This is a genomic window from Lacticaseibacillus camelliae DSM 22697 = JCM 13995 (assembly GCF_001436615.1).
Taxonomy (GTDB): Bacteria; Bacillota; Bacilli; order Lactobacillales; family Lactobacillaceae; genus Lacticaseibacillus; species Lacticaseibacillus camelliae.
In genome coordinates, this window is sequence record NZ_AYZJ01000084.1 from 56,147 (window position 1) to 113,313 (window position 57,167).

Here is a 57,167-nt window from a genome sequence, read left to right on the forward strand (position 1 = left end):
GGATAGTTCAGCGTGGCGATGGCCTGGCTCAGGTACTCGCGCCCATAATTGAACTCGTGGTTGCCCACGATGCCAAGATCGTAGCCCACCCGGTTGTAAGCCGCGGTCTCCAGCTGCGGGTCCTGCTTGATGCTGGCGGCGTAATAAGCCAGCGGCGAACCCTGCAGGTAATCGCCGTTTTCGATGGTGAGCACTGGCCCAGTCGCGGCCTTTCGCAGCTGATCGATCACTGTCTTGGCCTTGCTCAGTGAAAACGGCAGGTCCTGATCGCGGCGCACGTAATTGGTCGGGACAATGTAACCGTGCGTGTCACTGGTGGAAAGAATGGTTAACTTCACGGGTTATTTCTCCTTCTTGCCGGTCGGCTTGGGCATCACCATGGTCACCATGGCAGAGACCAGCATTTTTTGCAGCACCGCATTGATGGCCAGAGACACCATGGCACTTTGGACCTTGATCGTGTCTTCCTTGGTCACCTTGTTGATCAGGACGCCGCCAGCAAAGTTGGTGTTGGCCTGCTGCAAAGCGCCGGCAAAGTTCAGGATAAAGGCGTCAAACGCCTGCTGCTTCTCGCGACCTTGCAGCTGGTAGTCGATGCCCGCCGCAATTTCATCCAGCGAGAAGACAGACTTCAGGATGGCGATGATCAAAATGTTGGCGACCTGCCCCCGGCTGTACTTTTTCTTGGTCGGCGGCGTGATCACGCCTTTTTTGACGTAGTTGTTGACCATGGTCGCGGTCAACTCGCCCAGGTCCAGCGGCGCCAGCAGCTCGTTGACGTACTGCACGACTTGGTCCATGTACAGATCGAACTGCGGCAGGTCGGCCCAGCGCGGCAGCTGAACCTGCTGCAGCGACTTCAGGTACGCAAAATACTCTTCATCTTCAGCCATTGTGTTCCTCCTTCATTTCCTATTTTCAGTATAACACGAGAGCTGGTACTGGAAACCAGATAAAGGTATGGAGCCGTGAAAAGAGTCCACATAAACCGGCGGGCCTTGGCACCTTATAATCGGGCTACGACTTGGCAACGCCCGAGCATCTAGCTACGCCCACGCCCTCGTCGGCCTAGTACGCCGACAATGACGTGGTCGGGCTAGCTGTCGGGCTAAATGCGCCAAGCCTATGCACCTTACAAAAAAAGCCGCAAACCAATTTGGTCTGCGGCAAAAGGTCCATTACGCCTTAGCGTTGGTATCCTTTTTGAGCACCTGAGCGCCCTTGTAGAAGCCCTTAGGTGAAACGTGATGAGAGACACGGTATTCGCCGGTCGCTGCGTCGAACTGCAAGTTCGGCACATTCAACTTAATGTGACCGCGGCGCATACGCTTTTTGGTTTTTGAAGTCCTGCGTGCTGGAACTGCCATGAGCGGAAAACCCCTTTTGTTTTAGATTTCTTTACTACTATACCGGACCCGGCCAAAATTGCAAGGCCAAGCGGCATTGATAGCCTGTTGCTATCACAGCATGACTAATCATACTAAAATATACGCGTCAAGGCAAGACCTTTACAGGTAAAATTTACGCTTCCGCCGGGGCCGGCGTGTTTTCCTTGCTGGTAAAGTCGAGCGCCCCGTCCTTCACGCCGATCGTCACCGTGGATTCCGGCACGATGTCACCGGCGATCAGCTGCTTGGCCAGCGGTGTCTCGACCGCCGTGGTGATCAGGCGCTGCAGCGGCCGTGCGCCGTAAGCCGGCTCGTAACCCTTGTTGGCCAGCCACTCCTGCGCGGCCGGCGTTACGTCGAGCGTAATGTTCTGGTCCGCCAGACGACCGCCGAGCTGCTTCAGATCTTTGACCGCGATTTTTTCCACGTCTGCCAGCCGCAGCGGGTTGAACATGATAATGTCGTCGATTCGGTTCAAGAACTCCGGCTTGAAGTGGCTGCGGACCTGCGCCATGACCTGATCCTTCGCGTCTTGCGTGATCTTGCCGTCATCCTCCACGCCGTCCAGCAGCGCTTCGGAGCCCAGGTTGGACGTCATGATGATGATGGTGTTCTTGAAGTCGACGGTGCGGCCCTGGCTGTCAGTCAGACGCCCATCGTCCAGCACCTGCAGCAAAATGTTGAACACGTCTGGGTGGGCCTTTTCGATTTCATCCAGCAGCACGATGGTGTACGGATTGCGCCGCACCGCCTCGGTCAGCTGGCCGCCTTCCTCGTAGCCGACGTAGCCCGGCGCCGCGCCGACCAGCCGCGACACGGAAATCTTGTCCATGTACTCGGACATGTCGATGCGGACCATATGCTTTTCAGAATCAAACAGGTTGTCCGCCAGCGACTTGGCCAACTCGGTCTTCCCGACCCCGGTGGGGCCCAGGAACAGGAAGCTGCCCAGCGGCCGCGACGGGTCCTGCAGGCCGGCGCGTGACCGCAGCACGGCATCGGACACGGCGTCGACCGCCTCGTCTTGGCCGATCACCCGCTTGTGCAGGTTCTCAGGCAGGTGCAACAGCTTCTGCCGGTCGCCTTCGACCAGCTTGGCCACGGGGATCCCGGTTTGCCGCGAAATCACCGCGGCGATTTCTTTTTCGGTGACGGATTCTTCAACCAGCCAAGAATCCGGCCGGTCAGTGGCTTCAAGGTCCTTCAGTTCCTTCTCCAGCTGCGGGATGGTGCCGTGCTGCAAGCGTGCGGCGGTTTCCAAGTCGTAGCGGCTTTGCGCGTCTTCCAGCTCGTGCTTGGCCTTATCGATGGCTTCCTTCTTCTCGTTCAGCTGGTTGATGTCCTTCTTCTCGGCGTCCCACTGCGCCTTAAGCTTGGCGGTTTGCTCCTTGGTGTTGGCCAGTTCCTGTTCGGCCTGCTTCAGGCGCTTTTCGCTGGCGGGATCGGTTTCCTTCTTCAGGGCCTGCTCCTCAATCTCCAGCTGCATTTGCTTGCGTTCAGCCACGTCCAGCGAGGTCGGCCGCGAATTCATTTCGACGTTGATCTCGGCACTAGCCTCGTCGATCAGGTCGATGGCCTTGTCAGGCAGGTAGCGGTCGGTGATGTAACGGTTCGACAGCGTCGCCGCGGCCACCAAAGCGGAGTCGTGAATGCGCACACCGTGGAAAATCTCGAAACGCTCCTTCAGCCCGCGCAGAATGGAAATGGTGTCCTCAACTGAGGGCTCTTGGATCAGCACGCGCTGGAACCGCCGCTCCAGGGCCTTGTCCTTTTCAATGTTCTCGCGGTACTCGTCCAACGTGGTCGCGCCGATCAGGTGCAGCTCGCCGCGGGCCAGCATCGGCTTGAGCAGGTTGCCGGCGTCCATCGAACCTTCCGTCTTGCCGGCGCCGACGATGGTGTGGATCTCGTCGATGAACAGCAGAATCTGGCCTTCGCTCTTCTTGACCTCGTTCAAAACGGACTTCAGGCGTTCCTCAAAGTCGCCGCGGTACTTGGCCCCGGCCAGCAGGCTGCCCATGTCCAGCGAAATGATGGTCTTGTTCTTCAGGTTATCTGGCACGTCGTTGCGCACGATGCGCTGGGCCAAGCCCTCGACGATCGCCGTTTTGCCGACGCCGGGTTCGCCGATCAGGACCGGGTTGTTCTTAGTCTTGCGCGACAGGATGCGGATCACGTTGCGGATCTCTTCATCGCGGCCGATGATTGGGTCCATCTTGCCGGAGCGCGCCTCTTTGACCAGGTCGGTGCCGTACTTTTCCAGCGCCTTGTAGGTGTTTTCGGCCGTCTTCGAGGTGACCTTCTGCCCGCCGCGGGCCTTGTCGACGACCTTGCGGAACTTCTTTTCCGTCAGGCCGTTGTCCGTCAGGTACTTGGTGATGACGTTGTACGGCTGATCGAACAGGGCCAGCAGGACGTCCTCGGTGGCGATGAACTCGTCGCCTAAGGAAGTCTTGACCTTATCCGCGTCCTGGAACAGCTGGTACAGGTTCTGACTCATGTTCTGGCCGTAGCTGCTGGCCCCTTCGACCACAGACTCCTGGTCGATGGCCTGATCAATGGCGGCGTTCAGGCCGTTTAGATTAATGCCGGCATCTTGAAACAGCTGGGCGCCGAGGTCGCCCTTTTGGACCATGCTTTTAATGACCTCGGGAATATCGATTTCTTGATGGTGCCGCACCTGCGCGATTTGCTGCGCGGCGGCAACGGCTTCCGTGACTGCTTGCGTAAAACTATCAGGATTCAAAAAAATCCCCTCCTTCGCCGGTCCGGCTTAACCAGACGGCGTGTGTTCGTGATGATTATCACTACGCCTATAGTTTAACAAATTGCCATTGGTCAAAACAGGTCAAATTAAAAATAAATCGCTTCCAAGCCCAAAATCGGGCTTAGGGCCGAGGCCGGCCTTTTCAATCCCGGCCGAAGCGCTTACACTTATTCTATCAGACTGACAAGGAGCATGGCAGACATGGACAAACAGTACATCATGGCGCTGGACGAAGGCACGACCTCGACCCGCGCCCTCATCATTGATCACGCAGGGCAGATCATCGCCGATGCGCAACAGGAGTTTCCGCAGTACTTCCCCAAGCCCGGCTGGGTCGAGCACAACGCCAACGAGATCTGGAACGCAGTGCTGACCACGATCGCCGACGCCTTTTCCAAAAGCGGCATCCAGCCGCGGCAGATCGCCGGCATCGGTATCACCAACCAGCGCGAAACCAGCGTGATCTGGGACAAGCAAACCGGGCTGCCGATCCACAACGCCATTGTCTGGCAGTCGCGGCAAACCACGGCGCTGGCAGAAAAACTGCGGCAAGGGGGCTATGGGGACACCATTCACGAGAAAACCGGGCTGCTGATCGACCCCTACTTTTCCGCGACCAAGGTCCGCTGGCTGCTGGACGCGGTGCCTGGCGCCCAGGCTCGCGCCGAGCGCGGTGAGCTGCTGTTTGGCACCATCGACACCTGGCTGGCCTGGAAGCTGTCCGGCGGCGCGATCCACGTCACCGACTACACCAACGCCAGCCGCACGATGATGTTCAACATCCACCAACTGCAGTGGGACGACGAGATCCTGAACCTGCTGCACATCCCCAAAGCGTTGTTGCCCGAGGTCCGCAGCAATTCCGAAGTTTACGGCGAAACCGCGCCGTTTCACTTTTACGGCAGTCGGGTCCCGATCGCCGGCATGGCCGGCGACCAGCAGGCCGCGCTGTTCGGTCAGCTGGCGCTGCGCCCAGGCATGGTCAAAAACACCTACGGCACCGGCTCCTTCATTGTGATGAACACCGGTAAGACGCCGAAAATGTCCGCCCATAACCTGCTGACGACCATCGGCTACGGGCTGAACGGTTCGGTCACCTACGCGCTTGAAGGCTCGGTGTTTGTCGCCGGCAGCGCGATCCAGTGGCTGCGCGACGCGATGGGCTTGGTGCGCACGGCGCCGGAATCCGAAACCGCCGCCCGCGCCTCCACCAGCCAAAGCGAGGTCTACGTGGTGCCGGCCTTCACCGGCCTCGGCGCCCCCTACTGGGACCCGGACGCCCGGGGGGCCGTGTTCGGGCTGACGCGCGGGACCACCCGCAACGACTTCATCAAGGCGACCCTGCAGTCGCTCGCCTACCAGACCCGCGACGTGGTTGAAACCATGGCGCAGGACACCGGCATCACGCTGAAAACGCTGCGGGTCGACGGCGGCGCAGCCAACAACGACTACCTGATGCAGTTCCAGGCGGATCTGCTGCAAACGCCGCTGGAGCGCGCGGCCAACCTTGAAACCACCGGTCTCGGCGCGGCCTTTCTCGCCGGTTTGGCCGTCGGGTTCTGGCCCGATACGGATGCCCTTCAGCACATCGCCAAAATTGGGACGAGATTCACCCCGCAGATGGCGCCGGCGCGCGCCGACCAGCTGTACGCCGGCTGGCGCCAGGCCGTCCAGGCAACCATGGCCTTCAAACCGGCCCAAAACTAAAAAAAGAGGTTGCGCGAAATCATTTGCTTCGCGCAACCTCTTTTTTTGACTTTACTTCTGCTCGTCGCCCTTAGATTGCCCTTGGGCTTCCGCCAGCTGCTTTTGCAGGTCCGCGACCTGCCCTTCCAGCTTGGCAGTGGCGTCCTGCAGGTTCTTGGCGGCGTCCGCCTGCGCGTCCTCGGCCGCTTTTTGGGCCGCCTTCAAGGCTTTTTTATTCTGGCTCATGCTGGCGGTCGAAACCAGCGCGGTGATCAAGGCGCCGATCAGCACTGACACGACGATCACGACAATCAGCGGCCAGGTGAACTGAGCGCCGAAGAAATTGACGGCCACCCCTTGCCCGTTAAGCAAGGCAAACACGATCAAAACCAACGTCAGCACCAGGCCGACGATCAAGCGTTGCTGATTTTTCATAGCAGCCTCCGCTACTTCTGATTGAACAACCCGCCGGCCAAAAAGTCACCGACGTGCGGGAACAGGTCATAGAACTTGGCAGCCGCCGTCATGACTGCCGGCGCGTTGATCTCCCGCACGGGCCGGTGGAAGCTGCGCACAATGCGCGCCGCCAGCTTATCCGGATCCAGCACGATGAAGTTCACGCGCGCCAGGTAGTCATTGGCGTGGGCCACAGTGAAGAAGTCCGTGTTGATGGGCCCTGGATTGACCGTGGTGACCCGCACCCCAAACGGCTTGAGCTCCAGCCGCAGCCCGTTGGAAAAGCCGACCACCGCGTACTTGGTGGCGGAGTAGACTGCGGATTTTGGCGTGGCCATTTTGCCGGCCATGGAGGCGATGTTGATGATGTGGCCGCGGCGCGCGTCGATCATCTGGCGGCCGATCAGCTGCGTCATGTACATCAAGCCGAGCACATTGGTCCGAAACATTTTCTCGACCAAAGCCATCGGGGTGTCGACCGCGTTTTCAAAATTGCCAAAGCCTGCCGCGTTGACCAGCACGTCGACCGGGCCGACGTCGCGGCTGATGCGGGCCACCACGGCCTCGATCGCCACCGGGTCGGCGACGTCGCACACAAACGCGTAGGCCGGCTGGCCGGACAGGGCGGTGGCTTCGGCCTGGGCTTCAATCAGCCGGTCCTTGCGGCGCGCCAGGAACACAACGGTCGCGCCTTGCTTGGCCGCCTCCAAGCCCACTGCTCGGCCCAAGCCGCTGGAGCCGCCGGTCACCACGACCGTTTCGCCATCAAGTCTACTCATGATTGCCTCCTTTGGTGAATGGGATCACCACGTCTTCAAAATCACGCACCACCTGGGTGTTGGGGAAGATCCGCTGCGCACTTTTTTGCAGCAGCGATGCTCCCTTGCCCACGTACCGCGCCGAGATGTGTGTCAACAGCAGGCGCTTAGCGTGCGCGTCAACGGCCAGCTTGGCCGCCTGCAGGTTGGTGGAATGGTAGTACTGGTGCGCCAGCTTGGCCTCATCGGGTCCAAACGTCGCCTCGTGCACAATGGCGTCGGCGTCCTTGGCCAGGCCCAGCTCGCTGTCCGCCTGCCGGGTGTCGCCAAAAATGGCCACCGTCCGGCCGGGCTGCGCGTCGCCGATGAAATCGTGGCCGTCAAACGTGCGGCCGTCTGGCAGGGTGACGGTTTCGCCGGCCTTAAGCTTGGCGTACACCGGTCCAGCTGGGATCTTGGCCTGCTGGACCTTGGCGATCATCAACTCGCCTTCGTGCGGCTTCTCCTCCACGCGGAAGCCGAAGCACGCGATGCGGTGGTTCAGCGGCGCAAAGGTCACGCGGAAGGTCGCGTCGTCGAGGATCACGCCAGGCGTTTTCAACAGCACAAAGTTCAACTTGTACGGCAGGTGGGTGCCGGTCACGGCCAGGCTGGTTTTCACAAAGCGCTCAATGCCCTCCGGCCCGTAAATGGTCAGCGGGGTCTCGCCGCCTTGGTTGGCGCGGCTGGTCAAAAAACCAGGCAGGCCGTAAATGTGATCGCCGTGCAGGTGGGTGATGAAGATTTTAGCCACCTTGCGCGGGCGAATACTGGTTTGCAGGATCTGGTGCTGGGTGCCTTCGCCGCAGTCAAACAGCCAGACCTCGTTGCGCTCATCCAGCAGCTTCAACGCTGTGCTGGAGACGTTACGCGCCTTAGAAGGCGAGCCGGCGCCGGTGCCAAGAAATAAGAGTTCCATTGATTTTTCATCCTAACTATAGGTCACGTTCGCCTTATTTTATCACAACCGCCGACGCCGCAAAAACAGGGCCAAGCAGCGCTCGACCCCATCATTGCTTTGCGTGTGCGACGACGTTTTTCGTGATGTACGCCGCGTAATACTTGTTGCCGGTCGGGTTCGGGTGCACCTGATCGTCGTAGAACCAGTCGGGGTGCCCGTTGGCATACCCGTGCCAGTCGATGACGGTCAAGTTGCGGAACCGCTTAGTGCCGGCCTGCAGCATCTGGTTGACCGAGTTCTGCCACGGCCGCGTCGGCACCTGGGCGTTGACCCAGAAGACGTGCCGGTTCGGCCCGATGGCCTGCATCATCGCGTCCATTTGCGCCGTGGTAAACGGCCCGTTGGTGCCCAGCTCGATCACGACGTTGTCCGCAAGCGCCCCTTGGTCCGCGTAGGACTTGACCAACGCGACCGAGTCGCCCATTTGCCGCGCGACTTTGCCGTCGATGAAGGCCTTGGGCATCAGCTGCTGCAAGGTCGGCTTGGCGTCCAGCAGGACCGAATCCCCAATGGCCGAAACCAGCGTCGTCTGCGCCTGCTGCAGCTCACCCTGCGAGATGCCGTACGCCTCAAAGTCCTGGTTGACCGGATGCGCGTACTTGCTGCTGGCAGAGGCCGAAGCGGCACTGCTGCTTTGACTGCTCGATTTGCTCGAGGACTGGGCCTTTTTCTGGGCCCGCAGCGCCTTCTTGGTCTTTTCCAGCGCGGCCTTTTTCTGGGCCGCCGTTTCCTGGTTGGCTTTCAGGTGCACTTCCTCGGCGCTTTCCGCCTCCTTGGCAAACGGCGCCTGGGCGACCCCGGCGACGCCAAGCACTGCAATCATCGCAGCCAGCGTCACCCCAATCCGGGCAAAAGCGGCCCCCGGTGCCGCCGTGCCGCAGCCGCTGCCAGAACGCCTGCAGCTGTGGCTTGGTGACATGCGCGGCGGGCTGCTCGATGAAGCGGTACGACAGCTCGCTGATCACCAGAATAATGGCGACCTCGATCACCGGGTAAAGCACGGGGTGATCGGCAACGTTCCGGAACGCATTTTCAAAAAAGATCATGACCGGGAACTGGTAGATGTAAATCCCGTAGCTGCGCGTACCGATCCAGTGGAAGACCGGGTTGGAAAGCAGCTTGCCCCACAAGGTGGCGGGGCTGGCGATCACGGCCACCAGTGCCATGGCTAGCAGGGAAAAACCAACCATGCCGCCTTCGTACAAGGCGCTGCTTTGGTCGGACAGGTTCAACAAACTGGCGACCATCGCCACGGCCGCAACGGTGCCGACCCCGTCCAGCAGCACGCGGCTGGGCAGCGGCAAATCGGGGGCAAGCTTTTGACTCGGCCAGACAAATGCCAACGCGCTGCCCATCAGCAGGGCGAAAATGCGCGTGTCCGTGCCGTAATACAGCCGGCTGGGATCGCCGCCGCCCAGCATGGTCATGCGGTAAAGCACCAGCATCCAGAGCCCGCTGGCCAGCGCCAAGCCCATGGTCGCCGCAAACCGCTTGCCGTTGGTTTTTAGCAGCTTCATGAGCAAAAGAAAGATAAACGGCCAGATGATGTAGTACTGGCCCTCGATGGACAGTGTCCACAGGTGAACGAACGGCGACTCGTTATGCGCGAACCGCTCGAAGTACGACTGCCCGTTGGCGATCTGCCACCAGTTGTAAACCAGCGCCAAGTTGCTGATGACAATTTTGTGCAGATTCACCAACAAGTCGCGCGCAAACAGCCCAATGTACGCACTGGCCCCCAGCAGCACGGTCACCAGTGCCGGGTACAGCCGCCGGATCCGTTTGCCGAAAAATTGGCCGAGCTTCAGCTTCCCGCCTTCGCGGTCGTACTGCCGCACAAACCCATCCGTGATCAGGTATCCTGAGATCACGAAGAAAAGTAATACCCCTAAATATCCGCCCTGAAACAGGTCGGGCCGCAGGTGATAGAGAATGACCCCGATCACCCCAATGGTCCGCAACCCGTCAAAGCCGCCGATGTAACGCCGTTTTGGCTGGGCTGACTCCATGCTATCCCGCCTTACTTGTCCTGCCTAATTATTCAACAAATTCAAACGTAAAGTCGTCAATGGCGACCGTGTCGCCGGTTTTGGCCCCGGCTTCGCGCAGTGCATCGTCGACCCCGATGCCGCGCAGCTGCCGCGCAAAGCGCAGCGCGCCGTCGTCGTGTTCGAGGTTGGCCATTTTGAACAGCCGCTCGACCTTCGTCCCGCTGAGAATGAAGGTGCCGTCATCATCGCGCGAGACGGACACTTCAGCCTCGGTCGGCTTTTCGTGCGCCAGCGCCTGCTCCGCCGTGGCCTTCGGTTCAAAGACCGGTGCGGCCTTCAGCGCCTTGGCGGTGTCCTGCATCAGCTGGGTGACGCCGGTGTGGGTGATGCTGGAGATCGCGTAAATGTGATCCGCCGGCACCCCTTCCTTGATCAGCGCGGCCTTAAAGTCGGCAAACCGTTCCTTGGCCCCTGGCATGTCGAGTTTGGTCGCCACGACCAGCTGTGGGCGCTTCAAAATATTATCGTCGTAAGTACCAAACTCTTTTCTGATTTGGTGGTAATCATCCAGCGGCTCGCGGCCGTTTTCTGGATCCATTTCGACCAGGTGCAGGATCACCCGCGTGCGCTCAACGTGGCGCAGGAACTGAAAGCCCAGGCCCACGCCGTTCGAGGCCCCTTCGATCAGCCCCGGCAGATCCGCCATGACAAAGTCGGACCCGTCGTCCAGCTGCACCATCCCCAGGTTCGGGGTCAGCGTCGTGAACTGGTAAGCCGCGATCTTCGGCTTGGCCGAAGTCACCACGGACAGCAGGGTCGACTTACCGACGGACGGAAAGCCCACCAGCCCAACATCCGCCAGCACCTTGAGTTCCAGAGTGACGAAGCGGTGCTGGCCCGGCTCGCCATTTTCGGCAATTTCCGGTGCCGTGTTTTTCGGCGAGACAAAATGCACGTTGCCCCGGCCGCCGCGGCCGCCACGCGCGACAGTCAGCTCCTGGCCCGGCTTCGTCAAATCGCCGATCACTTGGTGTGTGTCGGCATCGTAAACCGTGGTGCCCGCCGGAACGGCCAGACGAATGTCCTCCGCCTTGCGCCCGTACATCTGCTTGCCCAGGCCGTTGCCGCCGGCCTTCGCGTGAAAATGCCGCTGGTAGCGAAAATCCATCAGCGTGCGCAACCCTGGGTCCACGTAGAGCACAATGCTGCCGCCGTGGCCGCCATCGCCGCCGGCCGGCCCACCAAAGGGCACGAACTTTTCGTGGCGAAATGCCACCATCCCGTCGCCGCCTTTGCCGGCCTCAACTTCTACTGTCACTTGATCGACAAACATGAGCTCCTCCTTATTAGTAAGTCTAAGTGTCAAGCATACGGGTTTTCGCCCGTTGGTGCAAACCAATATCACTGGCAATTATACTAGATTACCGGTCCCGCGTCAGGTCCGCTTGGACACAAAAAGAAATCGGCTCAGGGGAAAGCCGATTTCTCACATAGTAGCAATGATTGGGTTGACCCCGTCCGAAGTGCCAACCTGTCTTGACTGACAAGTACAGGATAACATCAGTCATAAAAAAAGAACGGACATTTTCAAAAGTAAACCCGGTCATTTTTATGGAATCGTTTATACGCCTTGCGGTAAGCGCTGGGCGTCATACCCTTCCAGCCCTTAAAATTACGCGCCAAGGCCCGCTGATTGGCAAACCCGACCGCCGTGGCGACATAATCGATCGGCTTATTGGACGTCAATAGCAGCTCGCGCGCCTTCATCAGCCGCACCTGGCGCAGGTAACGCGTCACGGACATCTTCAGGCTGGCCTGGAACTGGGCGTTGAGCGTGGTGGCTGACACGTGCAGCTGCTTGGCCAAACTCGAAGGAGTCAGGGGCTCCGCAAAGTCCTGATCGATGAGACTCATCGCGCGGTCCACCAGTGGCGGATTGACCCGCACCGCCGGCGTCTGCAGCGGCGCCTTGAAGTGCTCGGCAAGCAGCGCCAGGACCCGGTAAAACGCGCTGAGGGTGCGCAGCCGGCTCACGTCATCGCCTTCGCTTGCCTTCTCCCGGTACATGGCCATCATCGAAGACCACAGCGCGTCGTAGGCCTTGGCGGCGGTTCCCCCTGCCGGCCGGCCGTGCAGCGTGAAGTGCCAGTTGACCGAATCCGGCAGCAGCTGCGTCAAAAAGTTGGGATCGATTTGAAACCCGTACTCGCACCAGTCGTCGCGCTGCTCCGCCGTTGAGCTGTGCACTACGCGCGGATCGATGGCCCACAGACTGCCGGGCTGAAACACCGACGTCACCCCGTCTTGGACGACCGTCAGGCTGCCACCGGCGATCAGGCAGTTGATCTCCAGCCCCTGATGCCAGTGCGGCGCCACGTCGCGCATGGTGCTTGACGTGCGGACATAGTCGCGAAACGGAAAATGCGGCGTCAGCTGAATGATCTCGTGCCGAATCTCTGCCATCGTGCTCACCTCTTTTCCCCTATATTAAAACAGATCCCGCCAAATGGAAGACGGGATCTGGTTTGAGTTAGGCCCGCGCCATGCGGAACCCGCTCCAAGGCTTGAGGTAGCCGAGCAGGAACAGCTCATCCGGGGCCAGGTGGCCGACCACGTTGACGCGGCCGTCGTTTGGCATGTCACGCAACGCAATTTGGGTCTCGCCCTTGTACTGGCCGAATTTCTCATTGTCGATCAGCACGTCACCGCGTTTGATCGGTTCCGTGTGGTGCGGCGGAAAGTCGCGGTCCTTATACGTCACGCGGGTCTGGGTGCTCCGCAGCAGGTACTCGGAGCGGTCGCCGCGGTAACTGTGGTCATTTTTGAACAGCAGCTCGGCTTCCAAGTCCGAAATATCGGCATCTGGCACGACCTTGAGGACTGGGTACTCGGCAAACCAGGCATCATGGGCGGCCTTGAGCTCCGCCTCGCTGGCATAGGCGTTGCCGATGATGACATCGTTAATGGTGTCCAGCAGCACGTAATGCTTGACCTGGGTTTCGATCGGCAGGTGCCGGTGGTCCTCCAGCGTGCACAGCCCGTCCTGCGTCGGCCACGGGCCAAAGGTCGCGGCCTGCGAGGTAATGAAGGCGGCAGTGTTCAGGTTGTACTTGGTGTACATCGCGGTGGCCTGATCGAAGAAGGCCTGACCGAGGCCGGAGAACTGGTGCGGGTAGAAGTTGTGCGAGCCCAGCAGGTTCTCGCGGTTCGGCGAGTACGACATGATGTTGTCGATGTAGTGCGTGCCCGAGGACATGTTGACTTCAATCTTCAGGCCATACGGGTTGCGCGTCATGCGCGCCTCTTCGGCCCCGGTGAAGCCGAGGTCCAGCCGCACGCCCCAGGCGCCGAGGTCCTTGAAGAACTTCTGGTTGTCATAAGTGACACCCAGCTGCTCGAACAGCGCCGGGTTCATGTCGACCATGACCTCCATGCCCAGGCTGTTGGCGTGGTCGATCACCTTTTTAAAGCTGGCAACGACAGTGTCCGCATCGCCTTTGATTTCCAGCAGCGAGGTGAACACGCGCTTGAAGCCGTACTTAGCAGCCAGATCCAGGTAGGCTGCGTCTTTTTCATAAGTGGAACGCTCCGGATAAACGGAGACGCCTAATTTTCCCATGAGTATGATCCCCCTTTTCTTTCTCTAGGTTAGCATATTGGCCTACACCAATGAAAGTGATTACGCCTAATTTGTGGGAACAATTTTTGAGATGACGTATTGTGAACGGTTAAGTCAAACTTTATGACGGTTTTTGAACGTTATGTATTGATTTTGAATGCTGCCAGCGTATAATGACTTCGAGAGGTGAGGAAAGTGCTTACAGAAGAACGTCATCGCTACATCAAAGCCGCCCTGCGTCAGCAAGGCGTGGTCAAAGCCAAGGACCTCATGCAGGCACTGACTGCTTCGGAGTCAACCATTCGCCGCGACCTCCAGGACCTGGAGGAGCAAGGCGCCCTGCGCCGCATTCACGGGGGCGCGGAACGCCTGGCCGACGCGGCCGTTGAACCCAGCGTCCGGGAAAAAGCCACACGGGACCTGATCGAAAAGCAGCGGATCGCCAAGGCGGCCGCAGCCATGATTCCAAACCACGCCACCATTTTTCTGGATGCCGGCACCAGCACGGGGCAAATGATTCCCCTGTTGGTCGGCAAGGACATCACGGTGGTCACCACTGGAGTCGACAACGCCAGCCAGCTGGCCGACTATCAGGTCGCCACGCGCATGCTGCCCGGCACCGTGAAGCCAGCAACGAAGGCACTGATCGGCGCCACCACCGCCCACGCGATGGCGGCTTGCCACTTCGACCTGGCGTTTCTGGGCACCAACGGCGTCCACCTGAAGTACGGGCTCACCACCCCTGATGAAGAGGAAGCGGCGATCAAGCGCGTGGCCATTGAACGCGCCACCCAAACCGTGGTGCTGGCCGACCCCAGCAAGTTCGGGCAGGTCAGCTTCGCCAAGTTCGGCGATTTAGCCGATGCGACAATCCTCACCACGGCACTTGGTCAGCTCGCACAGTACTACGAAGATCAACCCACAATCAAGGAGGTTACCAATTGATTTATTCCGTTACCCTAAACCCGTCAATCGACTACGTGGTCACGCTTGAGCATCTGCAGCTCGGACTGGTCAACCGGCTCGATTCGGCGCTCACCCTGCCCGGCGGCAAGGGCATCAACGTCTCGCGCATTCTCAAGGCGCTGGGCCAAGGCAGTACCGCGCTGGGCTTTATGGGCGGCTTCACCGGCCGCTTCATTGAAGAAAGCCTGCAGCAGCTCGGCCTGCCCTGCGCCTTCACGAAGGTCACAGAACCGACCCGCATCAACGTGAAGCTGCGCGCGGAAAGTGAAACCGAACTGAACGCAGCGGGCCCGACCATCAGCGAGGAAGAAATCGCCGCCTTCAAGGCCAACCTGCAGCAGCGCTTGCAGCCCGGCGACGTGGTCGTTATGGCCGGCAGTTTGCCAAACGGCTTGCCAGAAAGCTTCTATCGCGACCTGATTCCACTGATTCACGGCGCGAAGGCCGAGTTTGTGATCGACACCACGGGGCAAGCTCTGCTGGACACCCTGGAGGAACATCCCCTGGTGGTCAAGCCAAATCACCACGAACTGGCTGCGCTGTTCGGCGATGCCGAATACACCGACTTGAGCCAGGTGGTCGCAGCCGGCCGCAAGCTCTTAAAACTGGGCGCGCAGCACGTGCTGGTTTCCATGGCCGGCAAAGGTGCGCTGCTAGTGGAAGCCGACAAGGCCTACCACGGCAGTGCCGCGCCTGGCCAGGTGGTCAACTCGGTGGGCGCCGGTGACTCAATGCTGGCAGGCTTTACCGGCACGCTGGCTGAGACTGAGGACCCGCTTGAGGCCTTCAAGGTCGGCATCGCGTGCGGCAGCGCGACCACCTATTCTAAGGACCTAGCCGACCGCGCGAAGATCGACGAAGTTTATCGCACTATCACAATGGAGGAAGTGTAATCATGGATATTCGTGACTTATTACTCAAAAACGTCATGATCATGGACCTAAAGGCCACCGATCAGCGCGGCGCGATCGACGAAATGGTCGCCAAGTACAAGGCGGAAGGCATTATCGATGACGACCAGTTGTATAAGGAAGACATCCTTAAGCGCGAGGCCGAGTCCACCACCGGCATCGGCGACGGAATCGCAATGCCGCACGCCAAGGATAAGGCCGTCAAGCGCGCCACTGTCCTGTTTGCCAAGAGTGAGGCCGGTATCGAGTACCACGCCTTAGACGGCCAGCCGGTCCACCTGTTCTTCATGATCGCCGCTCCCGAAGGGGCCAACAACACGCACCTGCAGGCGCTGGCTGCCCTGTCATCCCTGCTGATTAACCCCGACCTGGTCGCGGCCTTGAAAAAGGCGCAGACCCCGGACGAGGTCCTGCAACTGTTCGGTGACGCGCAGGAAGCCAAGGACGCCAAAGACAAGGCCGATGAGGCTAAGGCGGCCAAGCAGGACGCCGAGCGCCAAGCTGCCGCGGCAGCCGCAAGTGCCGCTCCGGCCGCCGGCAAAAAGCCGTTTGTCGTGGCTGTCACCGCCTGCCCAACCGGCATCGCCCACACGTACATGGCCGAAGCCGCCCTCAAGGAGCAGGCCGAAAAAATGGGCGTCGACATCAAGGTCGAAACCAACGGCTCTGAAGGCGTCAAGCACAAGCTGACCGCCGCCGACATCGACGCCGCGGTCGGGGTCATCATTGCCGCCGACAAGAAAGTCGACATGCCGCGGTTTGACGGCAAGCACCTGATCAACCGCCCTGTCATCGACGGCATCAAGAAACCCGATGAACTGATTCAGGACACCCTGGACGAAAAAGGGCCGGTCTTCCACGCAGCCGGCGGCCACACGGAAGCGGCTGCGGCCGATGACGGCGACGAAAAGAAGACCCTCTGGAGCCGCATCTACGCCGATCTCATGAATGGCGTTTCCAACATGCTGCCGTTTGTCGTTGGTGGCGGGATCATCATGGCCGTGTCCTTCATTTTTGAAAATGCGTTCGGTGCCAAGTCCCAGTGGTTCACCTTCACCAACAACCTCGGCAACTACGCATTTTCCTTCCTGGTCCCGGTCCTGGCCGCCTACATCGCGGTGTCGATCGGTGACCGCCCGGCGTTGATGCCAGGGTTTGTCGGTGGTTACATGGCCACGATCGCCGCCGCTTCTGTCGTTCACGCGCAGAACGCGGCCGGCTTCATCGGCGGTTTAGCAGCCGGCTTCATCGCCGGCTGGATGATTGTCGGCCTGAAGAAGCTCTTTGCCGGCATGCCGCACTCCCTGGACGGCCTGAAGACCATCCTGTTCTACCCGGTCATTGGGCTGGCGCTGATCGGCCTGATTATGTTCTTCGTCGTCAACCCGATCTTCGCCTTCCTCAACGGGGCCTTGATCAACTGGCTTGAAGGCATGGGTACCGGCAATGCCATCCTCGTCGGAACCATTCTTGCCGCCATGATGAGCATCGACATGGGCGGCCCCTTCAACAAAGCCGCTTACACCTTTGCCATTGGCGTTTACCAGGCTTCCGGCTTCAAGGACGGCCGCTGGATGGCCGCCGTCATGATCGGTGGGATGATCCCGCCGCTGGCCATTGCGATCGCCGCGACCTTCTTCCCGAGCAAGTTCACCAATACCGAGCACTCCTCCGCCATGTCGAACTACGTGCTGGGCCTGACCTTCATCACTGAAGGCGCCATCCCGTTTGCCGCAACCGACCCGGTCCACGTCATCGGCAGCAGCGTCATCGGCTCCGCCATTGCCGGCGGACTGACCCAGCTGTTTCACGTCAACGTCCCGGCGCCCCACGGCGGCATCGTCGCGTTGGCCCTGACCAACCAGAAACTTGGCTTTATCGTGTCGCTATTGGTCGGCACCGCCATTGCGTCCCTGATCCTCGGCTTCTGGCGGCCAAAAGCCAAAGAGAACGCCTGACCAAAGATCGCGATGATCTCGTTCCCTGGTTGAAAAACATCTGAAACCGTGTCGCTCTCTCCTGATGTGAGAAGCGACACGGCTTTTTCTATGGCGCACCGCTAAATGCGGCCAAAATTTGGTACGATGGGGCCAGTCAAACTGATCAAATTACGGAACCAGTCACGAAGATGCTGCATAGAGGCTCTGGCTCCGTTCACTCACACCATCAACTGGAGGTCCGCTCATGACTTCTCGCCTGTTTCAACCACTCACCAATGCCTAGCTCAACACGGTCGTGACCCAACATTTTCCGCGCGCAGGACAGTTTCAAAGCCGCCTGGCCAGTGGCGGTTTGTTCAACACCTCATACACGCTCACGTTGGCTGACGGTCAGCGCTATATGCTAACCGCAGGGCCTGTGAACCGCGACCTCCTGATTCCTTACGAGCGGCACCTGATGCCAGGCGCCGTCGCCGCTTACGCTCTACTGCAGCAGGTCCATTTGCCGTGCCCGGAAGTGGTGGCGCAAGCAGATGAGAGTTCCTGCATACGCCGTAGCTACCTGCTCACCAGATACATCCCCGGCAAACCATTGAACTCACCGGACGTCGCACCCAATGCCAGGGATGCCCTTTACCGACAGTTTGGGGCCTACATGAAACGAATGCACGCCATCACCGCACCCTGCTTCGGGCGGCTCAGCGATACTGCTGCTGGCCGCGGCTTCACCGAATGGAACACCTTTATCCAGATGACCATGCGCACGGCGTTGAAGCTCCTGGTCGGTCATGCGCTGCTGGACCAATCAGACGCGCAGCAGCTATTTGCCAGATTTGATGAGGCGACCCCACTCTTCAAGAACATCACCAAGCCGGCGCTGGTCCATGCAGATTTATGGGAGCCAAACATCTTGGTGTCAGAGGACGATCAGCAACTGGCGGCAGTCATCGATGCCGACCGCGCACTCTTTGGCGATCCAGAGTTTGACTTTCCTTCAGACTGGCTGGCGCGGACTAGTTTCTTCTCCGGATACGGTAAACCACTCAGCACCGACCCTGCAGCTATACGCCGCCGACAGTTCTACCACCTCGTGTACCTGGCTCAAGACGCCTATGTCTGGGCTGTGGAATATGCGGACCAGTCCGAAGCAAGGCGCTGCCTAACCGAACTCATGGACATTAGCCACACGCTAGCAAACTAATCAAGGTGTGCTAATCTGACCGAATCAGCGCTTTTTATCGAGTCGTATTGCTTGGCGCGGCCAGGAACAGGCCCTAAACTGAAGCCATCTGAAAAAGGGAGGCTGATCTTCATGCAAGCTTTTGGCTTTGAACTCAAGCACGGCGCGACCGTCCTTTCGGCGCGCACCCTGCCCGACCTCACCCCGGCCGCCGATGAGGTGATCATTGACGTTCAGGCGGTCGGGCTGAACAACCGCGAGCGCATGGCCCGCCGCGGCGCCGTTCCCGGGGACTTCAACGTGCTCGGCAGCGACGTTGCCGGCACCGTCACGGCGCTGGGCCGCAGTGTGGCCGACATCACGATCGGCGAGCGCGTGCTGGTGCGCACCACCCACGGCGATGCAACGCAGGTGCGGGCCCCGGCCCGAGACGTCGTGGTGCTCCCTCGGGCGCTGAGCTTCGAGCAGGCCGCCGGGATGATCACGCCGGGCATCACTGCTTACCGCGCCGTGGCCGTTTTCACCAGGCTCCAGCCGGGCCACACCGTGGTCATCAAAGGCGCCAGCGGTGGCGTGGGCCTGCTGGTCGTGCAGCTCGCCAAAGCGCGAGACGTGCATGTCATCGGCGTGGCGTCGGGCAATCACCGCAACCAGGTTCTAACGGCCGGCGCGGATGAATTTTTTGCCTACGACACGGAAAACCACGTGGCGGCGCTGGACGGCCGGGCGGACATTGTCTTCAACGTGGCCTTGAACGGCATCAACGGCCAGGACGATGTCGCAATGGTCCGGCCCGGCGGCCAAATCATCAGCGTTGCTCACCGCGAGCCATACAGCGACAAGCCGGTGCAGTTCACGCACATTCACCCGCTGGCAGTGCCCAACGACCACACCATCCTCACTGAACTGGTACCGTTGTTTGCAGACGGCCTGCTTAAACTGCCGATTGGGACGCTCTTCCCGTTCACCGCAGCCGGCTTTGCCGCGGCGCACGACCTGCTGCCAAGCCCCCACGAAGGCCGCATCGTCGTGTCCGCCGCGGATGACTAAGCCCACGCTAAAATGACCCATCCGGCTGTCTTCAGCTGGGTGGGTCTTCGTGTTTCTGCATTCCGCGAACGTTAAAGCGTCGCGCTTAGAGCGCCCATGAGCACCACGGCAAGTGCCAAAGCCCCAAGTGCCACCTTGCCGCCGCCCACCGATTGGGCCACGCGGTCAAAGGCCCGCGCGTGCAACGTCGCATTGAACCGCCGCTGCTCGCTGCTGGCCGGGTGCGCCACCTGACGCGTCTGATAATGGCCCTTGAGACCGAGCCCCGCACTCATCATAATATCATCTTCCCCTTATAGACTAATCGTTTTCTAACCGTCTTGCCATTATGATACGCGCTTACACGCAAAAAGGGAAGCACAGAAACAGAAATCGCGTCTTAAATCAGCCGCACATAAGGAAGAAGTAATCCGACCAGCGGCAATAACCAGAGAGTATTTTCTGAAAATAGTTCTTACACCCGCTGAAAAATTCTGGTATGGTTAAACTCTGCTGCAAGCGACAACTATGTCAATTGGTTCCGTATAGGCGTTTGGCGCTGACTCTACCACCAAAAATTTTATGCTGACAGCCAAGGAGTTTTATCTGTGCCTAAGAATTTTAAAGAAGAAGTATTTTTCAGTCTCATCATGGCCGGTTTAATGGTTTTCGTCATGGCGGGTTATAACGTCGCCATGAGCGATGGTTTCAGTGCCGGTTACGTCCTCGAGGTGCTCAAAGGTTACCCAGTCGCGCTTGGCGTGGCGTTAGTCCTTGACCTAGGTCTAGTTGGCCCAATTGCGAAGAAGATTTTCTTCAATCGCATCTTCAAGCCCGAAATGGAAGAAAAGCCCGCAATCATCGGCGTCTGGATTTCCGTCCTGATGGTTGCTGGGATGGTCAGCCTGATGTCCGCATTTGGCATGATCGTCACCGCCAACTTTGGCGGCAACATTGGCCTCACCTATCTGCACACCTGGATATTTAACCTGTTCATGGCGCTGCCACTGCAGCTGCTGATTGTCGGCCCAATCGCCCGGACCGCTTTAAGCGCGTTCCAAAATCGTGGTCAGGTCATCGATCCCGACTAGCCGTTACCACCGCCAGTCCACGAAAAATCAAGCCACACCACAAGTCCTCGCTGGAAAGTTCTTCGGCGTGGGCTTGTTTTTTTGCCTGAGACTGGCCCTTCTACCGGTGGGGCTTCACTCTCCCGCGGCGGCGTGACCGGCCAGACTAAAAAAGCCGGCCGTCATGGGCCGGCTTGCTGGGTCTGCAGCGATACCTAGACCGTCTGGCCCACTTTTTTGCCAATGCCGAGCGTTTCAATTCCTCGAGACTGCATCGCAGCTGGAATCACCAAGGATCCTCGCGCAGATGCAACTCACATTAAATTTACAGGTCTTGCCGGTCCTGGATTAAACCTGAGCGGCGGTCATTAACTGATCGATCAATTTGATCACATCCAGCGTTTCCTGGCTGAAGGCTAGCCCAGTCGCCGGCGTTTGCACCGCTTGCTCAAAGTCCGCAACTTCATAGGCCATGGCCTGGGCGGTTTGGCCCACTTGAATGACCCGAGGCGTGCCATCCGCCCCCACCAGCGTCGCGGAATCGGCACGCAAGAAGTTGGGCACCTCGATATAACCACCATCACCAGTGATCAGTGCGCGCTGCGGTAAGTTGGCCCGAAACGCCATGTTGGCATTGGCAAGGACCCCCTTATCCGTCGCCAACGCGATCGACCACATTTCGTCGACGCCGGTCGGGGCCTTTTTCATCGTGTACTGAGGCTGACCCAGCGTGTCACCGCTGAAAAAGCGAATGAACGACAGGGCGTACGTCCCGATATCCTGCATGGCGCCGCCGCCAAGCGCTGGATCAAAAAAGCGATTCTTCGGGTCCGCGGCCATCACGCTGCCAATATTCGCTTGGATCATCTTGAGCTGACCGATCTGCCCAGCCTCGATGAGCTGCCGCAGCTGACGATAAAGCGGCATGTGATAAATCGTCATCGCCTCGGCGAGGATCAGGTGTTTCTGGCGGGCAAGGTCGTACATCGCCTTGGTCTCTGCGTAGTTGCGCCAAATCGCCTTTTCACACAAAACGTTCTTCCCGGCTTCCAGACACAACCGAATGTCCTTGAGGTGCTGAGAATTCACCGTCGCAATGTAAATGCAGTCGATGTGCGGGTCTGCCGCCATCTCCTGGTAAGACGCGTACTGGTGCTCAACCTGAAAAGCGGCCGCAAACTGCGCAGTCCGCGCCGGGTCCCGACTCGCCACGCCGTAAACCGGCCGCGTCTCATTTATCTGCGCCGCAAAATCCCGCGCAATTTTGCCTAAGCCCATGATTCCCCATTTCATTTGCTCAACCTCCTGATTCCCGTTAACGATTAACGTGTCCACAGCCATGTTCATTATACGGTTAACTGACGCGTGCGCCGGCTTTTGTTGCGCCAAACCCACGAAAAAAGCCGACCACTGCTGGTCGACTTACTGGGCCTGCAGCGATACCTTGATCGCCTGGGCCACTTTCTTGCTGATGCCGAGCTTTTCAATGTCCTCGACACTGGCTTCTTTGATGTGATTAATGGTCTTGAACTGGCGCAGCAGTTTCGTGCGCGTCTTGGGCCCAACGCCTTGGATCATTTCCAGCTTGGACGCCAGCGAGTTCTTGTTGCGCAGCTGGCGGTGGAACGTGATGGCGAAGCGGTGGACCTCATCTTGGATCCGCGTCAGCAGGTAGAAGCCCTGCGAGTGCGGATCGAGATCAATGGGTTGGTCCAAGTCGCCGTAAAGCAGGCGGGCCGTGCGGTGCTTGTCGTTTTTGACCATGCCGGCAACAGGAATGTGCAGGTTCAGCTCGTTTTCCAGCACGTCCTTGACGGCGTTCATTTCGAGCTCCCCGCCATCCATCAGAATCAGGTCCGGCATTGACTTGTGCTCCTTGAGCAGGCGCGTGAACCGGCGCCGAATGACCTCGCGAGTGTTCGCCTCTTCGTCAGCACTGTGGTTGCCTTCCGCCTCAGCGAGTTTGTACTTGCGGTAGTTGCTCTTCTCGGCGCGGCCGTCGACGAACTGCACCATGGCCGACACCGGGTTGGTCCCCTGAATGTGGCTGTGGTCAAACGCCTCGATGACGTGCCCGTACGGCAGGCCCAACGCCTTGAAAATCTCTTCCTGGGCCCCAACGGTCGTGCGGTTATCGAGCTCAAGCAGCCGGAACTTTTCGTCCAACTTGATCTTCGCGTTCTTCTTGGCCAGGTCCATCAGCGAGCGCTTTTCGCCGCGCTGTGGGGTGCGCACCGGCACACCCAGCACCTGAGCCAGGACATCATTGTCGAGCCCCGCCGGCACCAGGATCTCCTTGGGCAGCACGTTATTCTTGCGGTTGTAGAACTGCATGATGAAGGTTTCAAATTCCTCGTTGGCCGTCGTGGTGATGGCAAACAGCCGCGACTCGCGCTTCATCAGGCGCGCCTGGCGAATGAAGAAGATCTGGACCGACATCCAGCCCTTGTCCATGTAAAAGTTGAACACGTCGCGCTGGGTCTTGTCGTTGGAAATGATCTTCTGTTTTTCGACCGTGGCCTCGATGTAGTGCAGCTGGTCGCGCAGCTCGGCGGCACGCTCGAACTCGAGCTTCTTGGCCGCGTCTTCCATTTTCTTGGTCAGTTCCTGCTTGACCCGGCCGGTGTTGCCATCCAGGAAGCTGCGGATCTTGGTGATCTGCTTGTCGTACTCTTCCTTGGGCACCGTCCGCCAGCATGCCCCGAGGCATTGCCCCATGTGGTAGTACAGGCACGGCCGGCCCTGGAAGCCGTTGCAGCGGCGCAGCGGGTAGACTTTTTCCAGAAAATGAATGGTCTCCTGCGCGGCGTACACGTTCGGGTACGGCCCAAAGTAGTAGGCCCCGTCCTTTTTGACGTCGCCGGTCAGCTCGATTTTCGGGTCGCGCTCGTTGGTGATCTTGATGTACGGGTAACCGGTCCCTTTTTTCAGCTTGATGTTGTAAAACGGCTGCCACTTCTGGATCAGCGTGATCTCAAGCAGGAAGGCTTCCTTGTCGCTGGACGTGACGATGTAGTCAAAGTCCGCGACTTCGGAGACCATCTTGGCGACCTTGCCTTCGTGGCTGCTCTTGAAGTACGAGCGCACGCGGTTCTTCAGGTTCTTGGCCTTGCCGACGTAAATGATCTTGCCGTTGATGTCCTTCATCTGGTAACTGCCGGGCAGATCCGGCAGCAGCGCCAGCTTGTGTTCAATGTGAGCGGATGCCATGCACTCGCCTCCCTTCTTATCTTTGCCGTTCTATTGTAAATTTGTCACTGACAGAATACAAGTCAGCCGGGCACAATCGATTGAGGGAAAAGCTTGGCACCAGCGTAATTAGAAATTGGCAACTAGCCTCCGAGAGGGGGTGTCCCACATGCATGAAATCTTCGTTGTGCTCATTGCACCGATCCTCGTCGGTGTCGCGACTTCGCTTGTCGATCATTGGCTGGATGATGACAAATGAGCATGAGCTAGCTGCCATCTAACCCACGCGTCGGTTTGCATCCAAGCCCTCGAAAAAAATACCGCTTCCTTGCGCATAAGGAGGCGGCATTCGTGTCCCACATGAGTGAGAAATCTTCGAATAACGTGATTATATCATGCGCCACTGAATTTTGACAACTCACTGCCTTTTCGTCCTAAGTGGCCTGCCACTGCTGCCGCCTGGCTGGCGTCCTACCGCCGGCCGTGCTATACTGGTCCTACTAACTTTTAGCAAGGAATGAGACACATGCCCAAGCACAACAAGAAGCGGTCGCGTAAAGACGCAGCCGAAAAGCTGGCCCGGGAGTCGCGCAGCCAGCTGCAAGGCGCACTGCGCCAAAGCCTAGCCCACGACCACCCCGGCGTCAAAATCACTAGCAAGCATTAACCAGACCGCCCACAGCGGTCTTTTCTTTTGCCGCGGCGGTTTGTATACTGGTAAGGTTTGGGCGGAGGTAAAAATGAAAGAATTTATGGCACTGAACAACAACTTAAAACTGCGCATGCTGACGGTGTTTTTGGCAGTCATGCTGTCCAGCTCGGTCGGGCCGAACATGACGATTTACTACGCCAAGTACTTCGGTGCCAGCATCACCGGGGTCCTGCTCATCATCGTCTCGGCCCTGGGCTTTGTCGCCGGGCTGTACGGCGGCCACCTCGCCGACGTACACGGCCGCAAACCGATCATGGTCGCCGGATCCCTGCTGACGCTGCTCGGCTTTGCCATCGCCGCTGCCATGAACTCACCGCTGGGCCGCTACCCGGTGCCGACCTTCTTCGGGTTTCTGATCGCCCAGGTCGGCGGGGCCATCACCAGCCCGGCTGAGGAGGCGATGGTAATCGACGTGTCGACCCCGAAGAACCGGCGCTATGTGTACGCGCTGATTTACTGGATCATCAACATCTCCGTCATGATTGGGGCCGCGCTGGGCGGCTGGTTCTTCCGCGATTACCTGTTTGAGCTGCTGGTGGGGATGATCGCCGTCACCATCATTAACCTGATCATCATCCAGTTCTTCATGACCGAAAGCTTCACCCCCGACCACAGCCTTTCCGGCTCGGTGTGGCAGGCCGTGCGCGGCTACCTCGGGGTGCTTTCCGACCACCGCTACGACTGGTACCTCGTCGGCATGGTGTTATCAGGCATCGTCACCGGCCAGCTTGGCTATTACCTGGCCGTGCACCTCGGCGCGGATTTTCACACGGTGCGGCTGTTTGGGCTTGAGATCTACGGCCAGCGCATGCTTTCCGGCATCACCCTAATCAACACCGCCATCATCATCCCCTTCATGTCGCTGTTCACGCGGCTCACCCAAGCCTGGTCACTGCGCCGCGCCTACACCATCGGCATGGCGCTGCAAACCCTCGGCTTTGCGCTGGCGTGCCTGTTCAACACGCTGTGGCCGATGGTGGCCTGCGCGGTGATCCTGACCATTGGGGAAATGATCGTCGTCCCGCCGAGCCAGACGCTGCGGGCGGACCTCATGGATCCGGAAAAAATTGGCACATACTCCGGCGCCTTTTCGGCCGTCAATCCCATGGCCAACATCCTGTGCGGCGCCACGGTCACCCTGTCCGCGTGGCTCGGGGGCATCGGCATGGCGATCCTGTTCGGGCTGTTGGGCGGCCTGTCCATTCTGGTCGTCGTGCACGTCATTGGCATGAAGCCGACACATGCGCCTGAACAAGCCGAATAGAAAAGGAAAGCTGCCCTGACCGGTTGGGAAATCTCCCCGGTTAGGGCCGTATTTTTTACGCAAAATCACTGGCTCACCCGCGTCGCGCAAGGCACAATACACTTACTATTCGTTTGTATCTTTGTTTGTGAACGCGCATACTAAACTCATTCAATCTTCACCAAAGAAAGGAATCTGCACATGCAAAAAACATTCAGTTTCGATCAAACATTAACTGTCAACCGGCTTGGCTATGGCACAATGCAATTGCCAGGCAAAGGCGTCTGGGGGCCTTCTGTTGACCCTGACAACGCCGTTGCCGTGATTGAAACCGCCATTGACCACGGTGTGAATTTCATCGACACCGCCGATGCTTATGGGCCGCTGTATGCCAACCTTTATCTGCGTGAAGCGCTCAAGCAGCGCCCCAACAGCCAAGTGATGGTCGCCACCAAAGTCGGCTTCACCCGCCAAGGCCCTAACCAATGGATCCCGCTTGGTGCGCCAGCCTACTTGCGCCAACAGGTTGAATTAAACTTGATGACTTTAGGCTTGGATCACATTGACTTGCTGCAGCTGCACCGCATCGACCCCAACTACCCGCTGGCAGATCAAATCGGCGAACTGGCTAAAATGCAAGAAGAAGGCAAAATCCGCCACATTGGGCTGAGCCAAGTATCGGTTGCCCAAATTCAAGCGGCCCAGAAGATTGTCCCAATTGTTTCGGTTCAGAATCGTTATAACCTGATCGACCGCAAAGACGAAGCCGTCTTAAACTACGCCGAAGCCAACCACTTGGCTTTTATTCCCTGGTTCCCGTTGGCCACCGGTAAACTGGCCCAAGGCGAGCAATTACAAGCCATCGCCAAGCGCTACAATGCCAGCCCAGCTCAAATCGCGTTGGCTTGGCTGCTCAAGCGCTCTGATGTGATCTTACCGATTCCTGGCACCAGCTCAACCAAGCATGTCGTTGACAACATTGCCGCGCAAGACATCGAATTAAGCCAAGCAGACTTTGACACCTTAGATCAATTAGGCCGTCAGCAACAATAACCCACTAACTCGCAATTACGCACTGGTAATTGCGAGTTTTTTTCGTCGTACAAAAAAAGCCGCCGCACCGGTTGGGAAACCTCTCCGATGGGCGGCGATACTATAGCCAAAAATTACTGGGCGAGCACCTTGCTCAGGAATTCCTTGGTCCGGTCTTCCTGTGGGTGACTGAAAATGTCTTCCGGCTTGCCCTTTTCGGCGATCACGCCTTGGTCCATGAACCAGACCTCGTTGGCCACCTGACGGGCAAAGCCCATTTCGTGCGTGACAATGACCATGGTCATGCCGGACTTGGCCAAGTCCTCCATAACTTTCAGGACTTCGCCGACCATTTCCGGATCAAGTGCTGAGGTCGGTTCGTCAAACAGCATGACGTCCGGCTCCATGGCCAGCGCCCGCGCAATGGCGACACGCTGCATCTGCCCACCAGACAGGCTGCTTGGGAACTCATTCGCCTTGTCGTCCAGGCCGACCTGATCAAGCAGCGCCTTGGCCTTCTTGGTGGCCTCTTCGTCATTGGCGGCCTTGACCTTCATCGGCGCCAGCTTGATGTTGTCGAGCACGGTCATGTTCGGGAACAGGTTGAACTGCTGGAACACCATGCCCATTTTTTCGCGGACCTTGTCGAGATCTTTTTCGCTCAGGGTCGTGAGGTCGGTGCCCTCAAACTTGACCGAGCCGCTGGTCGGCTTATTCAACAGGTTCAAGCTGCGCAGGAACGTCGACTTGCCGCCGCCTGACGCGCCGATGATGACAATGACATCGCCCTGGTTGATGGTTTCCGAAATATCATTCAGGACGACCTGGTCCCCAAACTTCTTCACCAGATGATCGATTTGAATCAATGGCTGTGAATCGCTCATATTGACTACTTCCCTTCGCCGGCAAGACGCCGAACTCATATCTTGAGACTAACTATACACGCTAATTAGTTTTTATGCAATATATATACGCATAAAATTCATTTTTTCGCGGGTAAATAAAACATGCTATACTAGCAGCAACGAAGGGAGTGTCTGCGCATGGGCTTGAAAGTAAACACCAAAAACGACTGGGGCGAAATGTTCGACAAGTTCGCCACCATTCCCGAAGCAGCCAAAGCGGCTGGCCCGGATCCCAAGGCCAAGGAAAAAGCCGAGAAGGCCAAGGCAGCCAAGGATAAAACGAAGAAGTAACGCTCAGACCGCCGCGCGCGGTCTATTTTTTTACCCTCGCGCAAAGGCAAATGGGTTGGGCCAAATCCAAGACGTGGTAAAATCGAAGCGAATGGAGGGAGTAACATGCCAAAAGTATTTATCTCCGACCGCATCCCCAAGGCCGCGGCTGACACGCTGACCCAGGCTGGTTTCACCGTGGATCAATATCTGGGTACCGGGTTGATCAGCGAGCAGGCCCTCGCCGCTGGCACCCACGATGCCGATTTTCTGATCGCGACCCTGTCGACTCAGGTCACCAAAGCCGTGATCGACCAGGCGCAACGCTTGAAGCTGATTGCCAACTACGGCGCCGGCTTCAACAACATCGACGTGGCCGCCGCCAGCGCGCGCCACATCCCCGTCACCAACACCCCGGCGGTGTCGACCACCGCGGTCGCCGAGGTCACGCTGGGGTTAATGCTGGCGCTCTCCCACCGCATCGTCGAAGGCGACCAGCTGATGCGCGGGGCCGGTTTTGACGGCTGGCAGCCCCTGTTTTTCCTCGGCCACGAGCTGGCGGGCAAAACGCTGGGCATTGTCGGCGCCGGCCACATCGGCCAGGCCGTGGCCAAACGCGCCGCTACGTTCGGCATGAACATCCTGTACACCCAGCGGCATCAGCTACCGGCAGCCCGTGAGCAGGCGCTGGGCGCGACCTTTGTCCCCTTTGATGAGCTGGTCTCCCAGTCCGACATCATCACGCTGCACGCGCCTCAGACCGCCGAGAATTTTCACCAGTTCAACGCTGAGACGTTTAAGGCCATGAAAAACACCGCGCTGCTGATCAACGCGGCGCGCGGCCCGATCATCGATGAGGCCACCCTGGCCGATGCGCTGGCCGCCGGCGAAATCGCCGGTGCCGCGCTAGACGTCTACGAGCACGAGCCGCAAGTCGAGCCGCGCCTGAAGACGATGAAGAACGTGATTCTGACGCCGCACATCGGCAACGCGACGGTCGAGGCGCGCGACGCCATGGCCATGATCTGCGCCAATAACGTGATCCGGTCCAGCCGCGGCGAACCCATCACGCCGGTCAATTAACCAAAGCAGCCGCAAACGGCGCTGGGCAAGAAGCCCGGCGCCGTTTTTTTATACCATGTATGCGGTGTAGAAGAAGTACGCCGCCAGCCCAAAGGCCGCAATGCCGATCGTGATGCGAATGGCCCGCTGCGGAATGTGCCGCACGACCATCGGCCCGATGTAGCCTCCGCCAAACATGCCAATGCCCAGCGGGATCACCATGAGCCAGTATACCTTGGTGGTAAAGGCGTAAATCACCAGAGACACGATATTGGTCAACAGCGTGGCGAAGTTTTTCAGCGCATTGGCCTCGGCGAAGGATACCGGCAAGGTCAGCGATAGGATCGCCAGCATGATCACGCCGGCCGCCGCGCCAAAGTAACCGATGTAGATGCCGACCAGAAAGACCAGAAAATTGCGCTCGACGAGCTTCCAGCCAGTGACAGTGTGGCCCTTCGTGTGCGCATTGGTCTTGGCCCGCGCCGACCAAAGCATCATGACCCCAGCGCTGGCAATCAGAAACGGCACCACTTTTTCAAAGGTGGCGCCCGGCGCGATTGCCAAAATCACGGTGCCCAAGATGCCGCCAATCAGCGCATAGCCGGTGACTGCAAACATCAAATTGCGATTGGCCTTTAACTCCCGCGCCGATGAAATACCGGCCCCAACCCCGGTAAAAATCATCGCGGCCGTGTTCGTAACGTCGGCGGACACCGGCGGCACGCCCAGCGCGATCAACACCGGGTACATCACCAACGACGCCATCCCCGCGATGGACGACAGCAGGCCCCCGGCAAACCCGGTGACCAATAGGATCATTGTAATTAAGTAAATATTCATTGCTCGCGCTCCCAGGATGCCTCACCATCAACATTAAAAAGCGACCAGGGCAAACACCGCGGCCGCAATTTGGTTAAAGCTTGGCTTCTGGGTACTTTTTAGCCAACGTCGCCAGGTTGGCCTTGGCCACATCGTCCAGCGGAATGTCCGCCCAGAGCGCGATTTGAGACAGGTACCACAGCACGTCGCCAAGCTCATCTTTCAGCTTGTCCGGCTCGAGGTCCTGGCCCTGAAAGGCGTACCGCTTGATGCGGTCGACCACCAGACCGGAATCCGAGGCGAGCCCCAACGTCAGGTTCGTCAACACGTGCTCGTTGCCGGCCAGCGTTTTGTTGGCCTTTTGCTGATACTCATTCAAGTTCATTGTTCACTGCCTCCGATTCCCGTTTGCTTCGTCAGCCAGTCCCACACGGCGTCCTTGCCCTCGCCCGTCGTCGCGGAGAACATCACGAGCTGGTCCGTCTGGTTCAGATCCAGCGTCTGCTTAATGTCCCGCATGATGGTTTGCCGCTTGGCCTTGCTGGTTTTATCGACCTTGGTGCCGACCACCAGCACATCCACGTTGAAGTACTTCAGGTACTGGTACATGGACACGTCGTCCTCACTGGGCGTGTGCCGCGCGTCCACCAGCTGCACCGCCCCGCGGAACGGCTTGCGCGTGCTCAGGTACTCCTCGATCATGCCGGCGAAGCGCTCGCGGTCTTTTTTGGAGACCTTCGCGTAGCCGTAGCCTGGCACGTCGACGAAGTACAGCAGGTCCTCGATGTTGTAAAAATTCAGCGTCTGGGTCTTGCCTGGCACCGCGCTGGTGCGCGCCATGCTTTTGCGGTCGATCAGCTTGTTGATCAGACTGGACTTGCCGACGTTGCTGCGGCCGACAAACACGATCTCCGGGTACCCGGTGTCCGGGTACTGCGCCGCGCTGACCGCGCTAATGGTCAGGCTGACATTGTTGACTTTCATAAACTACCTCCTGTAACACTCTGCCATTCAGTTTAGCATACCAGCAGAACAATTGGGCTCATCGGTCCGGTTACGGTTTGGTGACGTTTGAAAAGGCGAACCAAATCATCGCAACCAGCGAATTGTTCCTTGTGTTTTTTAAGACAACATGTTACGTTAATCTGCACAGGAAAGAATATTCAACTAAGGAGCTCTTCATTGATGACAACATATGCAGTAACAGGCGCCACTGGCCGCTTCGGTCAGCGGGCATTACAGTATCTCGCAGCCAAAATTTCTACCAGCGACATTGTGGCGTTGGCGCGCAACACCGAAAAGGCGAAAACGCTCGACCCCGCCGGCATCACGATCCGCCAAGCCGACTACACGGACGTCGACCAAATGACCCAGGCCCTGAAGAACGTTGACCGCCTGCTCTTTATTTCCTCCGTCCCAGGCGGCGCGGTGTCCCGAAGCCAGCAGCACCAGAATGTGGTGACGGCCGCCAAGCGCGCCGGCGTGAACTACATCGCCTACACCAGCTTTCCTCACGCAGACGTATCCACCGCGGCCCTGGCTGCCGACCATCACGCGACCGAGCAAGCCATCTTGGATGCCGGCATCAAGCACAGCTTCTTGCGGAACAACTGGTACCTGGAAAATGAAATGCCCCGGTTGAAGGCCGCCGCGGCCGGTCAGGACTTTCTCTATGCCGCCGGTGAGGGCAAGGTCGGCTGGGCCCTTGAGCGCGAGTACGCCGAAGCCGCAGCCGATGTGCTGGCGGCGACTGACACCAAGTCGGTCTATGAATTTGCCGGTCCGGCCCGCACCTACCGGGAATTGGCCGAGGCCATCAGCGGCCAGTTTGAAATCAAGAGCCTGAACGATGCCGACTACCAGGCGGCACTCGCGGCAACCGGGGTCCCCGCAAAACTGACCGGCATTTTCGCCGGCGGTATGGCAATGATCAAGGCAGGCGTGCTGGATGAAAACTCGACTGATCTGCCGGACGTACTTGGCCACGCGCTGACCCCACTGTCTGACGCCGTCAAAGAAGTGCTAAAATAAGGCCTAGCTGTTATTTTGAACGAGCGAGGTGACAAGCAATGCAATACTCCCACAAGCTAAGTGACGCCGTCCACGTGCTGGCCTATGTCCAGATTGGCGCCGGCTGGGACCTGTCGAGTAAGAAAATTGCTGCCAGCATTGAGGCCAACCCCAGTGTGGTGCGGCGCCTGATGGCCATGCTGGTCAAGGGCGGCCTGCTCACCAGCCATCCGGGCATGGTGCAGCCCGCCCTCGCCCGGCCGGCCGCTGAGATCAGCCTGCTGGACGTTTACCGCGCAGTGGACCCCACGGCGCTGTTGCACGTCGATGAGAAGACCAACCCGCAGTGCCCAATCGGCGGCAACATTCAAGAGACCTTGAATGAGGTTTACGACCAGGTCCAGCAGGCGGCCGAAGCCGAAATGGCCAAAGTCAGCCTGCAGCAGATCATTGACGGCATCGTTGGCCGCGCCAAGGCCCGGAAAATGATGGCCTGACCCAAAAATGGCCCCAAACTCGTCTGGTTTAAATTTCGCCAGATCAGTTTGGAGCCTTTTTCGTGCGCCGAATTTTGAAGTTGAAACGAATTTAGCCCATCAAGGAAGCCAGAATCAGCGCCAACCCAATCACGGCCGGCAGCACCTGCACCAGGAAAATCTTCCGCGTGACGGTAAGCCCACCGTACACACCGACTACCAGCAGGAAGACCAGGAGAATCAAGGCAACGGTCAAAAACGACGGCCCTGTTATCGTGAAGGCACTCGCCAGCATCGCCGCCCCCAGCATCAGGTTGTAGACGCCTTGGTTGGCCAGCGCAATTTGCGCATGGGACTGTTTCACGAAATCAAGTGGCAGCCCGAAGACACTGGCTTGCTTGGCAGGGGCGCCACGCATTTCAAGCCCCGCGATTCCAAGGTGCTCGACCCCAATCAGCACCAGTAAAGCTTTCAACCACCAAGTCATCATTTCCGCTCACTCCTCATAAAAAATGCCCGCAACGAGAGACTCGCTGCGGGCACGCGCCTGCTTAGGACGCCTTTTGGTCTTTTTCTTTAATCAGTTCCGGCTTGCCGGTGCCTTCGACAGCGGCCTTAGTCACAACGGCCTTGGTCACATCTGGCTCGGATGGCAAGGTGAACATCATGTCCTGCATGACAGCTTCAATGATGGACCGCAAGCCACGGGCCCCGGTGTCGCGCTCGATCGCCTTGTGGGCAATCGCGTGCAACGCACCAGTTGTGAACTCGAGCTCGGTGTTGTCCAGGGACAGCAGCTTCTGGTACTGCTTGACCAACGCATTCTTTGGCTCGGTCAGGATGCGGACCAAGTCGTCTTCGGTCAGCTTCTCCAGCGAGGCGATGATTGGGATCCGGCCGATGAATTCAGGAATGATCCCGAACTTCATCAGGTCTTCTGGCACGACCTGCTGCATCAGCGACTTGCCTTCGACCGCCTTGGACTCATCAGAATTCTTGCCGAAGCCGATGGTCTTTTCACCGAGGCGGTTCTTGACGATGGTCTCGATGCCATCGAAGGCCCCACCGACGATGAACAGGATGTTCGTTGTGTCGATCTGGATGAACTCCTGCTGCGGGTGCTTGCGGCCACCCTGCGGCGGCACGTTGGCGATCGTGCCTTCCAAGATCTTCAGCAGGGCCTGCTGAACGCCTTCGCCGGAAACATCACGAGTGATGGAAACATTTTCAGCCTTCTTGGCGATCTTGTCGATTTCATCGATGTAAACAATGCCTTTTTCCGCACGCTCGACATCGTAGTCGGCGTTTTGCAGGAGCTTGAGCAAGATGTTTTCAACGTCTTCACCCACGTAGCCCGCTTCGGTCAAGGTCGTGGCGTCCGCGATGGCAAACGGCACGTTCAAAATGCGCGCCAAGGTCTGAGCCAGGAACGTTTTCCCTGACCCAGTCGGCCCGATCAGCGCGATGTTGGACTTTTGCAACTCCGTGTCGCCTTTTTCGGCCACATTCATCTGGTTCACGCGCTTGTAGTGGTTGTAAACTGCGACCGCCAGTGCTTTTTTCGCAGCGTCTTGGCCGATCACATAGTCGTTTAAGACCTTGAGGATCTCGACCGGCTTCGGTACTTCAAGCATGTTGTCAGCGGCATCCTGCTTGAACTCCTCGTCGATAATCTCCTTGCACAGGTCGATACATTCATTGCAGATGTAAACGCCAGGGCCAGCAACGATCTTTTTCACCTGATCCTGCGACTTGCCGCAGAACGAGCAGGTCACAGGCCCGGTGGTTTCAACGTTGTCAAACATTAACTTTCAACCCCTTCTTAATAACTCCATGATACCAAACTCAGGGCATCATGCCTAGTTGCACTCGCGCAAGCATAGCATAAGCGCAAGCCCCCCTGCAAGCGCCGCGCTTCATTTAATTGGTCACGGTCGAATCTATGGCCACAGGCGGGTTTTTGCTTGGCAGCAAATCGATCACCAACTCGAAAAGCGCCGCCACCACGATCAGCGCGATGCCGATTGCCGTGGCCCATGGCTGATCGTTCAACTCACCGTTTGGCAGCAAAATGCCACCCAGCGACCCCGCCGCGTAAAAGCCAACCAGCCACCACCAGGACCACCCGGCGTCGCGAAACCGACGCACTTCCATTGACAGTCCCGGCACGATGATGGCCACCCCGTAAATCATGAACACCGCGATCAACGCGATCAAACTGCTGAGTCGCAACATATCCCCGCTAAATAACTTGGTGATCCCGTGATCAACGCCGAGGATCAGCCACCCCAATGCAATCACGAGCCCGGCAATGAGCAGCCGCCACAGCGCGACCCACCAGTACTCACTGCGACTGGAACGGCCGGTGAAATTGACGTAGTTTGCGAAGAACCCGATCCCCGAGCGCAAAAAGCCCGCACGGTAGTACTTGTTGTCAGCTTGACGCTGCACCTCGGCACTGACTGGTTTAGCCATGACGTCACCTCCCGTTTTCTTGACTCCAGCATACGCGCCTTGACAAGCGCTGTCATTAATTCGCCATTGTCGATATATTCCCCGGAAAAAAAGCGCTCAGCCAACTGCCCGTGACGCTTCAGCTGACACCCAACACCAAGAACAGCAGACCAGCCACAATGGCGGCCAGGCCGATGGTGAAGACCAGACCGCGAGCTTTTTCATTCATCCTGCGCCGACGCGACAACAACACCAGCGCCAAACCACTCAGCATGATCAGCAAGGGCCGTCTGCCTGGCCCGCCGGCCAAGCGTACAATTAAACGCGCGATTCGAATCATGGGCTAGCCTCCTCAGATAGAAAAAGCACCCCCCGCTATGCGAGAGGTGCACCGCCAACAATCTCATTACTTGGCGTCTTTGGCATCCTTTGCGTCAGCCTTTTTGTCTGCCTTGGCATCGTCCTTCTTAGCAGCTTTCTTGGTCGACTTCTTTTCGGCCTTCGGGGCCACTTCCTTGACGTTGTCCGTGATCAGGGTGATCGCGTCCTGAACGCCAATGTCGTGCTTCAGCATGTCATCGGTGAGGGCCTTGCGAACGGCCTTCTCTTCCATGTTGTATTCGCCAGCCAGGCGCTTAATTTCAGCCTTGACCTGGTCGTCAGTCGGCTCGATCTTTTCAGCCTTGACGACCGCTTCAAGGACCAAGTTCGTCTTGACGCGGCTCTCGGCGTTGGCCGCAAACTGCTTCTTCAGGTCGTCTTCGGAGGTGCCAGTCAGCTGGTAGTACATCTGCGGGGAGATGCCCTGTTGCTGCATGGAGCTCATGTACTGGTTCATTTGGTTGTCGACTTCGGTGTCGATCATGGCCTGTGGAATCGCCGGGATCGTGGCGTTCGCAACAGCCTCAGCAATGGCCTGCTCCTGGATGGCGTCCTTAGCGGCGTCGTCCTTCTTTTCCTGCAGGTCAGACTTGATCTTCAGCTTCAGTTCTTCAAGCGTGTCAACGTCTTCGTCGTCCAAGTCCTTGGCAAAGTCGTCATCCAGCTTAGGCAGTTCCTTGCTCTTAACTTCGTGGAGGGTCGTCTTGAATTCGGCGTCCTTGCCCTGAAGTTCCTTAGCTTGGTAGTCATCCGGGAAGGTGACCTTGACGGTGACTTCATCGCCGGCTTTGTGGCCGATCAGCTGATCTTCAAAGCCAGGAATGAAGGAGTTAGAGCCCAGTTCGAGCGAGTAGTTCTTGGCAGAGCCGCCATCGAATTCCTTGCCGTCAACGGTGCCGACATAGTCGATTGTGACCGTGTCGCCCTTTTCAGCCTTGCCGTCTTCCTTGAGTACGAGTTCAGCCTGGCTCTTCTGCTTGTCTTCAAGCTCCTTTTGAACATCTTCGTCAGTGACGGTAGTGTCCTGCTTGTCAACTTCAAGACCCTTGTAGTCGCCCAGTTTAACTTCTGGGGCAACGGTAACGGTGGCCTTGAGGACCCAAGGCTTGCCTTCGTCCATTGAATCGATGTCGACTTTTGGCTGGTCGACCGGGTCGATACCGGCTTCCTTAACCGCGGCGTCGTACTCGCTAGGCATCACGATGTTCAGTGCGTCCTCGTACAGTGCGGACTCGCCGTACATGTGATCGAACACGGTACGTGAAACGTGGCCCTTACGGAAGCCTGGCACGTTCAGGTTCTTCTTAACGCGGTTGAACGCTTGGTCCAACCCCTTTTTGATTTTATCTTGCGCGATTTCGAAGGTCAAAACACCTTCCGTGTCGCCTTTCTTTTCCCAGTTTGCAGCCATGATATCCCTCCGACTATTTTCTGTTATTCGTATTGCATACTTTAGTTATGATACGCGAAAAGCCCGCCTTTGTAAACGTTCGGCGGGCCTGCCAAGAAAAAAACTTTACGGGCGCCTAATCGTCGGCCACCGCGGCTGACGCAACTCCGCTGTACGCGTCAACGTGAACCACGTGTTCGCCGCTGTCGTGCTGCAGCGAAACCTCCCACTGTACCTGGCCGTTATCGGTGTCCAGATCCCACTCGGTGGCGGTGCTGCCAGCGAGCTTCTTGGTGGCGGCCGCCGTGATGTCCTTCAGCGGTTTCAGCCCGGCGCGCTTGATGACCGGGTCGTTGTCGTCGGTCGAGTCCTCCTCGTCCTGAATCGTTTCGCCGGTGTCGCCATTGATCGTCATTTCGTGCTCGGTCGTCCCGACGTTGCCGGTGATTTCATATCGGTAGGTCCCGGTTTCGCGATCGAGCTTCACCGCCGTCACCTGGGCATCCGGATGAGCCTTCACGAAAACGTCCCAGGCCTGATCCAGCGTCTGTTTAGGCAGCGTTTGGGCAACCTTGCTGCTGGAAGACCGGCTGGACTTGGTCGACTGGCTTGATTTCGTTGTCTGGCTGCTTTTGTCTTTGGCTTCGTGATCGTCATCATCGTGGCCGCAAGCGGCCAGCCCTAGGGTCGTGAGAGCAACTACGGTAATAAGGACGCGTTTGATCATTGTCAGACTCCTTTGCGGTGAGTGATTGCGCTGTCATTAATCCTAGTTTAGCAAATGTTTTGCTTCCTGCATAGAAAAATAGTTTATCTAGTTTATAAGTTTTTTGAAGCAAGACACGATCCCCCTTCTCACGTCCAGAGTCCTAGTGCTGAGTATGCATCGGCACCGCCAGGATGAGTCAGTGCAAAAGGGCCACCGAGTTGGCGCCTTACTAGTTCCTCCGGGCCATCCGGTATTCCTTTTTCAGATCAAATCTCGTATAATAGAAACAAAGAAGAACGTATGTATCAAGAGTGTTGGTAGTGGCTATGCACTGTGACCAACCGGCAACGTACCGCAAGGCAACGTGCCCCACCATAGACGGATGCAGATCAACTCACTCGGGAGGTCGTGCATTTGTGTACGGCCTTCTTTTAATTCAAGAGTGGAGGAATGAACTATGTTAGTTTTTAATGATGGAAACTTGATGGAAGTTGCAACCGGGGCCGAGGCCGTTCAGGCACTGATCGACTCGCTGCCGGGACGCACGGAACTTAACTGCATTGGCCTGAACACGTACCTGCTGGCGCGGAGAAATAGCTCTTCAGCGCAGGTCGCCCAGCTGGATGCGATCGTGATTCAAAAACTCGCACGCGCTGCCAAGGCAGAGGCACAACCTGCCAAGACCTGGTACCAAAAGCGCGCCAGCAACATCAACCGCAACTGGCTGAACGGCTTTGCCACCTCGCCTGACGTCCCGGAAACGGTCCGTCAAGCGGCCACTTTGTAAGGCGTAACTGGCGAATCACAATCAGTGATCAAAATCCTCGGGCAACCGAGGATTTTTTGTGCGCACTCAAAAAGCCTGAAGCGGGTGTTTGCGCACCTGCTTCAGGCCGGTTCAAAATATCGCGAGGTCAGTTCAAATTGCTCAGTCTTACGCCAGTTATTCGGCGGATTCGACTGCAGCGACCATTTCCTTGGTGTACTTGCCAATGACCGGCGCCGGGTCGGCGTTGTCGGCGACCATTTGGACGATGGCGGAACCGACGATGACGCCGTCCGCTTCCTTGGCCAGGGTCTTGGCCTGCTCTGGGGTGTGGACCCCAAAGCCGATGCACAGCGGCGCGTCGGTCACCTTGCGCAGGCTGGCAATCAGGTCAGGCAGGTTCAGCGCAAAATCGTTGCGCTGACCGGTGACGCCAAGCGCGGACACGATGTAAATGAAGCCCGTTGCGTGCTGAACCAGCTTCTCCAGCCGGCTGCCCGAGGCCGGGCTGATCAGCGGGATCAGGTCGACGTGGTGCTTTTCCGTGTATGGCAGGATCTCGCCGGCCTCCTCGGCAGGCAGGTCGGGAATGACTAAGCCGTAGACGCCGAGCTCCTCGCAGCGTGCGGTGAACTTTTCGTAGCCGTACTTGAACGGGATGTTCGCATAGGTCAGAAACACCAGCGGCACCTGCGAGGTTTCGCGGATTTTCGCAACGATGTCGAACACGCCGTTGACCGTGATGCCACCGGCAAAGGCGCGCAGCCCGGCCGCCTGGATCACCGGCCCGTCGGCAATGGGATCGGAAAACGGCACGCCGAGTTCGACGATGTCCGCACCGGCGGCGGCGAGTGCCAGGACCTGGCTGACGGTACTGTCAGCCGACGGGTCGCCTGCCGTCACGAACGGAATGAATGCCTTGTGACCATTTTTAAAAACGTCTCGTAATTTACTCAATGCCCTTTACCCCCCGGTACTTCGCGATGCTGGCCACGTCTTTATCGCCGCGCCCGGACAACGTGCAAATAATGGTTGAATCCTTCGGCATGGTCGGCGCGAGCTTTTGGACGTAAGCCACCGCATGGCAGCTTTCGATCGCGGCGATGATGCCTTCCTCCTTGGCGATGTACTCAAAGGCCGCCACCGCCTCGTCGTCGGTGATACCGACATACTTGGCGCGGCCGCTGGCAGCCAGCGCCGCGTGCTCAGGCCCGATGCCTGGGTAATCCAGGCCGGCAGAAATCGTGTACACCTTGTCGATCTGGCCTTCATCGTTCTGCAGGAAGACCGACTTCATGCCGTGAAAAATGCCTGGGGTGCCAAGCTCCATGGTCGCGGCGGTCTTGCCGGAGTGAATCCCCTTGCCGGCCGCCTCAACGCCGTACAGCTTGACCGATGGATCATCGATGTACTCGGCAAACGAGCCGATCGCGTTGGAGCCGCCGCCGACACAGGCGACGATGGCATCAGGCAGTTTACCTTCCACGTCCATGATCTGCTGCTTGGACTCTTTGGAAATGACGCTTTGGAACTCCTTGACCATTGCCGGATACGGCGCCGGGCCCATAGCGGAACCGATCAGATAGTAAGTGTCATCGGGATGTGCCGCCCAGTCCTGCAGCGCCGCGTTAACGGCGTCCTTGAGCAGCCCCTGACCCGACGTGATTGGCCGCACCTTCGCGCCCAGCAGCTCCATCCGGTAAACATTCAGGCGCTGGCGCTCGGTGTCTTCCTTGCCCATGAAAATCTCGCAGTCCATGCCGAACAACGCAGCCGCCGTGGCGGTGGCCACGCCGTGCTGGCCGGCGCCGGTTTCGGCGATCAGCCGGGTCTTGCCCAGCTTCTTAGCCAGCAGGACCTGGCCGAGCACGTTGTTGATCTTGTGGGCGCCGGTGTGATTCAAATCCTCGCGCTTGAGGTAGATCTTCGCGCCGCCGAGGTCCTCGGTCATGTTCTTCGCGTAGTACAGCAGCGATGGCCGGTTGGCGTAATTATTCAGCAGGTCGTGGAACTCCTTTTGAAAGGCGGGGTCCGTCTTGCAGTCCTCGAAGGCCTTGGTCAGTTTTTCCAGCTCGGACATCAAGGTCTCCGGCACGTACTGGCCGCCGAATTCTCCGAAGCGGTTGTCTTTTTTATCAGTATCCTTATCTTTTAACATCTGAAAAGTTCCTTTCTGTCTCGCGGACCGCGGCAACGAAGGCTTGCACCTTCGCCGCATCCTTGCGGCCGTTAGTTTCTAGACGGCTTGACGCATCGACAATGGCCGGATGCGCGCAGGTAATGGCGTCCTGGACGTTGTCGGCATCCAGGCCTCCCGCCAGCATCAGCGGCTGATTTGCACTCGGCAGGTGATGCCAGTCCAGCGTCTGGCCGGAGCCGTCGCCGGCATCCATCAGGGCATAATCGGCGGTCGTGGTCGGCTGCGCGGCATTCACCCGTGCGAACACGTCAAACCCCAGCGCGTGAAGCGTGGCGACCAGCCCGGAATCAGCCGGCCGGTGCAGCTGCACCGTGGTGATGATGGGAAAAAGCGTAGCCAGCGCCGCGGTGTCCGGTTCAACGACCACCGCCACCGGCGTGATTCCGGCGGTCAAACCCGCCGCCAGCGCCATTGCCCGCTGCGGGCTGACCTGATGGCGCCCTGCCGCCAGGACAAACCCCGCGTAATCCGGCGGACCCGATTGACCAGGTCCACATCGGCTTCGGTCATCAGGCCGCACACCTTCACCGCGGTCATGCTTGGACCTTCTCGACGGCGCGGCGGTACTCGCGAATGGTCGCGACGCGGTCCTGCGCCTTCATGAATGTTTCGCCGATCAGCGTGCCATTGAGCCCGCCGGCCTGCAGCTCCTGCAGCTGGCTGGGCTTGGTCACGCCGCTTTCGGCAATCACCGCAATGTCCTGCGGGATCAGCTTGCGCCGGCGAATGCTGTTTTGAAAATCAACGCTGAAGTCGCGCAGGTCGCGATTGTTGACGCCCATCAGCTGCGGGTGAAGCGGCAGCGCGCGGCTGATTTCATCCTCCGAGTGGCACTCGACCAGCGGCAGCAGCCCCATTTTCAGGGTGTAGTCGTACAAGTCGGTCAGCTGCTGCCCCGGCAAAATCGCCGCAATCAGCAGCACCATGGTCGCGCCGCTGGCCCGCGCCTGGTCGATCATGTAACGGTCGATGGTGAAGTCCTTGCGCAGCACCGGCGTCTTCACGGTTTGCGTGACGGCCTTGAGATCTGCCAGCTGGCCGTGAAAATAATCCGGCTCGGTCAGCACCGAAATGGCGTCGACCCCTGCTGCCTCGTACTCGCTTGCGATCTGTGTCACCGGGAAGCTGGTGGCAATCTGCCCCTTGCTCGGCGAGGCCTGCTTGCACTCGGCAATAATGCCAAAATGCTGGTGCAGGCGCGCCGGCAAAAGCGCGGCCGCCTGTGGTGCCGGAGTTGCCAGCGCCTGGTCATGCATGGCCGCCGGACTGATGTCAGCTTTTTCGCGAATCAGCCGCTTTTGGGTCGCGGCCACCAAGTCGTCCAAAATCATGCACTCACCTCAACGTGATCAACTGCCAACGCATCATCCAGCCGCTTGATGGCGGCGCCTGACTCAATGGTCTTGCGCGCCAGATCGATGCCGGCCTGAATCGTTGGGGCCGCGCCCGTCAGACTCAGCGCCACGCCGGCGTTAAAGATCACGGCGTCGCGCTTGGCGCCCGTATCGCGGCCGGCCAGCACATCCCGCGTGATCTGCGCGTTTTGTGCCGGCGTGCCGCCCACCAGTTCCTGTTTATTCGCGATCTTGATGCCGTAATCCGCAGGGTTCAACGTCAGCTTTTCAAACTGACCATCCCGAATGCGAATCGCATCGGTTGGGCCGGTCACTGTGACCTCGTCCAGCCCGTCCTCGCCGTGGATCACCATGCCGGAAGTGACGCCGAGCTGGCTGATGGCCTCGGCCATTGGCTGCATCAAGTCCTCGCTGTAAACCCCCAGCAGTTCGTAGGTCGGCCGGGCAGGATTGGCCAGCGGCCCGATCAGGTTAAAGATGGTCGGGAAACCGAGTTCCTTGCGCGCCGGACCAACGAAGCGCATGGACGGATGATACTTTTGCGCGAACAGGAAGCAGAAGTTGTAGGCCTTCAGCAGCTGCGCCGACTTTTCCGGTGTCGCGTTGATGTCAAAGCCCAGCGCCTCGAGCACATCGGCTGCCCCGCTCTTGGACGAGGCCGCCCGGTTGCCGTGCTTGGCGATTTTCACCCCGGCCGCTGCGATGACGAACATCGAGGTGGTGGAAATGTTGAAGGAGTCACTGTGATCGCCGCCAGTGCCGACGACCTCCAGCACCTTAGCCTGCGGGTCAAACGGCAAGGCCTTGCGGCGCAGCGAGTCCGCCGCGCCGGCGATTTCCTGCGGTTTCACGCCTTTGGCCGCCATCGCGGTCAGGTAGCTGGCAATCATTGTTGCGTCCGCGATGCCAGAGGTCAGCTCGTCGTGCGCGGCCTTGGTTTCGTCAAAGGTCAGGTCTTCGTGCTTCACTAATTTGTTGATTGCTTCGTGTAATGTCATGATTTTTCTCCTCGTTGGAATCCTGAAGTGTCAGTCTGCCAAGTTGGCCTTGCCATCGTTTGAACATCATGTTGTTCGCCGCCTTTATGAGAATACAAAAAGCTCGCCCATAAACAGTCATGCTGTTTAAGGACGAGCTTTCACTCGCGGTGCCACCTTAATTGGACTCGATCGAAATTGTCGATTCAAAGTCCCTCTTATACAGGGCTAACACCCTGCCGGCAACTGACGCGTGCCAGACGTGCTTCCTGACTCACCAAGAAAAAGCACTCGGTTTTTGGGCAGCCCCTCGGTGGTCCATTTAACTATCTGCGTTCGACGACACTCACAGCTCCGGTCGCTCTCTGGGCGTGCACAATAGTCTTGATCTCCACCTCATCGGTTTATGGACGTGCTATTTGATTAGCTCTTATACTAATCACATTCTCATCTTACGTCAATGGCTTTCACATAATTATTTTGACGATGTCGGGAAAATTTTCCCCCTAGAGTCGCCAAGCAACAACTAATCCTTCAGGCTCATCGTCACGGTGAAGTCGAACGAATCCGTGTACAAGCGATACCGCTTCAGCGGCCGCGGCCCGCAGCTGTTGCTGCCAAGCGCCTGAACCCGGGCATCCAGACGCACCTGGTCGGTGGTCTGATCGCCGAGCGGCAGACCATCCCCACCGACGACGTTCAGGTTAACAGGCGCTAGGCCAGCCACGTGCACCGCTGGCCCCGCCGTCGTCGCAATCGTCGCCCAGCGCACGCCCATGCGGTTGCCGGATTCCTGCGGCACCACATACGGGAAGCCCCACTGATCGCGGCTGAGGTGATAGCGGCCGAGCGGCGCTGCGTCCAGACTATCCGGATAGCTTTCGCCAGTGCCCCGGCCGAACCAGTCAACTGTTTTAACGGTGGTCTTCAGCGGCAGCTGGTACCCGATGCGTGGCACTTCCGTCGGCTTCTCGCCGTCGAACCAGCCCTTGGTGCGGATGGTCACACCGGCCGCGCTGACCCAGACCGTCACGGCCAGCTCAATGCCCCAGTTGATGGCCGGCGGCGCAATGCGCTGGCGAATCGCCACCATCACCGTGTCGTCATTTTGCGTGATCTGAAGGCCTTCACACCGCGCAAACAGCGTCGTGATGCGCTTCTTTTGCCGCTCGGCCACCACGTTCATGTCGTTGCTGATGGGCAGGCGATCCAGCGTCAGCGCCATGTCCCCGGCCAACAGCGGCTGGCCGCCTTGGCTGAGCTGCGTGACATTGCCGGTGCCGCGGTCGACTGTGACTGTCAGTGCACCACGGGTGATCGTCACCGTGGCCGGCGTCTGGCTCACTTCTGCCGGCGCGTCGGCAAGATTCGGCAGGCCTTGGTAAGCCACCTGTTCATACGCCAACTTGGCGCCGGCCTCAAACACCCCGAGCTTTGTGGTCGTCTCAATGGCGAAGTTCAGCAGCGCATCGGCGCCGATGATCTCAGGCAAGTCTAGGGCAAAAACGGGGCTAAGCGCGCCGGGTGCTAACGGCGGCAGCGCGAGCTTACCGCTGGCCACGTTGTCCCCGGCAACCGTCAACTGCCACCGTAGCACGAGGTCATGCGTTGTTCGGTAGTGATACAGGCTTTTGACGACGACGTGGTTCTGGGCCGCGAAAAATTGGAACGGCTGAATGACGTGCTCGTACTCCAGCAGCCCAGGCGACGGCACCCGGTCCGGCCGCACCAGCCCGTCGATGCAGAACGTTGCGTCGTTGACCGGCTCGCCGAACGCGCCGCCCCACACGTACTTCGGCCCGTCCGGGGTGTCCTGCTTCAGGCCGTGGTCCTTCCACTCCCAGATGAAGCCGCCCTGCACACTCTTGTAAAGATGGAACAAATCTTGATAATCCTGCAGGCTGCCGGCACCGTTGCCCATCGCGTGGCCGTACTCACACAGAATGTGCGGCTTTTGATGCGTTAGCTTCACGGCGCGCTTTTCAATGTCTTCGACCGAGGTGTACATCGTCGAATACATGTCGGCGACCACTGTGTCGCGGTCGCCTTCGTAGTGGATCAGGCGACTGGCGTCGAGCTCGCGAATCGCGGCCGCCTCGGCGACGTGATTTTCACCGAAGTCGCTTTCGTTACCCAGCGACCAGATGACGACGCACGGGTGGTTGAAATCGCGGTGCACCATCCGCTGAGCGCGGCTGACAAACTCGCCGCGCCAGTACGGATCGTTGGTGGGCATCTCAGTCACGTACATGCCGTGGGTCTCGAGGTCGCACTCATCGATCACCAGCAGCCCCAGCTCATCGCAGACGTCGTAAAAATACGGCGTGTTCGGGTAGTGCGAGGTGCGGATCGCGTTGATGCCAGCGCGCTTGATCTGGGTGACCTCGCTGAGGATGTAGTCTTGCGTCAGCGCGCGGCCGGTTTCCGGATTGAACTCGTGGCGGTTGACGCCGTTGAACAGGACCGGCACCCCGTTCAGGCAAATCTGGTCATCGATCATCTCGACGCGCCGCAGCCCGAAGCGCATCGGCACCATGGCGCCGGCGGTTTCGTCCTGGACGACCAGCGTGTACAGGTTCGGCGTTTCGTCTGTCCACTCGTGCGGGTCCGGAATGTCAATGGTGGTTTTACCGTTCGCCAAGTCAGCTTCAGCAATCGTCTCGCCGGCAAAGTACACCTTGCCACTCAGCTTCGGGTCAGCCGCGGCCTCGATCGCGACCTGGACCTGCCACTGGCCGTCCTTAAATTGAGGCGTGAGCTGCAGGTCATCCAGCCGACCTTCATCAACAATCGTGACGTCGCGAAAAATGCCGCTCAGCCACCACTGGTCCTGATCCTCAAGAAACGAGTACTTTGACCATTTTCCCACCTGCACCGCGATGGTGTTCTCGCCGGCCACCAGCAAATCGGTGACATCAAACTCGGTCATCAGCCGACTGCCGTGACCATCCCCGACCAGCTGGCCATTGAGCCAGACCTTGAACGTCGAGTCCACGCCGTCAAAGCGCAGGATCTGGCGCGTCAGCTGCGGCTTGAACGTGAACCGGCGGAAATACAGACCCGTCGGATTTTCCGCAGGCATCGCGGTCGGGTCGACCGGGATCGGAAAATCCACGTTGGTGTAATTCGGCTTGCCGTACCCTTGCAGCTCCATGTGCCCCGGCACCTTGATGGTTGCCCAGTCGATGGCGCCGTAATCGCCGGTCGTGAAGGCCTCTGGGATTTCGCGCGGCGACTGCAAGTAGCAGAACTGCCAGGTCCCGTTCAGCGAATGCGTATAAGGTGATGCGGCTTCTTTGTAACTCAGCGCCGCCGCCAAGTCATCGTAATAGAAGAAACGCGTGCGTGGTGCTAATTTGCTCATGACCCTACCTCCAGATTTGACGCGAAATTGATCAATTGCCGTCAGTATAGCGCAACCATCCCCACCCAGCCGGCTTTGTGGTCGAAATTCCGGCAATGTCTCAAAAAAAGATCAGCCGCGTGGGCTGATCTTCCGAATTGCAAACTACTCATGGTGAAGCGGAGGTTAATCGTTGTTCTTAGCAATGTCCGCGCGTTTCTTGGTCCACGCCGCCATTGCCTTGTTGTACTGACTGGTCGTAACGGGCTTAGACTGCAGCTTCATGTAGTCGAGCCGGGCTGACGCCGCGCCAGTCCACGAGTAGGACGTGGTGAACGGCTGAACCTTGGTGACTGATGGAGCCCCGCCGCCGGAGTTGACCGGGATCATGATGCCGATGCTCAGCAGGTACGCCTCGGCCTTGGCAAAGGCTTTATACCGCGCATTGTCATCGTTCGTGATTTTTTCGGCCGCATTGACTAGGCTCTCGTACTTGTCCAGACCAACCTCTTTGATGATGCTGTTCTGGGTCGCTTCGTTCGACTGCGACCGGGTCGACGCGGGATCCAGCCCGTAGCCGATCAGGAAGCTGCCATTGGACGGCTTGTAAATGTCAAGGTAGGTTGACGGATCCTGATAATCGGGACTCCACCCAGACGCGTTGCTGAGGTCAAAGTCAGAGGCCTTCCCAGTCGTGGCGGCGTATGTTGCCGCGTTATACCGGTCAGCGTTCAACTCGATGATGTCGATCTCGACGTTCTTGGCGCCCAGCGTGGTTTCCTCAGAGCGCTTAAACGACTTGACCTCGTTGAGCCCTAGCTCGCTCTTTTGCCCCTGCGGGAAGTCCAGCTTAATTGGGAAGGACACGCCTTGCGCCGTCAGTGCCGTCTTCGCCTTTGCGAACAAACGCTTGGCGAGCGCTGGATTGTAGGTCCCATCCTGCGCGTCAGCCATCTTGATCTTGCCGTAAACTGCCGGATTCAAGGCGCGCAGGTCTGCCTGCACGTATGTCCCATAGTCCTTGCCATCCGCCTGCACGAAAGAGGGCGGGGTCATTTCGTTGCGCAGTGACCGCTTGGCCCCAGCGCCGCCGGTGGCCTGAGCGTTATACGCGGTGCGATCCATCGCGTACTGAATTGCCAAGCGGAAGTCCTGATTCAGCAGGGCCTTTCTTGTGTCCTCACGCTGCTTGGCCGTTTTTTTGTCGGTGTTGTTGTACGACTGGCGGTTGAGATTCATTGTGATGTTGAATGTACCGGCGTCCTGGCGCGACCAAACAATGTTTTTGCCGTTCTGCTTTTGGACTTGCTTGTAGCCTGGCAGGTTTGGGTAAACCCGCGCCTGCGTGTAGTCGCCTTTTTCAAACGATTTATACAGCGCGTCGGGGTTGGAGCCGTCGTTGAACGTGTACTTCACGTGCTTCACGTGCACGTTCTTCTTATCCCAGTACTTGTCGTTGGCCGTGTACTCGATGACCGACTTGGACGTGAAATTGGTCAAGCGGTACGGGCCATCGTACAAAATGGCGCTGGCTTTTGGCTGACCGTACTTCTTGCCCTGCTGCTTAAGGAATTTGCCGTTGATCGGTTCAAGCAGCCCATACTGCAGCTTAGAATTCCAGTACGGCTCCGGCTGGGTCAAGTTGAAGCGAATCTTGTCTTTGCCGACCACCTTCACGCCAACTTTAGAAAAGTCCTTGGTCTTGCCGCTGGCGTAATCATTCAGGCCCACGATTGAATTCTGGATCACGTACAGGCCTTCCGACTTGCCGGCGACGTCATGCTTGATCCCGGTAATGAAGTCCTGCGGCTTGACCTTCGCGTAGGTGTTGCCTTCGCTGTCGACCCATTTGGCGTCCTTGCGCAGCTTGTACGTGTATGTCTTGCCGCCGTTTGTGACCTTGTAGGACTGCGCCAGCCCAGGCACGATTTGGCCGTAGCGGTTTGTCTTCATCAGCGGCTCCTCAAAGTTCGCCAGGTGGTCTGTGTTCGTCGTCCGGCTAGTGATCGAATAGTCAAAAGTATCCGGGTCAGTCCCAAACACGTAGCTATAAGTATCGTTCTTATCGGCACTGCTAGAAGACCCGCTGTTGCCACACGCCGCCAGCAATGCCGTCATCGTCAACGCAATCAGGATTGCGTTGCGTTTGTTTCGTCGTTTCATTCACAAAGTCCTCCAACCTCATGGTTAACTTCCCAAGTCTTCCCAGTAAAATTAATGTTTTCATACCGACTCCACCAGGCCCGCAGGCTCAGCGCATGGTCACCTCCCACTTGTTCAATTGGGTCAGCCGGTTCATCACCGCTCCTGGCCTGACCAATCCAACTTTTATTAAAGAAAGATTGCATTTTCATTAGTATATGTCCGTAAAATACACTTGTCAATGAATTGAGAACAAATATTTTAAATGCTGGCCTGTACATCAGCTTTCAGTCAGCTAGTATTCCACATTTATGGCAGGAATATTAGAAAAAGTTCTTTAATGGTTGTGCCTTTTTCTCATTAAGCAAATGCCTGACAAAGCCACACCAGCAGCCTCGCCCGAGGCATAAAAAAAACGACAGCTTCCTCAGCTGTCGTCCGTTCGAAAATGATTCAGTTTAGAGCTAACTCTCGATCCCCAGAATCTGCCGGATCTCGGCATCGCTCAGCATCGCCTTGTTCTCGGTGCCGCTGAGGATCTGGTCGACCAGGTCGCGTTTCTGCGTCTGCAGTTTGACGATTTGTTCCTCGATGGTTCCCTTCGTGATCAGGCGGTAAACATCGACCTGGTGGTGCTGGCCGATGCGGTGGGCCCGGGCAATGGCCTGGTCCTCGACCGCGGGGTTCCACCACAAGTCGACCAGGATCACCATGTCGGCGGCGGTCAGGTTCAAGCCGGTCCCGCCGGCCTTCAGCGAGATCAGGAAGAACGGCCGCTCGCCGGCGTTAAACGCGTCGACCATGGCCAACCGCTTCTTCGGCGGGGTGTCCCCTTCAAGCAAAAAGTCCTTGAGTTTCAACTCCTTCATCCGCGTCTGGATCTTGGCCAGCATCCCCGTGAATTGGGAAAAAATCAGCACGCGGCGGCCGTTTTCCGCGGCCTCTGTCAGCAGATCCTCCAGCTGGTCCAACTTCCCAGACCCGCCGTGATACCCGGCCACGTAGAGTGCCGGCGTGTCGCACAGCTGGCGCAGCCGCGTCAGCCCGGCCAGAATGGCCAGCTTGTTTTTCACCAGGCCCTGGCTGGACAGCCCCCGGACCTTGACCTGCATCTGTTCCAGCTGGGCCAGGTACACGGTCTTTTGCGCCTTGGTCATTTCGTTGGTCAGATTGGTTTCGACCAGCGGCGGCAAGTCCTTCAGCACCGTCTTCTTCTCGCGCCGCAGGATGAACGGGGCCACGCGCAGCGCCACCTCATCCGGGGCCATTTTCTCGAAGACTTTTTTACTAGGCAACAGCCCTGGCAGCACCAGCGCAAAAATCGCCCACAGCTCGCCCGTGCGGTTTTCAATCGGCGTGCCAGACAGCGCGTAAGTCGCGCGCGGCTTCAGCTTGCGCAAACTCTGGTGCGTCTTGGTCGCGCTGTTTTTGACAAACTGCGCCTCGTCCAGCACCACGTAGTTCAGCGGCCCCTTGGCGTACTCGGCCGCATCACGCTGCACACTGTTGTAGCTGGCGATCAGAATGTCGTAGCCGTCCGCTTCGATCATCGTCGTGCGCTCGGGCTTGGTGCCATCAACCACAGCCACCCGGAGGTCTGGCGCAAATTTTGCGCACTCGGACTGCCAGTTGTATAGCAGCGATGCCGGCGCCACGATCAGACTCGGCTTGCCGGCCTGCAGGTGATGCGTCAAAAAGGCGATCATCTCCAGCGTTTTGCCCAGGCCCATTTCATCGGCCAAAATGCCACCAAACCCGTGCGCGTTCAGCATTTCCAGCCACTGTACGCCCGCCTTCTGGTACGGGCGCAGTTCGGCGTTCACGGCCAGCGGGTTGTCGTTTTTGAATTGCTCCGGGTGCGTCAGGTCCTGCGCCAGGCGTTTGACCTGGTCATCGAAGTCGGCGCTTTTGCCCAGCGCGGCCTGCACGGCGAGCGTTTGGGCGGCCGGCACCTCGACCTTGCCGTGGTGCAGCTGACCGTGGCGCAGGTTGGCCAGCGCCTTGGCCACGCGGCGCAGCGGCTCGTCCAAGATCACCAGCGAACCGTCTTTGCGCGTCATGTAAGGCCGCTCAACGTCGATCTGGGTCAGCATTTGGTCGACTTCGCCGGACTGAACACCGTTCATCGAAAATGAAATCGACAGCAGCCCGTTTTTTTCACTGACATCGACCTTTGGCGCCAGCGTCTTGCCGTCCTGGACCATCGCTTCCACCGCCGGGCTGACCGTCACTTTGCCGTTTTCGCGCAGGTTCGGCAGGAGCTGCTGGTAGAAATCGTACATCGTCTCAGCGTCCGGCACCGCCAGCCGCCAAAGCGTTTTGCTCGGCTTGAACCCCAGGCTGGTCAGGTAATCGACCGCCTGGCGCTCCTTGACCGAGTCGCGCGGCTGATTTAACGTCGCCGGCGCGCCAGCGGGAATCTCCTTGCCATCATAATCAAAAGTGAGATCCAGAGTGATCGCGTTCAGGTCGCGGTCCAGCGCAAAGTGCGGCGTCATGGCCGGTGCGGCGACCAGCTCCGCGCCTGTCACCTTGCCAATTTTGGCAAACGCGTCCGCCAGCGTGCGCAATGAGCCGGCTTCATCGGTTCGGAAGGTCAACTTTTGCTGACCGCTCAACGGACTGAGCGGACTGCTGAAATCGCCCACCAGCTGGTTCACCAGGTGCATCTGCGCCGCAGTCAGCTGATAACAGTGGTCATCCCGCACCAGCATCTGGTCGCCTTGAATCACCAGGCCGGCATCGGCGACCAGCGCCACCTGAAAGCCGTCATGGTTCTGTTTGATGGTCATGTTAAACAACCCCGCAGTCGGGGTGAACGGTGCGATCACGACCTGCGGAAACGAGCGGTCGCGGTACGGCACAAACTCGAAATTCGTCAGCGCGCCAAACGACTCGGCCGCATCGCTCACATAACCCGGCGGCAGAATCAGTTCGCGCGCCGCGGCGGCGTTGTTCACGTCATGGTCCTTTTGACTGCTGTAAGAGCTGGCCATCGCGTCCAGGAGATCGCGCTCGGGCTTCTCAAACGCGTCATGTGCCAACACGTAGCTCGCCTTACCGTTCGTGTCAAAGCGGCCCTCGTCCGCATAGGCGTCAAAAAAGCGCCAGAGGTCTGAGACCACGTAAAAATGCCCGCCGCCCTCGCGCGCCGAGATGTGCAGCTCAAGGAAAAAGCGCAGCTCCGTGTCCCACGTCTCCGTCTCGACGCTGGCCACGCCAAGGGTGACCTTCAGCGCCAGCGGAATCGCAGCTTCTTTACTGTTCGGCCCATGAAACAGCGGCGCGGCCTCGATCGCGCGCTGTTGCATGAACCGCTTGCCGCTGGACTGCGGCTCTGGCTTGGCCGCCCACTTGAACACCGGTTGGCTGAGCGGCATGTCGCCTTCGTCGATCACGTCCTCGACGTCTTCATTTTGGTCGCGAAAATAAATCTCCACCGCCGCGATGTGCTTGCAGTAGCCGTGCCCGGGAAAATAAGGGCAACTGCAGTAATCGTCATCCGTGTCCGCGCCTAAAATCACCGTGTACGGCTTGGTCCCGTACACGGTCGCCTCGATTTCTTGTCCCTGATTGACCGCGGTGATCTCCACGTTCCCATCGCGCACGATGCGCTCGCCGCGCGTCCACATAATACTCGGCATCTTCCGTCTCGCCATGTGCTTGCCCCTTTTGTGTCAGTACGTCGATTTTAACACAGCAAAAGCCGGCCCGCGATTGGACTTTTCGCGCTGCCGACCGAGCCAGGCGAGCTAAGTTTCGGCCCACTCGGCTCGTTCCTATTTTTTCCGCTGACGATCAAAACCGGGCCGAATGACAAAGATTCCGCGCGCTGGGGGCTGACTTTTGAAAAAACCCACACGACATATTAAAAAATAGGCGCAGACTGCCGCGTCTTGCCTCGCCGCACCTAAAACACGCGATACCGGCGCAATATGGCGACGCTTTAGGCTGTGCCAATGTGAGCAATATTTGGTTCAACCGCGCAGAAGCCTAATCGCAGACGGCTCAGAACGAGCCACCGCGCATATTAAATGATATGTCGTGTGGGTTTTTGCAAAAATGGCCAGGGCCAAGATTCGATTTTGATTTTTTCACTTGAACCTTGGCGAAGCGATGACGATTCAATCAGTCTTTGGTCCCGCGGACGATCAGCATCATCGGCGCCCGCGTCCAAGACTCACCGGCCGCGATGTCGGCCTGGCTGCCGCGCGGCTCACTTACCCCGGTGATGGCCAGACCATTTTGGAGCAGACTATTTAAGATGGTGGCCAGAGTGTGATGATATTTCGGCACCTGCTGCCCCAGAAAAGTCGTCATGCGCTGCCCCTCATCGAAGTAATGATCGACCGGCCAGACCGCTGCGCCATCCCCTGTCTTCACCCACTGCTCGTGGCCTTCCGCCGTGTACAACGGGTGCTCGATGGTGAACAGCAGCGTGCCGCCAGGACTCAGCATCGTGTTAATGTGCGCCATCAGCGTCGCGAGGTCGGCCACGTAATGAAAAGCCAGCGAACTGATCACCAAGTCGAAACTGCCGGCTGGCCGCTGAAAAGTGGTCAGATCTGCCAACTCATAAGTGATTTTGGCATCGGTCGTCCGCGCTCTGGCTGCTTCAAGCATCCGCTTCGAGCTGTCGATGCCGAGGACACTGGCCGCCCCGCGGCTCGCCGCGTATCGGCACTGCCAGCCGTAACCGCAGCCCATGTCGAGCACGCGCAGGCCCGCGAGGTCGGGTAACAGCCGCTTGAAGTCTGGCCACTCGCCTGCGCCTTTGAGGCCTGCCTGGCTGCGGGGCATTTTGGCATATGCCGAGAAAAATGCTGGATCATCATATTGCGAAGTCATAGTTACCTCCCAGAGGTCATTCGACCAAACCCTAGTCGTGCATCCAGTATAGCACCAGGCGCTGCGCTGCCGAGAGCGCGTATTGTAGAATTGAGGCTCACGGCCGAGGCCCGGGCGCCGCGGTTGATTTATAATGATGCCAATGATTGTCGTTTCAGCATCACCGTCGCAGGCGGACTCCCACTGCAGAAAGAAGCACATCGCTCATGAGCAAACCAAGAAGTAAACGCAAGCACAACCATAGCCGAAACAGGCAGCTGACCAAGGCCGAGCAAGCGGCGCTCGATGCCCAAATGCCAGAGATTACGGCTTACATCAACCGTGTACTCAGCAAGGCCGCGACGCGTGGCATCGCAGACGGCCTGGCGCAAGCCGCCGAAGATATTAAGCAGATGCCCGACTTCGCCGTGCCTGAGGAATCCGATGACCGCGACTTTGCCCCACTCGAAGACTACGATGCCGAGGAAAAGGCTGAAGAGGCTGACGAAGACCGGCTGGCCGCTGCCGAGGATAAGGAAGAAACGGCTGACGAGCCCGATGATGACTCCCCTGACTACAGCAAGTGGAGCCAGGATCAGCAGACCGAGGACGAGGCCATGGGCACGGGCGTGTCACCGGATTCGCCCGACGGCTGGGCAGGCGCCGATCTTGATCCTGACTGGGAAACCGGGCATGATCAGGATAACGACGACAAGTAACTGGCAGGCAGTAATCGCCTGACACCAATCACTCAAAAATGGGCCTCGTGGCTCATTTTTTTACTCTTCTTCTGCGTTCTCGGCCGTTACGAATTCTGCTTATTGGTGACAGAATGCTGCACAAGGCCCACTACACTTTGAAACTTGATGGTAAGTGACGAGGCCCCTCGATTGTTGGCATACCATTTTTGTGAGCAAGCAAAAGCCGAGACGCGTTAACGTCTCGGCCATCCTGACTGGTTAAATTTTAGTACCAACCCTGGGCATTGGAGTGTGCCAGGGCGTTGGACCAGCTGCCGTAACGGCTGGCAACGTACTGATCAGCAACCTTTTCCTGGTTGGCAGCTGAGTAGTCGCCGTTCAGGTATGAGGAACTGAGTTGGTACTTGCCAATGTACTGACCGTTACGAGCGGAGTACGAACCGCCCGATTCGCGCTGGGCAATTGCAGCCTTAGCAGCCGCTTCACTGCCGGTCGCAGTGCTGCGATAGGTTGTCGTCCGCTGCGTCGTCCGAGTCTTAGGGGCCACGTACTTAGGTGCGCTGTAACGCGGTGCAGTGTAAGTCTTTGGTGCCGTGTAGGTCTTCGGTGCAGTGTAAGTCTTTGCCGGTGCCGACTGCGCTGGCGCCTGCTTTGCAGGAGCAGCCTGTTGTGCAGGCGCTGCTGGTGTCTGCTTAGCAGAAGCAGCCGTTGCGGCTGGGGCCGGCTGCGCTGGTGCCGCTTGTACGGCTGGCGCTGCAGTTTGTGCTTGCGCAACAACTGGCGCGCCAGTGAGCTTCAGCACCTGACCGACCATCAGCACGTTAGCATTTTGAATGCCGTTCAGGCTGATCAAAGTGGCTTGGCTAACGCCGGTGCTGGCTGCGATGTCTGAAAGCGTGTCGCCAGCCTTAACTGTATAGGTAGAAGCTGTTGTGGCCTGTGCTTGCGCTGCAATGGCCAGCGTCAGCTTTTGGCCGACCATGATGACGTTCTTGTTAGCGAGTTTGTTGGCCGTGGCCAGCTTGTCCGCATTTGTGTTATTTGCTGCGGCAATCGCAGAAAGTGTGTCACCCGCTTTAACCACGTACTCGCCGGTGGTAGCCGCACTGACAGAGTTGGTTTGCCCCAACACTACTGCCGTGCCAAGTACTGCTGCCGTTGTAAAGAGCCATGCTAAATGTGAGTTTTTGATAATTATTCACTCCTATGTGTTTGTCCAGTAACGATTCAACAGTGACTATACTAACGGGTCAAGGTCACAGAGCGAATACAGCAGCATTACAAATTTCGAATCATTTGTATTATTGTAATATTCTAGTTTTTGTGTGACGAGGCTGTAACAGATGCCGTTACAAGACATTACATCGAAATTCGTCCAAATGTAGGTTCACCAATTTCAAAGCCTTTGTTGGAGTTGGTAATGAGAAAGCCTGGTACAAGCATGGTGGAAGGCAACCAGTCGTTGTAGAATACCCTTGATTAAATTAGCCAAGATGTAGACGGCCAAGGTCTTCTCATTCCATGAAACACTCACTCGAATCATTCTCAGTATTAAGGCAGCATGTTCAGGCGAATCACATAAAGGAGAAGCGACAATGTCCGAAGAAAACCCAATCTATGTTAAAACCAGTGACAAAGAGAACCTTATCCTCTCGATGCTGGCAATATCCCAAAAAATGTCTGGAACTTTGCCAACCAAGTCAGATTTCTTTGATTCATTAAAAGAACTGGACGTTGACCCTAGTCCGGAATTTATAGAAGAAGTCAAAAAGAATTTTCCAGGTATCGGACTATAATCGGCTAAGTATTTTACTTTGAAAAGCTGTAATCCATGTATTTACTCAAGTGTGGACGTCTAATTAGGCGTCAGTGTTTTTTGTCTCAGCCTGCAGATCACGACTATTCTCTGGCCGCCGCGCGAGTAATGTGGCTTCCTTTGCCATACAATGAAAAGCCGGATACGGTACCAGCACCCTATCCGGTCATGTGACTCTTGGAGCAATTATCAACACCGATTGGCCAGCGTTCTCTGGCCTGACCAGTGAAATTTGTATATCAGTAATTTGTTTCTATCCCCCAAAAGTCGCCGTCAACTACACCTTAGATGAGGCAACTAATCAGTAGCTCTAGGATTTTGTCCCCCGACCGGCAAACTTCCGCTGATGCAATATCAGGTCCTCATACTCCCGCAGATATTTGATTGGGAATGGCAAGACGGTGTACTCACCAGTGCGGACAAAACCAACTGTCAACATCTGCGCAAAGTCACTGAAAAACTCTGGAATTGCGGCCTGCGGAGCTCCTACTCCACGGATTTCGCGAAGATGTACCGCACGCTCAATCTTGGTCTTTAGTCCCTGACGTTCGCCGACAGTGTAAGCATAGCTGTTCAAAGTCTCGAGGAGCCGAATCTCGCTCAACCCACTCAACATGCCAGCACTGTCTGCACCTCGCGTTGACGAGAAGAAGGTGTAACCCAACTGAGACTGCACGGCCGCAGCAATCGCCTGCCATCCTTTGCTTCGAAACTGAATCCCGGCCTTTCGAATAATCTCTATAATTTGTCCCAGTGCCACTACGCCATGCTCACTAGCCAGGATCGACAACAACTGATCAATCTTGTCAGAATCCAAACCCGCTTGCTCGCGCAGTTGGTTCAGACAATGAACCAGCAGGTCGGCGTTAACCTTTCTTTCTGGGTCAGTCACCGCGAGTAACTCACTTAAGTGCTCTACATTCGGCAGGGTCGTTGTCGCCAATCGCCGAACAAAGTACAATCTTCCGTCTATCTCGAAAGCACATTCGATGAAACGCCAGGCCGATGGCAAATATGAATTCCCAAGTTGGGAAGCCACCATGCCACAAACCTTGGCCAGATGCGCATGATCCTCACGTTCTGCTATATTTACCTGCTTTTGATTAAAAAGCAGCTGGCCCTCTGGGGTGATTTTAAGCGAGGTCACCAAGATCTTTGAGTCCTCTTTGGACGGTTCAAGGCGAGTAAAACGATAGAAACAAAACCGACTGGCACTCGCCAACAGCGCAGGCGCCACCATGTTGAGCTTCCCATCAAGAAGGTCCTTTCGAATCAGCAACTCCTGCGCCAACTTCAATATTTCAGGTTGTTCCGCTGGATCTTTCTGTTTGTGTCCAGATTTGCCGGTATTTTCGTCAGTTTTGTAGGCAAAGGTCGGCCACTCCAGCTCACCCTTGGGATTAAGCTGGCCAAAGTTCTCAACAGTAACATGTTGAATGACTTGATCTCGACTGGCCGGCTCATACTGTTCTGAAATTGTCTCATTGGCACGTGCATCTCGCACGACCTGCAGATTAAAACCAGATTGTGCTGTTGCTGTCAGTGCAATCTCAACTCGCAATTGTTTGAGCGTTTCACTTGCCTTCATCACGTCGGCTAGTCGCTTGGCCAGTTCAGAACACAAGGC

At 57.9% G+C, this 57,167-nt stretch carries 53 protein-coding genes and 1 pseudogene (2 of these 54 running past the window's edge); 18 read left to right on the top strand and 36 right to left on the bottom strand.

The window, feature by feature from the left end; all coding sequences use genetic code 11:
* From FC75_RS10905 to clpB, 4 genes are all read right to left on the bottom strand, one after another.
* On the bottom strand, window positions 1-338 hold the 5' portion of the coding sequence (locus FC75_RS10905) for a bifunctional metallophosphatase/5'-nucleotidase (protein WP_054661769.1). 1,213 nt of this gene lie to the left of the window's left edge; the window shows 338 of its 1,551 coding nt (coding positions 1-338); the start codon lies at window positions 336-338; the stop codon falls past the left edge of the window.
* A gap of 3 nt (window positions 339-341) precedes the next feature.
* A complete protein-coding gene (locus FC75_RS10910; RefSeq protein WP_056989897.1) occupies window positions 342-893 on the bottom strand; it encodes a DUF1836 domain-containing protein in 552 nt (183 codons plus the stop codon).
* A 285-nt stretch (window positions 894-1,178) separates the two neighbouring features.
* The gene (gene rpmF, locus FC75_RS10915) at window positions 1,179-1,367 is read right to left on the bottom strand and encodes a 50S ribosomal protein L32 (RefSeq protein ID WP_054661766.1); all 189 of its coding nucleotides are present in this window, start codon (window positions 1,365-1,367) and stop codon (window positions 1,179-1,181) included.
* A 154-nt stretch (window positions 1,368-1,521) separates the two neighbouring features.
* Window positions 1,522-4,134 carry an ATP-dependent chaperone ClpB gene (clpB, locus tag FC75_RS10920; RefSeq protein WP_056989898.1) on the bottom strand — a complete coding sequence of 871 codons (2,613 nt, stop codon included), beginning with the start codon at window positions 4,132-4,134 and terminating at the stop codon, window positions 1,522-1,524.
* Between the two features lie 222 nt (window positions 4,135-4,356).
* Between clpB and glpK the strand changes: the two genes are divergently transcribed.
* Entirely contained in the window at window positions 4,357-5,862 is a 1,506-nt protein-coding gene (glpK, locus tag FC75_RS10925) for a glycerol kinase GlpK (RefSeq protein ID WP_056989899.1), read from the top strand.
* A gap of 51 nt (window positions 5,863-5,913) precedes the next feature.
* Here the strand turns inward: glpK and FC75_RS13155 are convergent, their stop codons facing one another.
* The 7 genes and pseudogenes from FC75_RS13155 to FC75_RS10960 form a co-directional block, all read right to left on the bottom strand.
* Window positions 5,914-6,276 (bottom strand): lipopolysaccharide assembly protein LapA domain-containing protein, encoded by a 363-nt coding sequence (locus FC75_RS13155; protein WP_056989900.1) that lies wholly within the window; start codon window positions 6,274-6,276, stop codon window positions 5,914-5,916.
* Window positions 6,277-6,287: 11 nt separating this feature from the next.
* A complete protein-coding gene (locus tag FC75_RS10935; RefSeq protein WP_056989901.1) occupies window positions 6,288-7,076 on the bottom strand; it encodes an SDR family NAD(P)-dependent oxidoreductase in 789 nt (262 codons plus the stop codon).
* The gene (gene rnz / locus FC75_RS10940) at window positions 7,069-8,013 is read right to left on the bottom strand and encodes a ribonuclease Z (RefSeq protein WP_056989902.1); all 945 of its coding nucleotides are present in this window, start codon (window positions 8,011-8,013) and stop codon (window positions 7,069-7,071) included. The genes FC75_RS10935 and rnz overlap by 8 nt, the downstream gene beginning before the upstream one ends.
* Before the next feature lie 91 nt (window positions 8,014-8,104).
* Window positions 8,105-10,064 (bottom strand): annotated as a pseudogene (locus tag FC75_RS10945) (acyltransferase family protein).
* Window positions 10,065-10,092: 28 nt separating this feature from the next.
* Window positions 10,093-11,379 carry a GTPase ObgE gene (obgE, locus tag FC75_RS10950; protein ID WP_056989903.1) on the bottom strand — a complete coding sequence of 429 codons (1,287 nt, stop codon included), beginning with the start codon at window positions 11,377-11,379 and terminating at the stop codon, window positions 10,093-10,095.
* 254 nt (window positions 11,380-11,633) lie between these two features.
* A complete protein-coding gene (locus tag FC75_RS10955; protein ID WP_054665887.1) occupies window positions 11,634-12,509 on the bottom strand; it encodes an AraC family transcriptional regulator in 876 nt (291 codons plus the stop codon).
* A 67-nt stretch (window positions 12,510-12,576) separates the two neighbouring features.
* Window positions 12,577-13,665, bottom strand: a complete 1,089-nt coding sequence (locus FC75_RS10960) for a DUF871 domain-containing protein (RefSeq protein WP_056989904.1) — start codon at window positions 13,663-13,665, stop codon at window positions 12,577-12,579.
* A 195-nt stretch (window positions 13,666-13,860) separates the two neighbouring features.
* On the opposite strand from FC75_RS10960, the gene FC75_RS10965 reads away from it, so the two are divergent.
* The 5 genes from FC75_RS10965 (at window position 13,861) to FC75_RS10985 (ending at window position 19,712) form a co-directional block, all read left to right on the top strand.
* Window positions 13,861-14,610: a DeoR/GlpR family DNA-binding transcription regulator gene (locus FC75_RS10965; protein WP_054665884.1), complete on the top strand. Its 750-nt coding sequence runs from the start codon at window positions 13,861-13,863 to the stop codon at window positions 14,608-14,610.
* Window positions 14,607-15,524, top strand: a complete 918-nt coding sequence (pfkB, locus tag FC75_RS10970; RefSeq protein WP_056989905.1) for a 1-phosphofructokinase — start codon at window positions 14,607-14,609, stop codon at window positions 15,522-15,524. The genes FC75_RS10965 and pfkB overlap by 4 nt, the downstream gene beginning before the upstream one ends.
* 2 nt (window positions 15,525-15,526) lie before the next feature.
* On the top strand, window positions 15,527-17,500 hold the full coding sequence (locus FC75_RS10975; protein ID WP_056989906.1) for a PTS fructose transporter subunit IIABC: 1,974 nt from the start codon (window positions 15,527-15,529) through the stop codon (window positions 17,498-17,500).
* A 277-nt stretch (window positions 17,501-17,777) separates the two neighbouring features.
* Complete coding sequence (locus FC75_RS10980; protein ID WP_082397878.1) at window positions 17,778-18,683, top strand: phosphotransferase family protein; 906 nt, start codon at window positions 17,778-17,780, stop codon at window positions 18,681-18,683.
* Window positions 18,684-18,794: 111 nt separating this feature from the next.
* Entirely contained in the window at window positions 18,795-19,712 is a 918-nt protein-coding gene (locus tag FC75_RS10985) for an NADP-dependent oxidoreductase (RefSeq protein WP_056989907.1), read from the top strand.
* Window positions 19,713-19,783: 71 nt separating this feature from the next.
* On the opposite strand, the gene FC75_RS10990 is transcribed toward FC75_RS10985, so the two are convergent.
* Window positions 19,784-19,990 (bottom strand): hypothetical protein, encoded by a 207-nt coding sequence (locus tag FC75_RS10990; protein ID WP_054663160.1) that lies wholly within the window; start codon window positions 19,988-19,990, stop codon window positions 19,784-19,786.
* A 309-nt stretch (window positions 19,991-20,299) separates the two neighbouring features.
* Here FC75_RS10990 and FC75_RS10995 point away from each other — a divergent pair, with 309 nt between their 5' ends.
* Window positions 20,300-20,782, top strand: a complete 483-nt coding sequence (locus FC75_RS10995) for a DUF2798 domain-containing protein (RefSeq protein WP_054663158.1) — start codon at window positions 20,300-20,302, stop codon at window positions 20,780-20,782.
* A gap of 327 nt (window positions 20,783-21,109) precedes the next feature.
* Here the strand turns inward: FC75_RS10995 and FC75_RS11000 are convergent, their stop codons facing one another.
* Entirely contained in the window at window positions 21,110-22,054 is a 945-nt protein-coding gene (locus FC75_RS11000; RefSeq protein ID WP_054663155.1) for a Gfo/Idh/MocA family protein, read from the bottom strand.
* Between the two features lie 129 nt (window positions 22,055-22,183).
* Window positions 22,184-23,971 (bottom strand): excinuclease ABC subunit UvrC, encoded by a 1,788-nt coding sequence (gene uvrC, locus FC75_RS11005; protein ID WP_056989908.1) that lies wholly within the window; start codon window positions 23,969-23,971, stop codon window positions 22,184-22,186.
* A 148-nt stretch (window positions 23,972-24,119) separates the two neighbouring features.
* On the opposite strand from uvrC, the gene FC75_RS11010 reads away from it, so the two are divergent.
* The 4 genes from FC75_RS11010 (at window position 24,120) to FC75_RS11020 (ending at window position 26,958) form a co-directional block, all read left to right on the top strand.
* The gene (locus FC75_RS11010) at window positions 24,120-24,209 is read left to right on the top strand and encodes a type I toxin-antitoxin system Fst family toxin (RefSeq protein WP_054663152.1); all 90 of its coding nucleotides are present in this window, start codon (window positions 24,120-24,122) and stop codon (window positions 24,207-24,209) included.
* A 267-nt stretch (window positions 24,210-24,476) separates the two neighbouring features.
* On the top strand, window positions 24,477-24,617 hold the full coding sequence (locus tag FC75_RS12740; RefSeq protein ID WP_156314329.1) for a hypothetical protein: 141 nt from the start codon (window positions 24,477-24,479) through the stop codon (window positions 24,615-24,617).
* 73 nt (window positions 24,618-24,690) lie between these two features.
* A complete protein-coding gene (locus FC75_RS11015; RefSeq protein ID WP_056989909.1) occupies window positions 24,691-25,926 on the top strand; it encodes an MFS transporter in 1,236 nt (411 codons plus the stop codon).
* Between the two features lie 180 nt (window positions 25,927-26,106).
* Window positions 26,107-26,958 carry an aldo/keto reductase gene (locus FC75_RS11020; RefSeq protein ID WP_056989910.1) on the top strand — a complete coding sequence of 284 codons (852 nt, stop codon included), beginning with the start codon at window positions 26,107-26,109 and terminating at the stop codon, window positions 26,956-26,958.
* 113 nt (window positions 26,959-27,071) lie between these two features.
* Here FC75_RS11020 and FC75_RS11025 read toward each other — a convergent pair whose 3' ends face one another.
* Window positions 27,072-27,821 (bottom strand): amino acid ABC transporter ATP-binding protein, encoded by a 750-nt coding sequence (locus tag FC75_RS11025; protein WP_056989911.1) that lies wholly within the window; start codon window positions 27,819-27,821, stop codon window positions 27,072-27,074.
* A gap of 159 nt (window positions 27,822-27,980) precedes the next feature.
* Between FC75_RS11025 and FC75_RS12895 the strand changes: the two genes are divergently transcribed.
* Both FC75_RS12895 and FC75_RS11035 read left to right on the top strand, forming a co-directional pair.
* Window positions 27,981-28,133, top strand: coding sequence for an SPJ_0845 family protein (locus FC75_RS12895; protein WP_169790468.1), 153 nt, complete (start codon window positions 27,981-27,983; stop codon window positions 28,131-28,133).
* 105 nt (window positions 28,134-28,238) lie between these two features.
* On the top strand, window positions 28,239-29,195 hold the full coding sequence (locus tag FC75_RS11035) for a 2-hydroxyacid dehydrogenase family protein (RefSeq protein ID WP_056989912.1): 957 nt from the start codon (window positions 28,239-28,241) through the stop codon (window positions 29,193-29,195).
* A gap of 48 nt (window positions 29,196-29,243) precedes the next feature.
* Here FC75_RS11035 and FC75_RS11040 read toward each other — a convergent pair whose 3' ends face one another.
* From FC75_RS11040 to yihA, 3 genes are all read right to left on the bottom strand, one after another.
* Window positions 29,244-30,014, bottom strand: coding sequence for a sulfite exporter TauE/SafE family protein (locus tag FC75_RS11040; protein ID WP_056989913.1), 771 nt, complete (start codon window positions 30,012-30,014; stop codon window positions 29,244-29,246).
* 73 nt (window positions 30,015-30,087) lie between these two features.
* Complete coding sequence (locus FC75_RS11045; protein WP_054663149.1) at window positions 30,088-30,378, bottom strand: nucleoside triphosphate pyrophosphohydrolase family protein; 291 nt, start codon at window positions 30,376-30,378, stop codon at window positions 30,088-30,090.
* A complete protein-coding gene (yihA, locus tag FC75_RS11050; protein ID WP_054663146.1) occupies window positions 30,375-30,977 on the bottom strand; it encodes a ribosome biogenesis GTP-binding protein YihA/YsxC in 603 nt (200 codons plus the stop codon). Before yihA ends, FC75_RS11045 begins: the two co-directional genes overlap by 4 nt.
* A 201-nt stretch (window positions 30,978-31,178) precedes the next feature.
* On the opposite strand from yihA, the gene FC75_RS11055 reads away from it, so the two are divergent.
* Window positions 31,179-32,024, top strand: coding sequence for an NAD(P)H-binding protein (locus FC75_RS11055; protein ID WP_056989914.1), 846 nt, complete (start codon window positions 31,179-31,181; stop codon window positions 32,022-32,024).
* Between the two features lie 38 nt (window positions 32,025-32,062).
* A complete protein-coding gene (locus FC75_RS11060; RefSeq protein WP_054663143.1) occupies window positions 32,063-32,500 on the top strand; it encodes an Rrf2 family transcriptional regulator in 438 nt (145 codons plus the stop codon).
* Window positions 32,501-32,591: 91 nt separating this feature from the next.
* Here FC75_RS11060 and FC75_RS11065 read toward each other — a convergent pair whose 3' ends face one another.
* The 6 genes from FC75_RS11065 to FC75_RS11090 all read right to left on the bottom strand — a co-directional run bounded on the left by FC75_RS11065 (window position 32,592) and on the right by FC75_RS11090 (window position 37,431).
* Window positions 32,592-32,969, bottom strand: coding sequence for a DUF1304 domain-containing protein (locus FC75_RS11065; protein ID WP_225350722.1), 378 nt, complete (start codon window positions 32,967-32,969; stop codon window positions 32,592-32,594).
* 61 nt (window positions 32,970-33,030) lie between these two features.
* Window positions 33,031-34,284 (bottom strand): ATP-dependent Clp protease ATP-binding subunit ClpX, encoded by a 1,254-nt coding sequence (gene clpX / locus FC75_RS11070; protein WP_056989915.1) that lies wholly within the window; start codon window positions 34,282-34,284, stop codon window positions 33,031-33,033.
* A 115-nt stretch (window positions 34,285-34,399) separates the two neighbouring features.
* Complete coding sequence (locus tag FC75_RS11075; RefSeq protein ID WP_054663140.1) at window positions 34,400-34,954, bottom strand: DUF805 domain-containing protein; 555 nt, start codon at window positions 34,952-34,954, stop codon at window positions 34,400-34,402.
* A gap of 118 nt (window positions 34,955-35,072) precedes the next feature.
* Complete coding sequence (locus FC75_RS11080) at window positions 35,073-35,273, bottom strand: hypothetical protein (RefSeq protein WP_054663137.1); 201 nt, start codon at window positions 35,271-35,273, stop codon at window positions 35,073-35,075.
* A gap of 66 nt (window positions 35,274-35,339) precedes the next feature.
* Window positions 35,340-36,725, bottom strand: a complete 1,386-nt coding sequence (gene tig / locus FC75_RS11085; protein ID WP_056989916.1) for a trigger factor — start codon at window positions 36,723-36,725, stop codon at window positions 35,340-35,342.
* Window positions 36,726-36,840: 115 nt separating this feature from the next.
* Window positions 36,841-37,431 (bottom strand): PepSY domain-containing protein, encoded by a 591-nt coding sequence (locus tag FC75_RS11090; protein WP_056989917.1) that lies wholly within the window; start codon window positions 37,429-37,431, stop codon window positions 36,841-36,843.
* A 439-nt stretch (window positions 37,432-37,870) separates the two neighbouring features.
* Here FC75_RS11090 and FC75_RS11095 point away from each other — a divergent pair, with 439 nt between their 5' ends.
* Window positions 37,871-38,200, top strand: coding sequence for a hypothetical protein (locus FC75_RS11095; RefSeq protein ID WP_054663132.1), 330 nt, complete (start codon window positions 37,871-37,873; stop codon window positions 38,198-38,200).
* 156 nt (window positions 38,201-38,356) lie between these two features.
* Here the strand turns inward: FC75_RS11095 and trpA are convergent, their stop codons facing one another.
* The 10 genes from trpA to FC75_RS11140 form a co-directional block, all read right to left on the bottom strand.
* Window positions 38,357-39,136, bottom strand: a complete 780-nt coding sequence (gene trpA, locus FC75_RS11100; RefSeq protein WP_054663129.1) for a tryptophan synthase subunit alpha — start codon at window positions 39,134-39,136, stop codon at window positions 38,357-38,359.
* Window positions 39,129-40,337: a tryptophan synthase subunit beta gene (trpB, locus tag FC75_RS11105; RefSeq protein WP_056989918.1), complete on the bottom strand. Its 1,209-nt coding sequence runs from the start codon at window positions 40,335-40,337 to the stop codon at window positions 39,129-39,131. Before trpB ends, trpA begins: the two co-directional genes overlap by 8 nt.
* Window positions 40,324-40,791 (bottom strand): phosphoribosylanthranilate isomerase, encoded by a 468-nt coding sequence (locus FC75_RS11110; RefSeq protein WP_056989919.1) that lies wholly within the window; start codon window positions 40,789-40,791, stop codon window positions 40,324-40,326. The genes trpB and FC75_RS11110 overlap by 14 nt, the downstream gene beginning before the upstream one ends.
* Window positions 40,770-40,916 (bottom strand): hypothetical protein, encoded by a 147-nt coding sequence (locus FC75_RS13065; RefSeq protein ID WP_156314326.1) that lies wholly within the window; start codon window positions 40,914-40,916, stop codon window positions 40,770-40,772. Before FC75_RS13065 ends, FC75_RS11110 begins: the two co-directional genes overlap by 22 nt.
* A complete protein-coding gene (gene trpC / locus FC75_RS11115) occupies window positions 40,913-41,710 on the bottom strand; it encodes an indole-3-glycerol phosphate synthase TrpC (RefSeq protein ID WP_054663117.1) in 798 nt (265 codons plus the stop codon). Before trpC ends, FC75_RS13065 begins: the two co-directional genes overlap by 4 nt.
* Window positions 41,707-42,732 (bottom strand): anthranilate phosphoribosyltransferase, encoded by a 1,026-nt coding sequence (gene trpD, locus FC75_RS11120; RefSeq protein ID WP_056989920.1) that lies wholly within the window; start codon window positions 42,730-42,732, stop codon window positions 41,707-41,709. The genes trpC and trpD overlap by 4 nt, the downstream gene beginning before the upstream one ends.
* A gap of 505 nt (window positions 42,733-43,237) precedes the next feature.
* Entirely contained in the window at window positions 43,238-46,075 is a 2,838-nt protein-coding gene (locus FC75_RS11125; protein ID WP_054663114.1) for a glycoside hydrolase family 2, read from the bottom strand.
* Window positions 46,076-46,240: 165 nt separating this feature from the next.
* Window positions 46,241-48,217: a peptide ABC transporter substrate-binding protein gene (locus tag FC75_RS11130; RefSeq protein ID WP_056989921.1), complete on the bottom strand. Its 1,977-nt coding sequence runs from the start codon at window positions 48,215-48,217 to the stop codon at window positions 46,241-46,243.
* Window positions 48,218-48,660: 443 nt separating this feature from the next.
* The gene (locus FC75_RS11135; RefSeq protein WP_082623155.1) at window positions 48,661-51,855 is read right to left on the bottom strand and encodes a DEAD/DEAH box helicase; all 3,195 of its coding nucleotides are present in this window, start codon (window positions 51,853-51,855) and stop codon (window positions 48,661-48,663) included.
* A 469-nt stretch (window positions 51,856-52,324) separates the two neighbouring features.
* Entirely contained in the window at window positions 52,325-53,044 is a 720-nt protein-coding gene (locus FC75_RS11140; protein WP_054663097.1) for a class I SAM-dependent methyltransferase, read from the bottom strand.
* A gap of 206 nt (window positions 53,045-53,250) precedes the next feature.
* Between FC75_RS11140 and FC75_RS11145 the strand changes: the two genes are divergently transcribed.
* The gene (locus FC75_RS11145) at window positions 53,251-53,742 is read left to right on the top strand and encodes a hypothetical protein (protein ID WP_054663094.1); all 492 of its coding nucleotides are present in this window, start codon (window positions 53,251-53,253) and stop codon (window positions 53,740-53,742) included.
* 247 nt (window positions 53,743-53,989) lie between these two features.
* Here FC75_RS11145 and apf read toward each other — a convergent pair whose 3' ends face one another.
* Window positions 53,990-54,853, bottom strand: coding sequence for an aggregation-promoting factor (gene apf / locus FC75_RS11150; RefSeq protein ID WP_056989922.1), 864 nt, complete (start codon window positions 54,851-54,853; stop codon window positions 53,990-53,992).
* A 466-nt stretch (window positions 54,854-55,319) separates the two neighbouring features.
* Between apf and FC75_RS11155 the strand changes: the two genes are divergently transcribed.
* A complete protein-coding gene (locus FC75_RS11155) occupies window positions 55,320-55,520 on the top strand; it encodes a hypothetical protein (RefSeq protein WP_056989923.1) in 201 nt (66 codons plus the stop codon).
* A 330-nt stretch (window positions 55,521-55,850) separates the two neighbouring features.
* On the opposite strand, the gene FC75_RS11160 is transcribed toward FC75_RS11155, so the two are convergent.
* Window positions 55,851-57,167 carry the 3' portion of a hypothetical protein gene (locus tag FC75_RS11160; RefSeq protein WP_056989924.1) on the bottom strand. Its footprint extends 858 nt past the window's final position, so 1,317 of the gene's 2,175 nt are visible here — the last part of the coding sequence; its start codon lies off the right edge, out of view; its stop codon occupies window positions 55,851-55,853.

Bases quoted from the DNA above. Each gene is read 5' to 3' on its own strand.
- FC75_RS10985 (WP_056989907.1), top strand. From the start codon at position 18,795: ATGCAAGCTTTTGGCTTTGAACTCAAGCACGGCGCGACCGTCCTTTCG.
- FC75_RS11020 (WP_056989910.1), top strand. From the start codon at position 26,107: ATGCAAAAAACATTCAGTTTCGATCAAACATTAACTGTCAACCGGCTT.
- FC75_RS11040 (WP_056989913.1), bottom strand. From the start codon at position 30,014: ATGAATATTTACTTAATTACAATGATCCTATTGGTCACCGGGTTTGCC.
- FC75_RS10960 (WP_056989904.1), bottom strand. From the start codon at position 13,665: ATGGGAAAATTAGGCGTCTCCGTTTATCCGGAGCGTTCCACTTATGAA.
- FC75_RS11065 (WP_225350722.1), bottom strand. From the start codon at position 32,969: ATGATGACTTGGTGGTTGAAAGCTTTACTGGTGCTGATTGGGGTCGAG.
- FC75_RS13155 (WP_056989900.1), bottom strand. From the start codon at position 6,276: ATGAAAAATCAGCAACGCTTGATCGTCGGCCTGGTGCTGACGTTGGTT.
- FC75_RS11095 (WP_054663132.1), top strand. From the start codon at position 37,871: ATGTTAGTTTTTAATGATGGAAACTTGATGGAAGTTGCAACCGGGGCC.
- tig (WP_056989916.1), bottom strand. From the start codon at position 36,725: ATGGCTGCAAACTGGGAAAAGAAAGGCGACACGGAAGGTGTTTTGACC.
- FC75_RS11010 (WP_054663152.1), top strand. From the start codon at position 24,120: ATGCATGAAATCTTCGTTGTGCTCATTGCACCGATCCTCGTCGGTGTC.
- trpD (WP_056989920.1), bottom strand. From the start codon at position 42,732: ATGACATTACACGAAGCAATCAACAAATTAGTGAAGCACGAAGACCTG.
- FC75_RS10990 (WP_054663160.1), bottom strand. From the start codon at position 19,990: ATGATGAGTGCGGGGCTCGGTCTCAAGGGCCATTATCAGACGCGTCAG.
- FC75_RS11035 (WP_056989912.1), top strand. From the start codon at position 28,239: ATGCCAAAAGTATTTATCTCCGACCGCATCCCCAAGGCCGCGGCTGAC.
- FC75_RS11145 (WP_054663094.1), top strand. From the start codon at position 53,251: ATGAGCAAACCAAGAAGTAAACGCAAGCACAACCATAGCCGAAACAGG.
- FC75_RS11000 (WP_054663155.1), bottom strand. From the start codon at position 22,054: ATGAAATGGGGAATCATGGGCTTAGGCAAAATTGCGCGGGATTTTGCG.
- obgE (WP_056989903.1), bottom strand. From the start codon at position 11,379: ATGTTTGTCGATCAAGTGACAGTAGAAGTTGAGGCCGGCAAAGGCGGC.
- clpX (WP_056989915.1), bottom strand. From the start codon at position 34,284: ATGTTTGACAACGTTGAAACCACCGGGCCTGTGACCTGCTCGTTCTGC.
- FC75_RS11125 (WP_054663114.1), bottom strand. From the start codon at position 46,075: ATGAGCAAATTAGCACCACGCACGCGTTTCTTCTATTACGATGACTTG.
- FC75_RS11090 (WP_056989917.1), bottom strand. From the start codon at position 37,431: ATGATCAAACGCGTCCTTATTACCGTAGTTGCTCTCACGACCCTAGGG.
- uvrC (WP_056989908.1), bottom strand. From the start codon at position 23,971: ATGGCATCCGCTCACATTGAACACAAGCTGGCGCTGCTGCCGGATCTG.
- FC75_RS12895 (WP_169790468.1), top strand. From the start codon at position 27,981: ATGGGCTTGAAAGTAAACACCAAAAACGACTGGGGCGAAATGTTCGAC.
- FC75_RS11140 (WP_054663097.1), bottom strand. From the start codon at position 53,044: ATGACTTCGCAATATGATGATCCAGCATTTTTCTCGGCATATGCCAAA.
- FC75_RS13065 (WP_156314326.1), bottom strand. From the start codon at position 40,916: ATGACCGCGGTGAAGGTGTGCGGCCTGATGACCGAAGCCGATGTGGAC.
- FC75_RS11130 (WP_056989921.1), bottom strand. From the start codon at position 48,217: ATGAAACGACGAAACAAACGCAACGCAATCCTGATTGCGTTGACGATG.
- FC75_RS11045 (WP_054663149.1), bottom strand. From the start codon at position 30,378: ATGAACTTGAATGAGTATCAGCAAAAGGCCAACAAAACGCTGGCCGGC.
- FC75_RS11135 (WP_082623155.1), bottom strand. From the start codon at position 51,855: ATGGCGAGACGGAAGATGCCGAGTATTATGTGGACGCGCGGCGAGCGC.
- yihA (WP_054663146.1), bottom strand. From the start codon at position 30,977: ATGAAAGTCAACAATGTCAGCCTGACCATTAGCGCGGTCAGCGCGGCG.
- FC75_RS10975 (WP_056989906.1), top strand. From the start codon at position 15,527: ATGGATATTCGTGACTTATTACTCAAAAACGTCATGATCATGGACCTA.
- FC75_RS10910 (WP_056989897.1), bottom strand. From the start codon at position 893: ATGGCTGAAGATGAAGAGTATTTTGCGTACCTGAAGTCGCTGCAGCAG.
- FC75_RS11060 (WP_054663143.1), top strand. From the start codon at position 32,063: ATGCAATACTCCCACAAGCTAAGTGACGCCGTCCACGTGCTGGCCTAT.
- FC75_RS11055 (WP_056989914.1), top strand. From the start codon at position 31,179: ATGACAACATATGCAGTAACAGGCGCCACTGGCCGCTTCGGTCAGCGG.
- rpmF (WP_054661766.1), bottom strand. From the start codon at position 1,367: ATGGCAGTTCCAGCACGCAGGACTTCAAAAACCAAAAAGCGTATGCGC.
- FC75_RS11110 (WP_056989919.1), bottom strand. From the start codon at position 40,791: ATGGCGCTGGCGGCGGGTTTGACCGCCGGAATCACGCCGGTGGCGGTG.
- glpK (WP_056989899.1), top strand. From the start codon at position 4,357: ATGGACAAACAGTACATCATGGCGCTGGACGAAGGCACGACCTCGACC.
- trpB (WP_056989918.1), bottom strand. From the start codon at position 40,337: ATGTTAAAAGATAAGGATACTGATAAAAAAGACAACCGCTTCGGAGAA.
- trpC (WP_054663117.1), bottom strand. From the start codon at position 41,710: ATGATTTTGGACGACTTGGTGGCCGCGACCCAAAAGCGGCTGATTCGC.
- FC75_RS10935 (WP_056989901.1), bottom strand. From the start codon at position 7,076: ATGAGTAGACTTGATGGCGAAACGGTCGTGGTGACCGGCGGCTCCAGC.
- rnz (WP_056989902.1), bottom strand. From the start codon at position 8,013: ATGGAACTCTTATTTCTTGGCACCGGCGCCGGCTCGCCTTCTAAGGCG.
- FC75_RS11155 (WP_056989923.1), top strand. From the start codon at position 55,320: ATGTCCGAAGAAAACCCAATCTATGTTAAAACCAGTGACAAAGAGAAC.
- FC75_RS11080 (WP_054663137.1), bottom strand. From the start codon at position 35,273: ATGATTCGAATCGCGCGTTTAATTGTACGCTTGGCCGGCGGGCCAGGC.
- FC75_RS11075 (WP_054663140.1), bottom strand. From the start codon at position 34,954: ATGGCTAAACCAGTCAGTGCCGAGGTGCAGCGTCAAGCTGACAACAAG.
- FC75_RS10955 (WP_054665887.1), bottom strand. From the start codon at position 12,509: ATGGCAGAGATTCGGCACGAGATCATTCAGCTGACGCCGCATTTTCCG.
- FC75_RS11025 (WP_056989911.1), bottom strand. From the start codon at position 27,821: ATGAGCGATTCACAGCCATTGATTCAAATCGATCATCTGGTGAAGAAG.
- FC75_RS12740 (WP_156314329.1), top strand. From the start codon at position 24,477: ATGCCCAAGCACAACAAGAAGCGGTCGCGTAAAGACGCAGCCGAAAAG.
- FC75_RS11015 (WP_056989909.1), top strand. From the start codon at position 24,691: ATGAAAGAATTTATGGCACTGAACAACAACTTAAAACTGCGCATGCTG.